55 protein-coding genes (2 of these 55 cut by a window edge) are annotated in these 55,790 nt (G+C 63.7%); 17 read left to right on the top strand and 38 right to left on the bottom strand.

What is annotated here, in order from left to right; all coding sequences use genetic code 11:
- The 4 genes from FDP28_RS06635 to FDP28_RS06620 all read right to left on the bottom strand — a co-directional run.
- On the bottom strand, positions 1 to 1,667 hold the 5' portion of the coding sequence (locus FDP28_RS06635) for an L-aspartate oxidase (RefSeq protein WP_144659917.1). It extends 127 nt beyond the left edge of the window; the window shows 1,667 of its 1,794 coding nt (coding positions 1-1,667); it begins with the start codon at positions 1,665 to 1,667; its stop codon lies off the left edge, out of view.
- A gap of 38 nt (positions 1,668 to 1,705) precedes the next feature.
- Positions 1,706 to 3,013, bottom strand: coding sequence for a quinolinate synthase NadA (nadA, locus tag FDP28_RS06630; protein WP_144659916.1), 1,308 nt, complete (start codon positions 3,011 to 3,013; stop codon positions 1,706 to 1,708).
- Positions 3,010 to 3,729, bottom strand: a complete 720-nt coding sequence (locus FDP28_RS06625) for an NUDIX hydrolase (RefSeq protein ID WP_144659915.1) — start codon at positions 3,727 to 3,729, stop codon at positions 3,010 to 3,012. The genes nadA and FDP28_RS06625 overlap by 4 nt, the downstream gene beginning before the upstream one ends.
- A gap of 112 nt (positions 3,730 to 3,841) precedes the next feature.
- Complete coding sequence (locus FDP28_RS06620; RefSeq protein WP_141282652.1) at positions 3,842 to 4,315, bottom strand: Lrp/AsnC family transcriptional regulator; 474 nt, start codon at positions 4,313 to 4,315, stop codon at positions 3,842 to 3,844.
- Between the two features lie 173 nt (positions 4,316 to 4,488).
- On the opposite strand from FDP28_RS06620, the gene FDP28_RS06615 reads away from it, so the two are divergent.
- The 5 genes from FDP28_RS06615 to FDP28_RS06595 all read left to right on the top strand — a co-directional run bounded on the left by FDP28_RS06615 (position 4,489) and on the right by FDP28_RS06595 (position 9,243).
- On the top strand, positions 4,489 to 5,874 hold the full coding sequence (locus FDP28_RS06615) for an amino acid permease (RefSeq protein WP_144659914.1): 1,386 nt from the start codon (positions 4,489 to 4,491) through the stop codon (positions 5,872 to 5,874).
- Between the two features lie 138 nt (positions 5,875 to 6,012).
- Complete coding sequence (locus tag FDP28_RS06610; protein WP_144659913.1) at positions 6,013 to 7,062, top strand: thiamine pyrophosphate-dependent enzyme; 1,050 nt, start codon at positions 6,013 to 6,015, stop codon at positions 7,060 to 7,062.
- Positions 7,055 to 8,089: an alpha-ketoacid dehydrogenase subunit beta gene (locus FDP28_RS06605; protein ID WP_144659912.1), complete on the top strand. Its 1,035-nt coding sequence runs from the start codon at positions 7,055 to 7,057 to the stop codon at positions 8,087 to 8,089. Before FDP28_RS06610 ends, FDP28_RS06605 begins: the two co-directional genes overlap by 8 nt.
- A complete protein-coding gene (locus FDP28_RS06600; protein WP_064721759.1) occupies positions 8,082 to 8,411 on the top strand; it encodes a biotin/lipoyl-containing protein in 330 nt (109 codons plus the stop codon). The genes FDP28_RS06605 and FDP28_RS06600 overlap by 8 nt, the downstream gene beginning before the upstream one ends.
- Before the next feature lies 1 nt (position 8,412).
- Entirely contained in the window at positions 8,413 to 9,243 is an 831-nt protein-coding gene (locus FDP28_RS06595) for an alpha/beta fold hydrolase (RefSeq protein WP_144659911.1), read from the top strand.
- A gap of 43 nt (positions 9,244 to 9,286) precedes the next feature.
- Here FDP28_RS06595 and FDP28_RS06590 read toward each other — a convergent pair whose 3' ends face one another.
- The gene (locus FDP28_RS06590) at positions 9,287 to 9,700 is read right to left on the bottom strand and encodes a MarR family transcriptional regulator (RefSeq protein ID WP_144659910.1); all 414 of its coding nucleotides are present in this window, start codon (positions 9,698 to 9,700) and stop codon (positions 9,287 to 9,289) included.
- An 86-nt stretch (positions 9,701 to 9,786) separates the two neighbouring features.
- Between FDP28_RS06590 and FDP28_RS06585 the strand changes: the two genes are divergently transcribed.
- Complete coding sequence (locus tag FDP28_RS06585; RefSeq protein ID WP_186313539.1) at positions 9,787 to 10,458, top strand: phosphoribosyltransferase; 672 nt, start codon at positions 9,787 to 9,789, stop codon at positions 10,456 to 10,458.
- A 58-nt stretch (positions 10,459 to 10,516) separates the two neighbouring features.
- Here FDP28_RS06585 and FDP28_RS06580 read toward each other — a convergent pair whose 3' ends face one another.
- Both FDP28_RS06580 and FDP28_RS06575 read right to left on the bottom strand, forming a co-directional pair.
- A complete protein-coding gene (locus FDP28_RS06580; RefSeq protein ID WP_144659908.1) occupies positions 10,517 to 10,747 on the bottom strand; it encodes a hypothetical protein in 231 nt (76 codons plus the stop codon).
- A 166-nt stretch (positions 10,748 to 10,913) separates the two neighbouring features.
- Positions 10,914 to 12,248: an MFS transporter gene (locus tag FDP28_RS06575; RefSeq protein ID WP_144659907.1), complete on the bottom strand. Its 1,335-nt coding sequence runs from the start codon at positions 12,246 to 12,248 to the stop codon at positions 10,914 to 10,916.
- Between the two features lie 123 nt (positions 12,249 to 12,371).
- On the opposite strand from FDP28_RS06575, the gene FDP28_RS06570 reads away from it, so the two are divergent.
- Positions 12,372 to 13,118, top strand: a complete 747-nt coding sequence (locus FDP28_RS06570; RefSeq protein ID WP_144659906.1) for an IclR family transcriptional regulator — start codon at positions 12,372 to 12,374, stop codon at positions 13,116 to 13,118.
- 125 nt (positions 13,119 to 13,243) lie between these two features.
- On the top strand, positions 13,244 to 14,038 hold the full coding sequence (locus tag FDP28_RS06565; protein WP_144659905.1) for a MoaF C-terminal domain-containing protein: 795 nt from the start codon (positions 13,244 to 13,246) through the stop codon (positions 14,036 to 14,038).
- A 63-nt stretch (positions 14,039 to 14,101) separates the two neighbouring features.
- Here the strand turns inward: FDP28_RS06565 and FDP28_RS06560 are convergent, their stop codons facing one another.
- The gene (locus tag FDP28_RS06560; protein ID WP_144659904.1) at positions 14,102 to 15,577 is read right to left on the bottom strand and encodes an APC family permease; all 1,476 of its coding nucleotides are present in this window, start codon (positions 15,575 to 15,577) and stop codon (positions 14,102 to 14,104) included.
- A 186-nt stretch (positions 15,578 to 15,763) separates the two neighbouring features.
- Here FDP28_RS06560 and FDP28_RS06555 point away from each other — a divergent pair, with 186 nt between their 5' ends.
- Positions 15,764 to 16,723: an AraC-like ligand-binding domain-containing protein gene (locus FDP28_RS06555; protein ID WP_144659903.1), complete on the top strand. Its 960-nt coding sequence runs from the start codon at positions 15,764 to 15,766 to the stop codon at positions 16,721 to 16,723.
- A 40-nt stretch (positions 16,724 to 16,763) separates the two neighbouring features.
- Here FDP28_RS06555 and FDP28_RS06550 read toward each other — a convergent pair whose 3' ends face one another.
- The 6 genes from FDP28_RS06550 to FDP28_RS06525 all read right to left on the bottom strand — a co-directional run bounded on the left by FDP28_RS06550 (position 16,764) and on the right by FDP28_RS06525 (position 24,304).
- A complete protein-coding gene (locus FDP28_RS06550) occupies positions 16,764 to 18,116 on the bottom strand; it encodes an MFS transporter (protein WP_144659902.1) in 1,353 nt (450 codons plus the stop codon).
- A gap of 86 nt (positions 18,117 to 18,202) precedes the next feature.
- A complete protein-coding gene (locus FDP28_RS06545) occupies positions 18,203 to 21,223 on the bottom strand; it encodes an AAA family ATPase (RefSeq protein ID WP_144659901.1) in 3,021 nt (1,006 codons plus the stop codon).
- Positions 21,220 to 22,395 carry an exonuclease SbcCD subunit D gene (locus tag FDP28_RS06540; RefSeq protein WP_144659900.1) on the bottom strand — a complete coding sequence of 392 codons (1,176 nt, stop codon included), beginning with the start codon at positions 22,393 to 22,395 and terminating at the stop codon, positions 21,220 to 21,222. Before FDP28_RS06540 ends, FDP28_RS06545 begins: the two co-directional genes overlap by 4 nt.
- A 71-nt stretch (positions 22,396 to 22,466) precedes the next feature.
- Positions 22,467 to 23,372: an MIP/aquaporin family protein gene (locus FDP28_RS06535; RefSeq protein WP_144659899.1), complete on the bottom strand. Its 906-nt coding sequence runs from the start codon at positions 23,370 to 23,372 to the stop codon at positions 22,467 to 22,469.
- A 182-nt stretch (positions 23,373 to 23,554) separates the two neighbouring features.
- Positions 23,555 to 23,917: a DUF202 domain-containing protein gene (locus tag FDP28_RS06530; protein ID WP_144659898.1), complete on the bottom strand. Its 363-nt coding sequence runs from the start codon at positions 23,915 to 23,917 to the stop codon at positions 23,555 to 23,557.
- A gap of 30 nt (positions 23,918 to 23,947) precedes the next feature.
- Positions 23,948 to 24,304, bottom strand: coding sequence for a YidH family protein (locus tag FDP28_RS06525; protein ID WP_186313527.1), 357 nt, complete (start codon positions 24,302 to 24,304; stop codon positions 23,948 to 23,950).
- 81 nt (positions 24,305 to 24,385) lie between these two features.
- Between FDP28_RS06525 and FDP28_RS06520 the strand changes: the two genes are divergently transcribed.
- On the top strand, positions 24,386 to 25,456 hold the full coding sequence (locus FDP28_RS06520) for an ADP-ribosylglycohydrolase family protein (protein ID WP_144659897.1): 1,071 nt from the start codon (positions 24,386 to 24,388) through the stop codon (positions 25,454 to 25,456).
- Positions 25,457 to 25,461: 5 nt separating this feature from the next.
- Here the strand turns inward: FDP28_RS06520 and FDP28_RS06515 are convergent, their stop codons facing one another.
- Positions 25,462 to 26,010 carry a DUF4395 domain-containing protein gene (locus FDP28_RS06515; protein WP_144659896.1) on the bottom strand — a complete coding sequence of 183 codons (549 nt, stop codon included), beginning with the start codon at positions 26,008 to 26,010 and terminating at the stop codon, positions 25,462 to 25,464.
- A 264-nt stretch (positions 26,011 to 26,274) separates the two neighbouring features.
- The gene (locus tag FDP28_RS06510) at positions 26,275 to 27,282 is read right to left on the bottom strand and encodes a 3'-5' exonuclease (protein ID WP_144659895.1); all 1,008 of its coding nucleotides are present in this window, start codon (positions 27,280 to 27,282) and stop codon (positions 26,275 to 26,277) included.
- A gap of 167 nt (positions 27,283 to 27,449) precedes the next feature.
- Here FDP28_RS06510 and FDP28_RS06505 point away from each other — a divergent pair, with 167 nt between their 5' ends.
- On the top strand, positions 27,450 to 28,211 hold the full coding sequence (locus tag FDP28_RS06505; RefSeq protein WP_186313538.1) for a DedA family protein: 762 nt from the start codon (positions 27,450 to 27,452) through the stop codon (positions 28,209 to 28,211).
- 68 nt (positions 28,212 to 28,279) lie between these two features.
- On the opposite strand, the gene rdgB is transcribed toward FDP28_RS06505, so the two are convergent.
- The 6 genes from rdgB to clpS form a co-directional block, all read right to left on the bottom strand.
- Complete coding sequence (rdgB, locus tag FDP28_RS06500) at positions 28,280 to 28,948, bottom strand: RdgB/HAM1 family non-canonical purine NTP pyrophosphatase (protein ID WP_144659894.1); 669 nt, start codon at positions 28,946 to 28,948, stop codon at positions 28,280 to 28,282.
- Positions 28,945 to 29,703 carry a ribonuclease PH gene (gene rph, locus FDP28_RS06495; protein ID WP_144659893.1) on the bottom strand — a complete coding sequence of 253 codons (759 nt, stop codon included), beginning with the start codon at positions 29,701 to 29,703 and terminating at the stop codon, positions 28,945 to 28,947. Before rph ends, rdgB begins: the two co-directional genes overlap by 4 nt.
- A gap of 46 nt (positions 29,704 to 29,749) precedes the next feature.
- Positions 29,750 to 30,547 carry an MBL fold metallo-hydrolase gene (locus FDP28_RS06490; RefSeq protein ID WP_144659892.1) on the bottom strand — a complete coding sequence of 266 codons (798 nt, stop codon included), beginning with the start codon at positions 30,545 to 30,547 and terminating at the stop codon, positions 29,750 to 29,752.
- Positions 30,544 to 31,554, bottom strand: a complete 1,011-nt coding sequence (gene murI, locus FDP28_RS06485) for a glutamate racemase (protein WP_397321005.1) — start codon at positions 31,552 to 31,554, stop codon at positions 30,544 to 30,546. Before murI ends, FDP28_RS06490 begins: the two co-directional genes overlap by 4 nt.
- Before the next feature lie 103 nt (positions 31,555 to 31,657).
- Complete coding sequence (locus tag FDP28_RS06480; RefSeq protein WP_144659890.1) at positions 31,658 to 32,224, bottom strand: DUF2017 domain-containing protein; 567 nt, start codon at positions 32,222 to 32,224, stop codon at positions 31,658 to 31,660.
- Entirely contained in the window at positions 32,217 to 32,579 is a 363-nt protein-coding gene (gene clpS, locus FDP28_RS06475; RefSeq protein WP_018776321.1) for an ATP-dependent Clp protease adapter ClpS, read from the bottom strand. The genes FDP28_RS06480 and clpS overlap by 8 nt, the downstream gene beginning before the upstream one ends.
- Positions 32,580 to 32,616: 37 nt before the next feature.
- Between clpS and FDP28_RS06470 the strand changes: the two genes are divergently transcribed.
- Positions 32,617 to 33,945 (top strand): nicotinate phosphoribosyltransferase, encoded by a 1,329-nt coding sequence (locus FDP28_RS06470; RefSeq protein WP_144659889.1) that lies wholly within the window; start codon positions 32,617 to 32,619, stop codon positions 33,943 to 33,945.
- Positions 33,945 to 34,571 carry an isochorismatase family protein gene (locus tag FDP28_RS06465; RefSeq protein ID WP_144659888.1) on the top strand — a complete coding sequence of 209 codons (627 nt, stop codon included), beginning with the start codon at positions 33,945 to 33,947 and terminating at the stop codon, positions 34,569 to 34,571. The genes FDP28_RS06470 and FDP28_RS06465 overlap by 1 nt, the downstream gene beginning before the upstream one ends.
- A gap of 74 nt (positions 34,572 to 34,645) precedes the next feature.
- Here FDP28_RS06465 and FDP28_RS06460 read toward each other — a convergent pair whose 3' ends face one another.
- The 8 genes from FDP28_RS06460 to FDP28_RS06425 form a co-directional block, all read right to left on the bottom strand.
- Complete coding sequence (locus FDP28_RS06460; protein WP_144659887.1) at positions 34,646 to 36,421, bottom strand: DEAD/DEAH box helicase; 1,776 nt, start codon at positions 36,419 to 36,421, stop codon at positions 34,646 to 34,648.
- A 112-nt stretch (positions 36,422 to 36,533) separates the two neighbouring features.
- Positions 36,534 to 36,872: a DUF3039 domain-containing protein gene (locus FDP28_RS06455; protein WP_144659886.1), complete on the bottom strand. Its 339-nt coding sequence runs from the start codon at positions 36,870 to 36,872 to the stop codon at positions 36,534 to 36,536.
- Between the two features lie 8 nt (positions 36,873 to 36,880).
- Entirely contained in the window at positions 36,881 to 37,663 is a 783-nt protein-coding gene (gene nagB / locus FDP28_RS06450; protein ID WP_144660017.1) for a glucosamine-6-phosphate deaminase, read from the bottom strand.
- Between the two features lie 93 nt (positions 37,664 to 37,756).
- Positions 37,757 to 39,328: a transporter gene (locus FDP28_RS06445; RefSeq protein WP_144659885.1), complete on the bottom strand. Its 1,572-nt coding sequence runs from the start codon at positions 39,326 to 39,328 to the stop codon at positions 37,757 to 37,759.
- Complete coding sequence (locus FDP28_RS06440; RefSeq protein WP_144659884.1) at positions 39,310 to 40,197, bottom strand: ABC transporter ATP-binding protein; 888 nt, start codon at positions 40,195 to 40,197, stop codon at positions 39,310 to 39,312. The genes FDP28_RS06445 and FDP28_RS06440 overlap by 19 nt, the downstream gene beginning before the upstream one ends.
- A 40-nt stretch (positions 40,198 to 40,237) precedes the next feature.
- A complete protein-coding gene (locus FDP28_RS06435; RefSeq protein WP_144659883.1) occupies positions 40,238 to 41,338 on the bottom strand; it encodes an NADH:flavin oxidoreductase/NADH oxidase in 1,101 nt (366 codons plus the stop codon).
- Positions 41,338 to 42,321: a tetratricopeptide repeat protein gene (locus tag FDP28_RS06430; RefSeq protein WP_144659882.1), complete on the bottom strand. Its 984-nt coding sequence runs from the start codon at positions 42,319 to 42,321 to the stop codon at positions 41,338 to 41,340. The genes FDP28_RS06435 and FDP28_RS06430 overlap by 1 nt, the downstream gene beginning before the upstream one ends.
- Before the next feature lie 29 nt (positions 42,322 to 42,350).
- Positions 42,351 to 44,105 carry a DUF8094 domain-containing protein gene (locus FDP28_RS06425; RefSeq protein ID WP_144659881.1) on the bottom strand — a complete coding sequence of 585 codons (1,755 nt, stop codon included), beginning with the start codon at positions 44,103 to 44,105 and terminating at the stop codon, positions 42,351 to 42,353.
- Positions 44,106 to 44,307: 202 nt separating this feature from the next.
- On the opposite strand from FDP28_RS06425, the gene FDP28_RS06420 reads away from it, so the two are divergent.
- Positions 44,308 to 45,612: an AI-2E family transporter gene (locus tag FDP28_RS06420; protein WP_144659880.1), complete on the top strand. Its 1,305-nt coding sequence runs from the start codon at positions 44,308 to 44,310 to the stop codon at positions 45,610 to 45,612.
- Between the two features lie 27 nt (positions 45,613 to 45,639).
- On the opposite strand, the gene FDP28_RS06415 is transcribed toward FDP28_RS06420, so the two are convergent.
- Both FDP28_RS06415 and FDP28_RS06410 read right to left on the bottom strand, forming a co-directional pair.
- The gene (locus FDP28_RS06415; RefSeq protein ID WP_144659879.1) at positions 45,640 to 46,434 is read right to left on the bottom strand and encodes an alpha/beta hydrolase; all 795 of its coding nucleotides are present in this window, start codon (positions 46,432 to 46,434) and stop codon (positions 45,640 to 45,642) included.
- Between the two features lie 19 nt (positions 46,435 to 46,453).
- A complete protein-coding gene (locus tag FDP28_RS06410; RefSeq protein WP_144659878.1) occupies positions 46,454 to 46,798 on the bottom strand; it encodes an ATP/GTP-binding protein in 345 nt (114 codons plus the stop codon).
- 49 nt (positions 46,799 to 46,847) lie between these two features.
- On the opposite strand from FDP28_RS06410, the gene nucS reads away from it, so the two are divergent.
- The 3 genes from nucS (at position 46,848) to FDP28_RS06395 (ending at position 49,312) form a co-directional block, all read left to right on the top strand.
- Positions 46,848 to 47,543 (top strand): endonuclease NucS, encoded by a 696-nt coding sequence (nucS, locus tag FDP28_RS06405; protein ID WP_144659877.1) that lies wholly within the window; start codon positions 46,848 to 46,850, stop codon positions 47,541 to 47,543.
- Positions 47,544 to 47,586: 43 nt separating this feature from the next.
- Positions 47,587 to 48,834 carry an N-acetylglucosamine-6-phosphate deacetylase gene (locus FDP28_RS06400; protein ID WP_144659876.1) on the top strand — a complete coding sequence of 416 codons (1,248 nt, stop codon included), beginning with the start codon at positions 47,587 to 47,589 and terminating at the stop codon, positions 48,832 to 48,834.
- Between the two features lie 274 nt (positions 48,835 to 49,108).
- Entirely contained in the window at positions 49,109 to 49,312 is a 204-nt protein-coding gene (locus tag FDP28_RS06395) for a cold-shock protein (protein WP_018776337.1), read from the top strand.
- A 151-nt stretch (positions 49,313 to 49,463) separates the two neighbouring features.
- On the opposite strand, the gene FDP28_RS06390 is transcribed toward FDP28_RS06395, so the two are convergent.
- The 6 genes from FDP28_RS06390 to FDP28_RS06365 all read right to left on the bottom strand — a co-directional run.
- On the bottom strand, positions 49,464 to 51,965 hold the full coding sequence (locus FDP28_RS06390; RefSeq protein WP_397320997.1) for a bifunctional lysylphosphatidylglycerol flippase/synthetase MprF: 2,502 nt from the start codon (positions 51,963 to 51,965) through the stop codon (positions 49,464 to 49,466).
- Positions 51,962 to 53,260 (bottom strand): alpha/beta hydrolase, encoded by a 1,299-nt coding sequence (locus FDP28_RS06385; RefSeq protein ID WP_144659874.1) that lies wholly within the window; start codon positions 53,258 to 53,260, stop codon positions 51,962 to 51,964. Before FDP28_RS06385 ends, FDP28_RS06390 begins: the two co-directional genes overlap by 4 nt.
- Positions 53,261 to 53,265: 5 nt before the next feature.
- The gene (locus tag FDP28_RS06380) at positions 53,266 to 53,697 is read right to left on the bottom strand and encodes a DUF2550 domain-containing protein (protein WP_144659873.1); all 432 of its coding nucleotides are present in this window, start codon (positions 53,695 to 53,697) and stop codon (positions 53,266 to 53,268) included.
- Positions 53,698 to 53,707: 10 nt separating this feature from the next.
- Positions 53,708 to 53,992: a F0F1 ATP synthase subunit epsilon gene (locus FDP28_RS06375; protein WP_144659872.1), complete on the bottom strand. Its 285-nt coding sequence runs from the start codon at positions 53,990 to 53,992 to the stop codon at positions 53,708 to 53,710.
- A gap of 1 nt (position 53,993) precedes the next feature.
- Positions 53,994 to 55,445 carry a F0F1 ATP synthase subunit beta gene (gene atpD / locus FDP28_RS06370; protein WP_144659871.1) on the bottom strand — a complete coding sequence of 484 codons (1,452 nt, stop codon included), beginning with the start codon at positions 55,443 to 55,445 and terminating at the stop codon, positions 53,994 to 53,996.
- A gap of 81 nt (positions 55,446 to 55,526) precedes the next feature.
- Positions 55,527 to 55,790: the final stretch of a F0F1 ATP synthase subunit gamma gene (locus tag FDP28_RS06365; RefSeq protein WP_144659870.1), read on the bottom strand. It continues 627 nt past the right edge of the window; 264 of the gene's 891 nt are visible here — the last part of the coding sequence; the start codon falls outside the window, past its right edge; the stop codon is at positions 55,527 to 55,529.

Below are 55,790 nucleotides of genomic sequence, written 5' to 3'. Positions count from 1 at the left end.
GCACGCACGAGCAATTGGGCCGCCAACAGCAGATTGGCATCCTCATGCACCCGCACCTCCAAGGAACCAGGAACATCCAAGGGCAACAGTTCCTCAGCCCACGCCTCAAGCGCAGCCTCAGCCTCGGCCAGCAACACCCCACTCCGAAGCACCCCGGCCTTGGCGGTCATCAGCCGCTGCAACGCGGCCCTGGAGAAGCCGCTCACAGGTGCTGCCGGGGCACCTACCGGCAGTTCCAGAGTCCCCGACAGCGCCGTTGTCGCGTGAGAGCCCGTGCCGGCCGCCGAGCGTGCGAGGCGTTCGCCGGCACGAGGATCGAGCGCAGGCGCCAAGGGGGCTGTGGAACTGCCGCCCGCGGCCGAGTTAGCACGCAGAGGGAGTCCGCTGGGCGGGACCTCGGACACACCCAGGAACGCTTCAACAGCCCGCCGCCCAAACACGAGACCTTCAAGCAACGAGTTACTCGCCAGCCGGTTTGCGCCCTGCACGCCGGTACAGGCGACCTCGCCGGCCGCGTACAGGCCCGGAACAGTGGTCCGGCCGTGAAGGTCGGTCACCACGCCGCCCATCCAGTAGTGCGCCGCCGGTGCGACGGGCACCAGTTCCTTGGTCCAGTCCAAGCCTGCCTGCCGGGTGTGGCGGCTCAACGTTGGGAAGCGCTTGTCCAGGAAACCCGCGCCGCGCAGTTCCTCAATGACGGTGGCATCGAGGTAGACCTGGCCGTTCGTCTCACCCAACGAGGCCAGGTGCAGGGCAATACTGCGGGAGACCACGTCCCGCGGTGCGAGCTCGACGTCGGGGTGGTACCCGGGCATGAAGCGATATCCATTGGCGTCAACAAGGAGTGCGCCTTCACCGCGGACGGCCTCGGAAATAAGCAGGGGGTGCGCATCGCCGCCGGCTGCCGCTGCTGGCCTGTGGGAGACCATGCAGGTGGGGTGGAATTGGAAGAATTCGAGGTCGGTCACGGCGGCTCCGGCGCGCCAGGCCAGTGCCAGGCCGTCCGCGGTTGCCACCGAGGGGTTGGTGGTTTGGGCGAACAGCTGACCGGCCCCACCGGTGGCAAGGAGCACGGCGTCGCCCCGGAGGCTTTGGGCTAGTCCTTCATGGAGGAATTCGACGCCAACCACGCGGCCGTCGTCGTGGGCCAGGGAAGTGACCTGGGCGTTCCCGAACACCGTGATCCTGCCCTGTGCCTGGAAGTCCAGCACGGACGCTATCAGCGCCGCTGCCACCCCCGCCCCGGTGGCGTCCCCTCCGGCGTGGAGGATGCGTGGAGCTGAATGCGCGGCTTCGAGCCCCAGCGCCGGGCCGCCGTCGTCGTCAAGGTCGAAACGGACGCCGAACCGCTCCAGCCCGGCGATGTCCCACCGTGCTTCGGTGCACAGTATCCGCACCGCCTCTTCGTTGCAGTGTCCGGCGCCTGCGCGCAGCGTGTCAGCGATGTGGGCGGCCACCGTGTCACCGGGAGCGGGTTCCTCCAGTACGGCGGAAATACCGCCCTGCGCGTAGTACGTGTTGCTGCCTGCGAGCGCACCTTTGGTCAGCAGCACCACCTCCGCGCCGGACTCCGCGGCGAGCAAGGCAGAATACAGGCCGGCGATGCCGCTTCCGACGACGATCAACCGTCCGGGCGCGGGCCTTGCGGCCGGGTTCTCTGTAGTCATGGGGGGCTCGATTCGAACTAGGTGGAGTGCCTGTTGTGCTAGGCCGGCTTGGCGGCCAGCATGCGCTCCAGGGCAATCTTGGCGTTGTCCTGGACGGTGTCGTCCACAGTGATGCGGTTGACGATGCGGCCCTCGACGAGCTCCTCAAGCACCCAGGCAAGGTAGCCAGGGTGGATGCGGTACATCGTGGAGCACGGGCAGATGACGGGATCCAGGCAGAAGATGGTGTGCTGCGGGTTTTCCGCGGCGAGCCTGTTCACCATGTTGATCTCGGTACCGATGGCGAAGGTGGTGGGCTCTGTGGCCGCGGCAATCGCCTTCTTGATGAAGTCGGTGGAGCCCGCCGAGTCCGCTGCGTCCACGACCTCCATGGGGCATTCCGGGTGCACGATCACGTTGACGCCGGGGAAGTCCTGGCGGGCCTTCTCGATCTGGGCTACGTTGAAGCGTTTGTGGACCGAGCAGAAGCCGTGCCAGAGGATGACCCGTGAGTCCAGCAGCGTCTGTTCGTCGTTTCCGCCCAGTTCCTTGCGCGGGTTCCACATGGGCATCTGTTCCAGGGGTACGCCGAGGGCCTTGGCTGTATTGCGGCCGAGGTGCTGGTCGGGGAAGAACAGGACGCGCTGGCCGCGTTCGAAGGCCCATTCGAGCACAACTTTGGCGTTGGACGAGGTGCAGACGATTCCGCCGTTGCGTCCGCAGAAGGCTTTCAGGGCGGCGGAAGAGTTCATGTAGGTCACGGGAATGACCGGAACCCGCCCGGTGGCATCGGGTTCGGTGCCGAAGATTTCCTCAAGCTGCTCCCAGCACTCTTCCACGGAGTCCTCATCGGCCATGTCTGCCATGGAGCATCCGGCGGCGAGGTTGGGCAGGATAACCGCCTGCTCCGGGGTGGAGAGGATGTCGGCGGTTTCGGCCATGAAGTGCACGCCGCAGAAGATGATCGCTTCGGCGTCCGGCTTGGTCAGCGCAGCGTTGGCCAGCTGGAACGAGTCACCCACGAAATCCGCATACTGGATGACCTCGTCACGCTGGTAGAAGTGGCCCAGGATGACGGCGCGGTCCCCGAGTGCCGCTTTGGCGGCCCGGATGCGGGCGTCAAGTTCGGCGTCGCTGGCTTTTTTGTACTCTTCCGGCAGTTGGCCTTGGCGCGGCGTTGCCGGCGGCGCGATGTCGTCGCTGGAAGCACCCGGACCGTAGGCGGGTGCACCGGAGAGGGCTTCGGCGAGATCGTATTCCCATGGGCCCCTGGCCAAGGCCGGGCTGCAGGTTGATCCTGCGCGGGAGAGGCCCTTCTCTGCTTCCTCGCGGGTGATCAGCTGGACGGCGGTGTTGACGCTGCTCATGGTGTACTCCTGTTGTCTGGCCCGAGGCCGGGTGTTCCGGTGAAGCGGTAGAGGCGTGGGGGACGGTGTTTGCCGCCCTGGAGATATTCACCGGTTTCTTCTATTTCCGGCGTGGCTTTGATGTGGCGGCGGAAGTTCGCGGGATCGAGCTGGCGGTCCAGGACCGCTTCATAGACTTCACGGACCTGCGCCAAGGTGAAGTACTCCCCCAGCAAGTGGTAGGCGATGGATCCGTAGGCCATCTTGTTGCGCAGGCGCCAGAGGGCGTAGTCCACGATTGCTTTGTGGTCGAACGCGAGGTCTCCGACCTTGTCCGCCCGGAACCACCGCACATTCTCGGACTCGTCGGCGAGCGCTGCCTCTGTCGGCTGCACCAGGGCCCAATAGACGATCGAGACAACGCGCTGGCTGGGCGAGCGATGCAGGCCGCCGAAGGCGTACAGCTGTTCCAGGTAGTGCGGCGTGAGGCCGGTGGTCTCGCGGAGGTTGCGGGAGGCGGCATCCTGCAGTGATTCATCGTGGGCCAGAGGACCTCCGGGGAGGGCCCACATGTCTTTATATGGTTCCCGGATCCGGCGGACCAACGGGAGCCAGAGGGTGGGCCTGCCGGATTTTTCGCTGGGTCGGAGGGCGAAAATCACCGTGGAAATAGCCAACGACGGCGGCGCGAGTCGCCTTTCGGCGACGTTGGCGGAGCTTGGATTCACGGCGTTCACCTCGCTTCATCGCCGCTTTGAGCAGTCCTTGCAGTCAGGACTGCGCTAGTTAAAGTCACATTGACTAGAACTAATGGTACGACTCCGCAGCCTTCCAGCAAAATGCTTTGCGTCACACTGACTTGGCGGCGGCTTCCATCAAAGGCAGCGTCCGGCCCTGGATATGGCTGTTCAGCACGATCACCGAGGAACACCGGACTACGGATTTGGTGGCGATCATGGCGTCCAGGACCCGCTGCATGTCCGGATTGGACCGAGCCGCGATGCGCACCATCAGGTCCGAATTGCCCGTCACGGTATGGACTTCGATGATCTCCGGGATGGCACTCAAGCTCTCAATGATGGCGTCATGGCCGATCTCCTGGGTAATGGTGACCGAGCAAAACGCCACTACCGGGAATCCGAAGTTGGCCGGATCCGGCTGCGGCACCCAAGAGCCGATGACGCCGTTTTCGATCATCCTGTCGATCCGGGACTGCACCGTGGCGCGCGCAACCCTGAGTACCCGTGAGGCTTCCAGCACGGAAGATCGCGGCGAATCAGTGAAAAAACGTACAATTTTTGCATCAAGCGCATCGACCAGCATCAAAGTTCCTGTCCCCGGGGATCCCTACCCATCACATCGCCTAAGCAAAAAGTGATGTATCTTACAAACTGCGAGAATTATTCCACGCTCTTGCTGCGTCGTCGACGCCCGCTTGCCCAGCCCACGAGGCGGGCACGCCAAACCCGTTTGCAATCCATAGAAGGTAGACACGTATGACAACGAAGTCCATCGCGGCTCCTGCCCCAACCTCCGGCCTCGGGCATTCGCTCAAACCGCGGCAACTGACCATGATGGGGCTTGGCAGCGCCATTGGCGCAGGACTGTTCCTTGGTTCCGGCGCGGGCGTGCAAGCCGCAGGGCCGGCAGTCCTTATCTCCTATCTCGTTGCCGGAACATTGATCATCCTGGTGATGTGGGCCCTGGGCGAAATGGCAGCAGCCAACCCCAACAGCGGCGCTTTCTCCGTCTACGCCGAGAAAGCGATGGGCAAAACCGCAGGCGGGACCATCGGCTGGCTGTGGTGGTTGCAATTGGTGGTGGTCATTGCCGCTGAGGCCCTGGGAGCCGCAGGACTGCTCTTCTCCGTGTGGCCGGTCATCCCCGTGTGGATCCTGGCACTGGTCTTCATGGTGGTCTTCACCGGAATCAACCTGGTAGGAGTGAGGAACTTCGGCGAATTCGAATTCTGGTTCGCCATCCTCAAGGTCGCAGCAATCGTCATCTTCCTGCTTATCGGAGCCGCACTGCTGTTCGGTTGGCTTCCGAACGTCCCCTCCCCCGGACTCTCGGCCTTCGGCGACTTCGCGCCCCACGGCATCGGCGGCATGGCCGCTGCACTCTTCGTTGTGATCTTCGCTTTCGGCGGCACGGAAATCGTCAGCGTGGCGGCAGCAGAAACCGAAAACCCGGCGCACAGTGTGGGCAAGGCGATCCGCACCGTGGTCTGGCGCATCCTGGTCTTCTACATCGGGTCCGTCTTTGTCATCGCGGCGATCCTCCCCGTGGGTTCGGATGGCCTGAAGTCGCCCTTTGCCGGAGTCCTCGACATCGCCGGCATTCCCGGTGCCGGAACCGCCATCACCTTGGTGGCCGTTGTAGCTCTGCTTTCGGCCTTGAATGCCAACCTCTATGGCGCATCCCGCATGATCTTCTCACTCTCCGAGCGCGGCGAAGCACCACGGATCCTGTCGAAGCTGAGCGGCGCCAAGGTTCCCGTAGCCGCCGTCGGAATCTCGGTGGCCTTTGGCTTCGTCGCCACGGTCCTCGAATTGCTCTTCCCGGAGAAGATCCTGCCCGCCCTGCTGAACCTCGTGGGGTCCACCTGCCTGGTGGTGTGGGGAACGGCACTGGTCTCACAGTTCATCCTGCGCCGCCGGGCAGACCGCGAAGGCGTTGAGCTGCCCTTGCGGATGAAGGGCTTCCCCTATCTCACCATCGTGGGACTGGTCCTGCTGGGCATCATTTTCGTGGTGGGCTTCGCCAACCCGGAGAGCGCCGGCCAGCTCATCGGTACGTTCCTCCTTATCCTGGTGATTGCGGCCGGATGCTTCCTCAACGCCAGGGCAAAAGCCGGCAAGGAAACGCACCACGGCGGATAGTCTTCTGTCAGCAACATCCTAGAAGCCCTGCACAGTTTGTACTGTGCGGGGCTTCTTTGCTTGTTCAACTTGTACAAAGTGTTTGCTGGATACTGAGCTTATTGCGAAGACGCATCGTCGGTGACTAGGGTCACAGCCATGACGACCAAACCCGCGCTGGCCGCCGTCGACGACGACGCCGCCCCGCTCACCCACCACCAACTCCGCGAGCTGTACACGCTGATGGCAGTGGTCCGGCACCTGGACACCTCAGCTGTGGCATGGCAACGCCAAGGCATCATCCCCGGCTACGCACCCGAACTCGGGCAGGAAGCAGCCCAGGTGGGCAGCGGATACGCCGTGGACAGGAGCCGGGACTTCGTGTTCCCCACCTACCGTGAGATGGGTGTGGCACGGGCCATGGAGCTGGACATGGTGGGCTACATGTCCACCCACAAAGCCACGTGGCACGGCGGGATGTACAACCCCATGGAGTCCAGGTTCGCGCCCATCCAGGCAGTTGTGGCCGGCTCCGTCCTGCACGCTGTCGGCTGGGCCCATGGCCAAACGCTGTCCCACCCTGACGGGGAGACCGGCGTAGCCATGACCTACTTCGGCGACGGCGCGTCCTCCCAAGGCGACGTCCACGAAGCCATGAACTTCGCAGCCGTCATGAAGGCGCCCGTGGTGTTCTTCATCCAGAACAACGGCTGGGCCATCTCCGTCCCCACCGAACGCCAAGTGGCAGGAGGATCCGTGGCAGCCCGGGCTGCCGGATACGGCATTCCCGCACTGCAGGTAGACGGCAACGATGTCGTTGCCGTCTACGAGGCCACCCGGTCCGCCTTCGCCCACTGCCGGAACGGCAACGGTCCAGTGGTGATCGAGGCCATGACGTACCGGCGCGGACCGCACTCCACCGCCGATGACCCCGGCCGCTACCGGACCCTGGAGGAGGAACGACTGGACGCCGGCGAGGACCCGCTGACGCGGTTCAAGCAGCGGCTGCTCAGCGACGGCGTTGCAGACGAGGACTTCTTCGCCGAGGCGCAACGCCGGGCAGAGGAAGAAGTGGAAACCATCCGCACGGGAATCCAGGATCTCGGCCCCCGACCCGGAGCCGAAATGTTCGGCCTGGTTTTCCAGGAACCAACTCCCTCCCTTCAGTCCCAGGCCACCGCGTGGCGCGAGGAGTCAGAACATGTCTGAGACCATCACAGCATTGCCCTCCGCGAACACCGGAGCCCCCGGCATCCAGCAACTGTCCATGCAGCAGGCGCTGAACCTGGCGCTCGATGAGGTGCTGGCAGAAAACCCCAAGTCCCTCATCTTCGGAGAGGACTGCGGCCGCCTCGGCGGCGTCTTCCGCATCACCGACGGCCTCCAGGCCAAGCATGGCGAGGACCGCGTCTTCGACACCCCACTTGCTGAATCGGGCATCCTGGGCATGTCCGTGGGACTGGCCATGGCGGGTTTCCACCCCATTCCCGAAGTCCAGTTCGACGGCTTCGCCTATCCGGCCATCAACCAGATCATCTGCCAGATCGCCCGGATGAACTACCGAAGCCGCGGCACCATGCCCATGCCCATCACCCTGCGCGTGCCCAGCTTCGGCGGCATCCGCGCTCCCGAGCACCACGGCGAGAGCCTGGAAGCCCTCTTTGCCCACGTACCTGGCCTCAAGGTGGTCTCGCCGTCGAACCCGCACGATGCCTACCATCTGCTCAAGTACGCGGCCACGCGGCCGGATCCAGTGATCTTCATGGAACCGAAATCCCGCTACTGGCAGAAGGGAGCGGTGGATACGACGTCCGACGACGACCGGCCCACCGGAGCCCGCGTGGCGCGGGAAGGCCGGCACCTGACACTCGTCGCCTGGGGCGCCATGGTGTCCCGCTGCCTCCAAGTCGCTGAGCTCGCCGCAGAGGACGGGATCAACGTCGAAGTCCTCGACCTGCGCTGGCTGAAGCCGATCGATGCCGAGGCCTTGGCAAGGTCCGTGGGAAAGACGCGGCGCGCCGTCGTCGTGCATGAAGCGCCCCTGACCTCAGGCCTTGGCGCCGAAGTCGCCCAGCTCATCACCCAACAGTGCTTCGACACGTTGAAGGCGCCGGTGGAACGCGTCACCGGCTTTGACGTGCCCTACCCTTCCGGTGACCTGGAGGACGAATACATTCCCAACATCGACCGCATCCTCTTTGGGATCCAACGTGTACTGGAGTACCGCCGTGGCTGAAATTTCCTTCCCTCTTCCCGATTTGGGCGAAGGCCTCATCGAGGCCACCGTGCTGGACTGGCTGGTGGAACCAGGACAGCAGGTTGAACGCAACCAGCCCATCGTTGAGCTGGAAACAAGCAAGTCCGCGCTCGAATTGCCGAGCCCCCAGGCGGGTAAAGTTGTCCGTATTCACGGAGCGCCGGGAGAGATCATCAATGTCGGCGCCCCGCTGATCGTGTTCGAAGTTCCGGACGATACCGCCGGAATCGTGGGCACTGTTCCGAAGGACGAAGCACCCAAGCGCCGGGTCCGCCTGAGCGCCGTACTCGATGAGGACTGACATGATGACCGGCAGGCACACCGTGGAACAGCACAGGCACACAGTCGAAGGAACGGACCCCGGACTGTTCGTGGAAGTTCACGAGCCGGCCTCCGACGCCGGACTCCGCCCGGTCCTGCTGATTCATGGCTTCTCCTCCTCCAGCAAACTGAACTGGGCAGACAGCGGCTGGATCACCACCCTCCAGGAAGCCGGACGCCGGGTGATCACCGTGGACCTTCCGGGACACGGCCGGAGCCACTCCCCCGAGGACCTGGATTCCTACACGCCGAGCCGGATCCGCGCCGACCTTTTGCAGATAGTGACCGACGCCGGAGCCCGGCCCCTGCGCGACGGCGACCCCTCCACCGGACTGGATGTCATCGGCTACTCGCTGGGTTCGCGTCTGGCCTGGGAATTCGGGGCCACGCAGCCGGACCTCGTCCACAGGATCGTCCTGGGCGGGCCAAGCTCAGCTGACCCCTTGGCCGCCTTCGACCTCGCTGCTGCCCAACGGCACCTGGCCGACGGCACTCCCATCGAGGACGAATCCACCAACGGGCTCTTGAAAATGGCCCAGCTGCTTCCCAGCAACAACCTGTTTGCCATGTTGTCCCTGATCGAGGCCATCAAGGGCGAGCCGTTCGATCCCGCGGAGGCCGCCCCGCACGTGCCCCTGCTGCTGGTCGCCGGGGAAAAGGACGAACGGGCGGCAACCATGCCGGAGCTGGCCGCCATGGCAGCAAAACGCGGTGGGCTGGTCGAAACCCTGGTTATCCCCGGGCGCACGCATACCAACGTAATCACCAGCAGGGCCTTCAAGGAGGCCGCCATCGAGTTCCTCGGAGTCTAGCCCCCAGCTGAGAAGGCGACTGCTCCCCTCAACGGCTGGCCCTCTAACGGGCCAGCCGTTCTGCGTTAAGGCTCATGCGTTCCAGGACGCTCAGCGCCATCGCGTACTCGTCGATGCCGATCCCCATCGAGAGGTCCTGCCGTGCATCTTCCACCAGCAGCTGGGCCTGGTGATATCTTTCCCGCCCGCGCTCGCTCAGAGCCAGACGGTCATCGATCATGGTGATCATTCCGTGCCCCACCAAAGCAGCGAGTTCACGCTCGCGCAAGCGGCCATCACCACCCCACAGCGGCTTCAGCACGTCTTCAAGCTGGTCCGGAAGCATGGCACCATCGGCCAACGTAGCCAGAGTCTGCCATTGACGGCGGGTCAGCTTGATCCGGGCCAAGGTGCGATCCAACTGGACCTCCAGCGCGGCGTCCAGCCTCTTGATCCAATATCCGATGGGCTTGTTCACAAGGCCATGCTTTCAGTGGAGGCGGCGGCGGGCAAGGTCCGGAAGGTAGGCTTGGGAAAGCAATAAATAACGTGGAAGTGGAGCGAATGGGCATGCGTTTCAAGGACCGGTCGGAAGCCGGTCGGCGCCTGGCTGAAGCACTCCCGCAACTGAGGGAGCGTCCCGATACCATCGTCCTGGGGCTCGCCCGGGGCGGTGTGCCGGTGGCCGCCGCAGCCGCCTCGGAACTGTATTTGCCCTTCGGCGCCGTACTGGTGCGCAAACTCGGTATCCCGGGCAGGGATGAAACTGCTTTCGGCGCATTGGCGTGGTCAGGTGGCGATGTGCTCCGGATCATCAACAGGCCGCTCCGGGAACTCATTCTCGCCCGCGGTATCCCGCAGTCGGCCTTGGACACTGTGGAAGCCCACGAACGCCCGGAACTGTTGCGCCGGGCCAAGGAGTATCCCGGGACCAGCCACGATCTCCGCGGGAAGACCGTCGTCCTGGCAGACGACGGCCTTGCAACCGGGGCCACCATGCGCGCCGCTGTGGAAGCCGTCAGGGCAGGCGGAGCGAAGACCGTGATTGCCGCTGTTCCAGTGGCGTCTTTGGAGGCCTCATCATCACTGGCGCGGGTTTGCGATGTCGTCATGGCCCTCCACACTCCGGGCAAGTTTCATGCAGTGGGCGCTTTCTACCAGCACTTCGAGCAATTGACGGACGAGGATGTCATGGACTTGTTGAAGGGTGCTGCGGCCAAAGGGCAGCGTCAGTAGCTTCGTCCGCCCGTAGCGCCAACGTCGGGCGGCGGTAGTTGAAGGAACCGCGTCGAGTTCATGTGTCCAGACGTTCGTTGTAAACCCTGAGGGCTCTCCACATCAAAAGTGCCAAAGCTGCTACGAGGATGCCAACACCGGCTTTCATCACCAAGGGCCCAAGGCTGCCCAGCAAGGCATACATGTCGAGTATCCAACCGACCAGGATCATCAACAGCCCGATACTCAGGCCGGCATAGCTTATTTTCTTCATTAAGTCCCCCAAAGATTTGATGAGTTCATTCCTCACAGCACCATCTTGGAGTGCCTGCCTACATGCAAAAATGACGCCGCTCGACTGAGATCTTTCGAATATTGCCTGATCGACTCTGCCGTTGCACCATGGAGCTTCCGCTTCCAGCGCGAAACAAGAGGGGCGCAGCCGTCACGGCTGCGCCCCTCATTTGCCTTGGCTGCTAGTGGTGCACGCTGTAACCAAGCGGGCGGCCACGGGTTTCCTTGGCGAGGATCACGCCGAGTGCCGAGATGATGCACAGCCCCATGATGTAGAGGCCCACAGACCCGGACCACTTGGTGGAGTCCAGCAAGGCCTGGGCAATCAAGGGCGCAAATGCACCACCCAGAATGGCACCGAGTGCGTAACCGATCGAGATGCCCGAGTAGCGCACCTGGGCCGGGAACATCTCTGCGTACATGGCGGACATCGGACCATAGGAAAGGCCGAGGCCGATGGTCAGGATGAACAGGGCCATGCCATAGAGCAGGATGTCCTTGGTGTCGATCAGGACGAACATCGGGATCATCCAGGCAAACACCAAACCGTAACCAATCAGGAAGGTCTTCACGCGGCCGATCTTGTCAGAGAGCCAGCCACCGACCATGGTGAAGATCAGCCAACCGAAGGATGCGATGGTAGTGGCCAGCAAAACCTGTGGCGCCGGCATCTTCAGCGCCTTGGTGGCGTAGGAGATGAAGAAGGCGATGAGAAGGTAGCCCGCGGCGTTGTTGGCGATGAAGATCAAGGCAGCGAGAACAACTTCCTTCTTGTTCCGACGGAAGAGCTCACCCAGAGGTGCCTTGCTCTCAGCCTTGCGCTGGGCGAGTTCCTTGAAGACCGGGCTCTCACCGACGGCCCGGCGGATTGCGTACCCCACAACGATCAAGACGACAGAGAGCAGGAACGGTACCCGCCAGCCCCAGGCTGTGAAGGCCTCCTTCGACATGCCGGACTGCAGGAAGAACAACAGTCCAGTGGCCAGGATCATGCCGATGGGCACACCAATCTGGGGGTAGGCGCCAAAGAGCCCGCGCTTCTTGATGGGGGCGTGCTCCACTGCCATGAGGGCTGCTCCACCCCATTCGCCGCCCGCTGAGAATCCTTGGACCACGCGGAGGAAAATCAGCAATACCGGCGCCCAGAGACCGATCGTCTCGTAGGTGGGGAGCACACCGATCAGCGCTGTAGCCGCTCCCATCATGACCAGCGTCATGACCAGTACGGCCTTGCGTCCCATCTTGTCGCCAAGGTGGCCTGCCACAAACGCACCGAGGGGACGGAACAGGAAACTGATGCCGATCGTAGCAAAGGAAAGGAGTTGGGCGACTCCCGGGTTGGACTTTTCCAGGGGAGAAAGGAACAACGGTGCCAACAGGGTGGCGGTGAGCTGGGCAAAGATGAAGAAGTCGTACCACTCGATGGTGGTGCCCACCAGGGTTCCCGCCAGAACCCGGCGCTCTTCGCGCTTGCTGCTTGGGCCCGACGGCGAGTCGACAGTGGAAGTTGCGGTCATTGGAACTCCATTGGGGTGAAAGTGCGATGCGAGACGTGCATAACCGACAGAACGGTCAGTTAGGAAACCATACTACAAGCTGTGACTCAAAGCACAGCCTTGTCAACACGCCGCCAACATAGGATGGTTCGCATGAATCCACGCAGCGGCGTCAACGGCCAACAGCAAGCGGGGACCCAAGTCCCGCCGTCGCAAACACTCTCCCGCGGAATCCGCGCGCTGGAGATCCTCGCCGCAGCCGATCGTCCCCTCAGCATCGGGGAACTTACCGAAGCCCTGGGCGTGCACCGCTCCGTCGCCTACCGGATACTCAGGACGCTGGAAGACCACTCCCTGGTAGTCCGCGACGATTCCGGGCAGGTCCAACCGGGTCCCGGTCTTTCCGTTCTGGCCAGCGGGGTTTCCAGGAACCTGCAAACCGCCGCCCTGCCGGAGCTGACTCAACTGGCCAACACCCTGCACATGACAGCATTCATCGCCGTGTGGGACCACCAGGAATGCGTCACACTGGTCACGGTTGAACCACGCCACACCGGCGCGGCCCTCGCCCAACATCCAGGGAGCCGGCACCCCGTCAACACCGGCGCTCCCGGCATTGCCATTCAATCAAGCATGACCGAAGAACGGTGGCAGCAGGTGGGTGCGGGCAACCCGTACCGGCCTGAAGCCCATGAGGCCCGCCGACTCGGCTACGCCACCAGCCATGATGAAGTAGTGGCCGGCTTGTCCTCCATCGCCGCCCCCATCAAGGTTCCGGGCGGACGGCCGGCCGCGATCGCCGTCGTCTATATCCGGCTTGACCAGGACGCCGACGAGGTGGGCCAGGCCTTGGCGGCCAGTGCGGCACGTATCGAAAGCCAACTGGCCTGAGGTCATTCGTTCCACGCCAAGGAGTGTGCCCCGGCACACAAGACTGAGGGCCGGCGGATCTCGAATACTCGACGAAGGACAGGACCGCCTTGGCCTGGCCTTGTTCGAGTTTCGGAAGGAACCCCATGAGCCTGAATCTTCTTGACACCTCCAACTGGCTGCCCCTGGACGGCCTGGCGCCCGGCTTCGATGCCAACAAGGCGCCCACCGTCCAGGATTTGGCGGGCAAGGAACTGACGGTGGTCGGCGACGGCGGCCCCATGACTTTCAGCTTCGACGACGAAGAAGTCACGTGGACAGCCGCAGGCTACACGGGCACCTCGACCTACGAGGTCTTCAAGGTTGCCGAGGACCTTTACTATGCGCAGTGGCACAGCAGTGTTGATGCTGGACTCGCGGTCTCGCTCATTGCGGACCTGGCCAACGGCCGCGGCCTGTACATCGGGGCGCAGCTGGGCCGGGCAACCCCGGGGTCCACGGCCGTGCAGCATGATTTCCGGGTCGGCACGCTGGAGGGCCTCACAGCCAGAGGTGACGCCATCGGCGAAAGCACAGCCTTGATCGGCCGCCGCGTCGAATGGATTTACAGCCCGGTCCACGCCTACGAGCACGTCTACCTCAGCCCCACCTGGTACACGTGGCAATGCCTGGCCGGTCCGGAGCGTGGCTTGGCGGACACCGATTCCAACACCGTTTTCCAGGTCAGGCCGGGCATTTTCGTGTTCACGTGGCGCGAGAAGGTGATTCCGTGCGGATCGGTGACCGTTGCCGATCACCGCGACGTCAACGCCATCCGTTCCCACGGCAGCCTGTTCGGTTGGGACGAAGCCGGCGTCAATCCCGTCCACTTCACGTTCGGAGCGCATGGCCGCTTGATCAGCGTCAGCCACCACAGCCCCGAATTGAACCCCGCAATCTAAGCACCCACAACGCGGAAGCGTCCCCGGCAGAACCTGCCGGGGACGCCTTCGTTGCGGAACGGTTCAGTCTTCCGCGCCGTGGCCAATCCGTGCATACAACGCCGGCTGCGAGCGCCGCAGACGCAAGCCCCAGATGATGCCCGCCACGCCCGGCAGCAGGACCAACAGGGGCAGGACAAAGCTGGCGGCCGTGGACTCCGACTGGCCCAGCAACACGTTGAAGTTGGACACAATCAGCACCAGGACGAGGGCCAGCAGGGCGAAGCCCAAGCCCGGCGCCACCACCCGTACCCACAGGCTTGCGCCGTGCCCGTTCTTTCGGAAGAAGCCGATCACGGCCACGGACACAACAGTCATCAGCAACACCAGCCCGAGAGCGCCGCTGTTGGTCAGCCACGTGAACATGGTCAGGACGGGGTACAGTTCGCCGAGTTCGGAACCGGATCCCGCAACGGCAAAACCGATGGTCACGACGACGGCGATCACCGTCTGCGCCAGCGAACCGGCGAACGGCGCGCCGCTGCCGGCACGAACCTTGGCAAGTGCCGCCGGGAGGACGCGTTCGCGGCCAAGGGAGAAGAAGTAGCGGGCCACGGCGTTATGGAAGCTCACCAGGGCTGCGAAAAGACTGGTGACAAAAAGGAGCTGCGCTATGTCGCTGAGGAGCACACCCCCGTGTTCGCCGAGGAAGGCGAAAATCATGTCCGGGCCACTGGTGGCAGCGGTCTCGACCACCGCGGAGGGGCCCGTTCCCACAGTCATGGCCCAGGCTGAAACAGCATAGAAAACAGCGATGATGCCCACCGCGGCAAAGGTAGCCCGGGCAACGGTGCGTTGCGGATCCTTGGACTCTTCGCCGTAAATGGCGGCGGATTCAAAACCCATGAAGGCGGCGATACCGAAGGACAGGACCGCGCCCACGCCTGGGACGAACAGGCTCTCCGGGCTGAAGCCCGCTGCGCTGACACCTTCGGGAGCCACTGCCAGGGATATGACGTCGTAGACAATGACCACCAGGAACTCCAGGGCCACCAGGACCCCAAGTACCTTGGCCGACAGATCCACCCTGTTCACCCCAAGCCATCCCACGATCGCGATGCACAACAACACCGGGATCCACCACGGCACGCTGATGCCAAGCCGCGCCGACAGAAGGGACGAGACGGTGAAGCCAAACAAGCCGTAGATGCCTACCTGCATGAGGTTGTACGCCATCAGGGCTATCAAGGAAGCCCCGACACCAGCAGGCCGGGAAATGCCCTGCGCGATGTAGGCGTAGAAGGCGCCCGCGTTGGTGACGTACCGGCTCATTGCCGCATAACCGACGGCGAACAGCGCCAGGATGGCACCCAACACCAGGAAGGACAACGGCACGCCGGTCACTCCGGTTACGCCGAACGTTGTAGTGACTCCCCCAGCCAGAACGGTCAGCGGCGCAGAGGCCGCGATAATCATGAAGGTCACAGCCGGTACGCCCAGCCGGCGTTTGGTGCCGACGGTCCCTGCGGTCCTGCCTTTGACGGGGTTGTCCACGCTCATAGTGTGCTCCTGCTCCTGCCTCGGTGCCGCGGGAGATGGGCGCGGCACGTAGTGTTTCCGCAATCTTCCACCGCCGGAACACTGCGTGACTTGTCTCACACGGCAGGGTAGTTGTCGGAACACGCACGCCACTTCCGGCCGAGGTTACCGGTGTAGAATCGTGGGCAAGCTCACGAAGGGAGTCCGATGACCGTCACAGCTCACACGGACCCCGCAACCGTTCAAACCATCGTCGCGGAGTCGTTCCAGGAGTGGAGCCGGGCCATCTCCGCGTCCTTTGTGCCCTTGGCGGCAACGGGCCCCAGGGACGGGTCTTTCCGCGGGATCATGCGGGCGCGCGTGCTGGGCCAGATCTCCGTCGTGGAAGTGACGGCCGGACCCCATACGGTCCTGCGCACTCCGGAGTTGATTGCCGGATCCACGGGCCGCTTCTTCAAGCTCAGCATCCAGTTGGCGGGATCGGGCCGACTGGTCCAGGACGAACGGGAGGCCCTGCTTCGTCCCGGCGATCTGTCCATCTACGACACCTCCCGTCCCTACCGGCTAACCTTCGACGACGACTTCCGCACCTTGGTGCTGATGTTCCCGCACGTGCTGCTCGACTTGCCGGCAGAGGCCATGGGGCACGTGACTGCGCTTCGGATACCGGGCGACCAGGGGCTGGGGGAACTCATCAGTCCGTTCCTGGTGAAGCTCGCCGACAACCTTGAGGCGCTCTCTGGCGCCAATGGCCTGCGGCTGGTCCATAACGCACTGGACCTGGTCACGACGCTGTTCAACGGAGAGCTCGACCAACTCATCGAAACCGGCCGGGACCCGCACCTGCTGCTCCTGGGCCGTATCCACGACTACATCGAAGCCAACCTTGGCGATCCCGAACTCTCCCCCGGGAGCATCGCCGCCGCGCACTACATCTCCACGCGGCACCTGCACGACCTCTTCCAGGAAATCGGCACGACTGTGGCATCGTCCATCCGGCAGCGGCGCCTGGAACGGTGCCGGCGCGATTTGAGGGACCCGGTGCTGGCGGACCGCCCTGTCACCGCCATCGCCGCACGCTGGGGCTTTACCGATGCCGCCCATTTCAGCAGAATCTTCCGCGCGGCATTCGGCAATTCCCCCACCGGCTACCGCAACAGCGCTTAGCAACAGTGCGGTTGTCTTCGGGGTGCCGGCTGGAGGACGCCTAGGACTGTGGCCGCCGCTTCATGACCAGCCAGGTGATGGCGCCCAGCAGCAGAAGACCACCGGCTGCGCCCATGGATACCGAGAAGGCCGCTCCTGCCCCCTGGGTCTGGGCGAGTTGGCCCGCCAAATAGGACCCGAGCGCGGTGCCCGCCACGATCCCGCTGGCCAGGGCCGTCATGACCGTCGCCATTCGACGGGCAGGTGCCACGACACCACCGATGCTGAAGACCGTGACCATCACCGGCCCCACAGGGATACCAAGGAGCAGCAGGACGAAGACCATCGGCCAGATGCCGGACGGAAGGAACAGCAGCACCGACAGGCCCGTCATGGCCAGCGCGGCAGCAACCCATCGCGACGCCAGGCCGAAGCGTTGCGGCCAGAAGGCCACGGAGAGGGCCGCGACAGCTGAGCTGAGTCCCATCACTGCATAGAGGAGTCCAGCGATCTCAGCCGTCGCGTACTGGGCGGAATAGGCGCTGAGGGCATTTTGGGTTGCACCAAAAAAGGTGCCCATGCACACCATCGCCACCACGGGGACCGCTACCACCGCCGCGGACCAGCGGTTGCGGCGCGGCGAGGTGGTTGCCTGTTCTCCGGAATGTACGACGCCGGCACCTGGCACCCGCGGTGCCGGCACCACGGCCAGCTGGCTGGGGTGCACCGCAAAGGCCGGAACCAGCGTAATGGTCATGACGGCCGCCAAGGCGAGCGGCAACCACGGCGCCACGAGGCTTGCGAGCAAACCCACCAAAGCCGGACCCAGGACAAAGGTGATTTCATCGGCGGTGCCCTCATAGGACAGTGCTGTGTCCAGATCGGCCCTGTTGGAGGCCACGCTCTTGCTGCCGCTCGTGGCATGCGACAGGTTTCTGGTAGTCAATGCCATCCACCGGACACGGGCCATGGGGCCTACCTGCGGGCAGCTTGCGCCGGCCAGGAAGGCAGCGATGAGTACTCCCACGGCATCAGAGGCCGAGCCGTAGGCCGGGGTGAGATAGGCGGTGGTCAAGAGAGCGGCGACGGCGAGGGTGTTGACCACTGCTGCGACAAGAAGCACAATCCGCTGCCCTGCGCGGTCAGCCAGGGAACCAAGGACCGGCGCTCCAAGTGCCGATCCGATGCCGACAGCACCGGCGGCCATGCCACCGATGGCATAGGAGTGACTGACTGCCGTGACGAGGGTCAGGGTGCCCACGGTCAGCATGGCAAGTGGCAGGCGGGCAAACAGCCCCAACGGCAGGAATCCAGGTCCGGCCAGTTCGGGGAGGCGGGCAAAACGGCCTGGCAAGCGGGAGGGACGGGGCGCCACGTGTGAATCGGGCTGGGTGGCCACTGTAGATTTTTCCATTAATCCGGGTTCGCTAAAGTGTGCGCATCGTCCCTCCTCCCGATGCGCGAGACCCGGTGTAACGGAACAAGTCTATCGGAAGAGGCTCAGACCGGAACAGCTTCCGCGAACCGTATGCTGGAGCCGTTGCGCCCCTTGACCACCTGAAGCTGGCTCGTGATGCGTTGCTTCATCTCCGCAACGTGGCTGACCAGGCCAACTACCCTGCCGCCGTCGCGCAGTCCCTCCAAGGCGTCCATCACCTGTTCCAGCGCCTGCTCGTCGAGGCTACCGAAACCTTCGTCCACGAACAGGGTCTCGATGTCCACGCCACCGGCCTCCTGCTGCACCACGTCCGCCAATCCCAGCGCCAACGCCAACGAGGCCATGAAGGACTCCCCTCCGGAGAGGGTTGACGTGTCACGACGCTGACCGGTCCATTCATCCACGACTTCCAGCCCCAGGCCTGACTTAGCACCCCGGGCAGCCTTGGCATCTGTGTGCTGCAGCGTGTAGCGGCCATCGCTCATGGATACCAGACGTTCGGAGGCCGCGAGGGCGACTTGCTCGAGTCGTGCAGCCAGGACGTAGGTGTTCAAGCTCATCCGGTAACCGTTATCTCCCGAGCCCCGGGCAGTGTCGGCGAGGCCGGCCAACATCAACGCGCGCTTGCGGGGTTCGTTCCCGGCTTCGGCGAGCGCCTCAAAGGTGGTACGCAATCGGCGGATAGTTTCGGCCGACTTGGCAGCAAGGCCGGCTGCCAGCGCCGCAGCCTGGGCATCCCCGGCCGCGACTGAGGCCCTACGTTGCGCCTCGGCGAGTTCAGGTTCGGGCAGGGGAAGCTCGCCGATACTCATTTCTTTGGCTGCCAGGACGATGTCCTCGTTGGCAAACAGCTCGTCCAGCCGGGCCGTTTCGGCGTCGAAATCTGAAATGTCCTTCTCGAGGCCCACCACGTCGGCGGCTGGGAGGATGTCGTGACGGGCTTCGTTGGCAGAAGAGAATCCCGCTGCCAAGAGCGCTTTCTTCAACGACTCCAGTGCGTCGAGCCGGGCTTCTGAGGCACGGCTTAGTTCGGATCCGGCATCCGTGGCTTCCTGAAGCAGCGCGCAATCCGCCGCCACAGCGTCCAAGCGAGCGCGCAAGGTGGGGTAACCGGACCGCAGCGTCGAAAGCCCAGCCTCAAGGACTTCATGTTGTTCCTGAAGCAGCAGGACGGTCGATGATGCCTGACCTTCGGCCTGCAGGCACTCTGCTTGTTCCTGTTGCGCAGTGAGAAGCCGCTCGGTGATGTGATCTTGGCGGGCCTTCAGTTCTTCCAGCAGAGTGGCGGCCCGCTGCGCGGCAGTGGCAGCCGCCTCAGCCTTGGACAGACGATCGTCCGCTTCGGCCGGCTCCGTTGCTCCGCCTTGTGCTTGAAGCCCGGCAACCATTTGGGCAGCCGCAGAGAGCTTTTCTCCGAGCTTCCCCAACGTTTCCTCGCTGGCTTCAAACAGGGCCTTTGCTTCTTCCTCTTCCTGGGCAAGGGAAAGAGCAGTGCGGACAGCTGACGCGAGATTCGGGTGCTCCGTGCTTCCGCAGACGGCGCACGGTTCCCCGCTTTCCAACGCTGCGGCCAGTTCGCCGGCCGCATTGGCAAGCCGCTGTTCCCGCACGTCAAGCCACTGCTCTTTGAAATCCTGGGCGGCGGCCCGGGCCTGGAGGTGCCTTTCAGTGAGGGCCTCCAGCTCAGCCGCGGCCACTGTGTGGCGGGAGACGACGCCCACCAGTTCGGCCGCTGCCGTCGCCTCGCGTTCCGCCGCAGCTACGTCGGCGGCAACCGACACCAAGGGTTCCATGCGGTTTTCAAGCTGTGCGGCTTCCTCGCGCAGTTGCGTCAGGGCAGCAGCGACGGACCCGGCCGCAGCCCGCTGGCGGGCGACTTCCTTGCGCTCTGCGTCGAGCCGCAGGGCAACTTCCTCGAGGCGTTGCTCGTCAGGAAGCCTCGCCTCGATGACGGCCATGGAGGCCTTGACACTCTCCAGTGCGGCAGCAGGGTTCTCCGAATCCAGGCCCGATGCTGACAACTTCTCCCGGAGCTGTTGCATCCGGGTCTCCGCAGACGTGAATTTGCGTTCGGCAGCATCGACGGCGTCCAGTTGTCCGTTCAGGACAGCAGCGCGGCGGTGCTTTCCGAGTAGTTCCTTGTTCTCCAGGGCACGTGGGGCGGCCAGTTCAAGGAGAACTTTTCTTTGGGTCGCTGAGCGCAGCCGTTCGTGCCGCTGCGTTTTCTCCTGCTCCTCGCGGAGTTCGCCACTCAAACGGGTCCACAGGGATTCAGCCACTGCGGCTTCGTCCTGCCGCCGTTTCACTTCGTCGTCCACCTGCGCCTGGACCTCAGCGAGCCACAGGCCGGGATCGGGAGCGGCACTCGCGGGAGTGTCTTCGCCGTCAACCCCGGCTTGCTCCAACCCAAGCTGATCGCGCTCGGAAGCTGCCTTGTCCAGGAGCATTTTGAGCTCAGAGGCATTCTCCTCCACGGCCTTGGCAGCGTCTGCGGCCTGACGGGCGAGTTCCTGTTCGATCGCCTCGAAGCGCTGGGTGCCGAAGAGTTTCTGAAGGAGGTCCAAGCGGTCACCCGCCTTGGATCTGAGGAAAGCGGCGAAATCGCCCTGCGGCAGCATGACTACCCGGGTGAATTGGTCCCTGTCCATGCCAAGAACGTCGGAAAGCTCAGCGCCGACTTCGTCGTTCCTGGACGACTTTTCTTCCCAATGCCCAGCCACTTTCTCCCGCAAGAGCGTCTTGGCTTGCTGCGTGGTGAAGCCCTTGCGGCCACGTGCGCTGGGGCGATCCCATGCCGGGGACCGAGTCACCTCAAAACGCCTGCCGCGCGCGGAAAATTCGCAGACCACGCGAGGTTCGGCACCAGGAAGGGCATGATCGCTGCGCAGCCGCTTGCCGTCCTGCCTGGCCCCGGGCACCGAGCCATACAGGGCGAAGCAGATGGCGTCCAGGATGCTCGTTTTGCCTGCACCGGTCGCGCCATTGAGAAGGAACAGCCCCTGGGCACTCAACAGGTCAAAATCGATGTGTTGTGGGGTGGCAAAGGGCCCGAACGCTTCAATGTCCAGCCGATGGATCCTCATAGTTCCGCGTCCTCCAGACGGACAGCCTCCAGGGCTTCGCGAAGGGCAACTACCTCGGACTCAGTGGCGCCCCGGCCACGGACGTGTTCGAGGAAACCGCAACAAACATCAAGATCGTTTTCGGCCTCTGCGAGCCGGTTGCTGTAACTTGTCTGCGGCTTGGATTCGGAGCCTTCCGGGTCAAAGGCAAGAACCAGTGTTTCGGGAAAGCGCGTACGCAGCTTCTCCATGGCCTGTGGCGGACGTTCCGCATCCGTCAGGGTGACCTGGACGTAGGCGCTCTCTGCCCAGGCGTACTCCTGAGAGGCCAGCAAATCATCCAGCTTGCCCCGCAGGACTGCGAGCGCTATGGGAGGCTCCCAGTGGACTTCCTGAACACTGGCTGCCCCGTCGGTTCCAATGTCCAGCAACCATGCGCCCTTGTGGTGCTTGGCCTCGGAGAAGGAGTAGGCCAACGGAGAACCTGAGTATCGGACGTTGGGTGCCAGCTCCTGGCGCCCATGAAGGTGGCCCAGTGCCGTATACGTGAAGCCTTCAAACAGGTCCAGCGGAACTGCCCCCAGTCCGCCAATGCTGATATCCCGCTCGCTTTCGGAGGTGATGCCTCCGCTGGCGAACGTATGCGCCAGGACAACCGGGTGGACGGGGCCGGATTCGCGGCGGCGCTCAACGTCGCGCCGGATCCGGTCCGTCGCCTCCTTTGTGACATCGAAGTGGTTGGCGTTATCGACGCCCAGGCGTTCGGCCACCAGTCGGGGCTCAAGGTAGGGAATTCCGTATATGGCGACCTCTGCGGATGTATCCCCTCCCGGGTCCAGCGGCATCAGGACCGGGAGGTCCAATTCCTCCACGCGTGTCCGGACATGGACTCCGCCGCGTTCCAGGAGCCGGGACGCAAAGCCCAACCTGATGGCGGAATCGTGATTGCCGCTGGTCACCACAACGGCCGCGCCAGCCTGGGTCAGACGGACCAAGGCGTCATCGAGCAGCTTCACCACATCCAGGCCGGGCAGTGCGCGGTCGTAGACGTCTCCGGCAATCAACACCACGTCCACTGATTGGGCCTGGACAAAAGCCACGAGCTGGTCCACGAAGCCGCGCTGGGCTTCCAGCATGCCTACGCCGTGGAATGACCGGCCCAAATGCCAATCCGATGTATGGAGTAACCGCATATTTCCAAGCTAACCGCGGGCACAGACAAAAAAGCGCAGACAAGCCGTCCGCCGTCGTCCCTTACGGTTCGCTAGCCTTTCTTGCCGTCGAAAAAGTCCCGGGCGTCATCGTGTGCCGGCTTGCCCGGAAGCGGCTGCGGAGCGGCGTCCGTTTCGGAGTCCGAAGCCTCCTCAGCGGTGCCGGCGTCGAAGTCGTCATTGATGGCGTCGGAACCGGACTGGGGTTCGGCAGCTGCGTCAGGGCCAGCGGACAAGCCCTGGAATCCACGGAAAGCCAGCCCCGCCAAAGCCGCGCCCATGAGAGGAGCCACCCAGAACAGCCACAGTCCGTCCAGGGCCCACGAGGGGCTGAAGAATGCCTGGGCGGTTGCGCGTGCCGGGTTGAACGGAAGGTTGCCAAGAACCTGGCCAAGCTGCAGAAGAACGGCCACGGATAGTCCTACGGCGAACGGGGCCAAGCTCGGCAGAGCCCGGCGCCCGGCCGTGGCACCGAGGAACACGGCCACAAGAAGCGCAGAACCAACAACTTCCACCAGCAACACGCCGGCCAACTGGGTTTGTGCTGCTGCGTGCTCACCGTAGCCGGCGGCGGTGGATCCGAAGGCGGCCCGCGCATCCGTGAGTACGGGCACCATGGTGACCACGATGTAGGCCAGGGCGGCGCCAATGACGCTGCCAATGATCTGTGCTGCGATGTACGCTACTGCGGCCACAGCCCGGATGCGACCGGCAATGAGGTTGCCCAAAGTGATCACCGGGTTGAAGTGGCCACCGGAGATGTAGCCAAAGGCCACCATGGACGCGGTAACTGCCAGACCGGTCGCCAAAGCTGCAGGCAGCGGCGCACCGGAAGGGTTCGAGAAAATCGAAACGCCCACCGCCACAAGCACAACGAACAGCGATCCCAGGGCTTCGGCCGACAACCTGGCCAGCAGTCCTGGCTGGGGATCGGTTGCGGCCTGAACAGAAGAGGTCATGGGGAACGGGTCCTTACGATCGGGGTGGTAGGTGTACAGGTGCCCAAGCACATGGGGATGGCCCGGGGCGCTCTCGCAGGCGTCAGGGATCCTTGAGCATTTTGCCAGCCGAATCTGGACAGTTGCTGGGATAAGGCTGAAGGTGCTGGGGCAGGGCTGAGGACGCGAACCTACCCTCGAGCTTATCCGCCCAACGCAATGGCCGCGATCGCTGCGGCACCCAGTCCCAGGACGGCCAGTGTGCTTGCCAGAATCAGCCCCGCCGAGGACGCTGCGATCCCGGCCTGCAGCTGCCTCGACCGGACCCAGACAACGGAAGCGAGAACAACCGTGGCTGCTGCAGCCGCCAGGGCGCAGATTCCTTGATAGTCCAGCCCGGGCAGGCCGTTGATGATACTGATCGACGACGGCTCGGATGTCAGCCAGCTGCGCCAAATGAACAGATCCACCACCACCAGTGAGATCAAGGTCCTGCGCCACGCCAGAGTGGTTCGTTCCGGCTGCAGCCCGGGATCCCGGGTGGCTTCCGGAATGGCGCCCCTCACCGCCCCGCTCCGCTCACTGCTGCGAGCCGCTCAACGGGCCACCAGGATCAACACCGCGAACGCGAAAGCCGCCACAGCCACGACGATGGTCATAAACAACATCACGCGGGAGAACGGCAGGGCCTCGTCGTTGCGCATGGCTGCTTCCATCCGGCCCCATCTGCGGTAGGACAGGGCAGCAAGGCCGGCCCCCACGAGGGCGAGCAACACGCACAAAACCAAGCGGACCGGCGTCGGAGCGATGTTAGGCGCCAGCTGATCGACGGCGACTGCGCCGGCCAGCAATGCAAGCGAGGTGCGGATCCAGGCCAGGAAGGTGCGTTCGTTGGCCAGCGAAAACCGGTAGTCGGGAGTCTTGCCCGTTTGTCGCCAAGCAGGTTCACGCACGATGTCTCTCCAGGTTTCTCAGCGGCGGACAGCTTCCCCACCATATCAGCGGGGGCGTCCTTGGCACGGTAAGTTACTGGCATGAGTGCTGAAGCTACCTCCCCTGCCGCGCCTTCCTTCACCTCCCGCGTCTACGGCTCCCTCCTGGGTGGGGCCCTGGGCGATTCCCTGGGTTATGCAGTGGAGTTCGACTCCATTGCCGCAATCCGCGCGCACTACGGACCAGACGGCCTGACCTCCTTTGGACAGCTCGACGGCGACAGCCACTTTTCGGACGATACCCAGATGACGCTCTATACGGTGGATGGCCTGGTAGAGGCACTTGAGTGGGCAAACGACGGAGTCGCCGCCGATGAAACCGCCTGCCTCTGGCTCGCCTATCTGCGGTGGCTTGCTACGCAGGACGTGGAAGTTTCCTCCTCTGCGCCCGTCCCGCAGCCCCGGTGGATCGACGCCCAGGACGTGCTCCGGCACCGGCGGGCGCCGGGCAATGCCTGCTTGAGCGGGCTCGCTTCGGGCGAGATGGGAACAGTGGCGCGTCCCGTCAACCCCGACTCCAAAGGCTGCGGCACGGTCATGCGCTCAGCGCCGTTCGGACTGATCCCCCACATTTCGCCGGAGGCGGTCTACAAGCTCAGCTCGGATGCCGCTTCACTGACGCACGGTCATCCCTCGGCGCGGCTGAGCGCCGCGGCGTTCAGCCTGCTGATCCACAACATCGTCGCGGGAAGGAGCATCCGCGAGGCAGCGCAGGAGGCGCTGGGCTACATCGAAGGTGCCTCCACGCAGGCGCCCGAACTTCGTGAGCGGTTGCAGGCAGCTTTGCAGTTGTCACTTCAGCCCGCCCGGCTGGACCCCGGGGAACTCATCACGACGCTGGGTGAAGGGTGGGTAGCCGAGGAGGCCCTCGCCGTCGCCCTTTATGCGGTCCTGTCCACCACGGACGGTGACCCTGCAGAGCATTTCCGCAAGGCGATTGCAGTGGCCATCAACCACAGCGGCGACAGCGACTCGACAGGTTCCATCGCCGGAAACATCCTGGGAGCCTACTACGGCGAGGAGTGCCTTCCCACGGACTGGCTCGCCGCGCTGGAAGCACCCGAAGTGATCCGCGGCATGGCGGACCGGCTGATTGCCGCCACTACCGGCTGAGGTCCCTACGAGCTGCGCAGCGTGATGTTGTTGCAGGCTTCGCAGATATCGTCGGGAATGAGTCCGCGTCGTTGCAGCAGGCCAAAGATCGCGCAGCCAAGGCAGTAGCCAACGAACGATTCCAGCGACGCGGCGACGATCAGCAAGCCGAGGGCGACCCAGGCAGCCGGCTGGAAGCCGGTGAAATACAGCACGACGGCGGCGCTCGTCATGGCGGCCCCCATCCCTTGGGCGAAACGCTTGGGAGGACCGGCAACGAGCTTGGCGTGTCCAATGCGGGGCGCCAGGACCTTGACCGACAGCACGGCAAACGGAGAAATGCGCGGACCAAACAGCACGCGGAGCCAGAATCCAACTGCCAGGACCACCAGGCCCCAGCCCCACGCCGTCAAAAGGGTCACGACAGCCAGCAGCACCACCAATCCAGCGGTGATTCTGGCGGCGTACTCGTTGACGGGATTGGGGAACGCGAAGACAGCCCGCCAATCAACCCCACGGTTCACGCGGGCCCCGGTCTGGCGCACTGGCGTTACAGGAAGGGTTGGCTTTGTCATGACCCTAGGCTAGGAGCGCCGGCCCGGCTGCAGAAAGCATTGTTGCGGACTATGACCCCAACCCTCAATCACATCCCACCACCATTCCCCCAACCCTCAATCACATCCCACCCACTTGATCCAAGCCCTCGCTCAGACCACCGGTGGCAGATCTGCCCGCACTCCGATCCCCTAGCGCGCTGCCTCCTGACGGCCCGGCGAAACCCGTGGGATGTGAGAGAGCGTCCACAGGAAACCCGTGGGATGTGAGAGAGCGTGTCGGCCCTACGCGCCGCCCACCATTTGGAGGAACTCGCCCTCGGAGACCACTTCGATCTGCTGGCCCTTGGCGTGCAGCTCCAGAACACGTTTTGCCTTGCCTGTGAGCCGTCCGGCGCGAAGGTCGCCTGCCACGAACCCGTCACCAACAATCAAAACCGTGGTCCGCGCGGTAACGCGGCTCTCGGGCCGGGCTCCCACGTCAGCGGCCCGCGACTTCGCTTCGGGCCGGGTGATGGCGAGATCGCCCGTGAATACCACCGTCTGTCCAAAGAGCGGATGTCCGGGCTCGGCTGCAGGGTTCGGCAAGGGATTCGGGCCCTCTTCGGGCCAGGCCGACCAAGCGGGAGCTGCCGCCGTCCGTGCCGGGGCCCCTGGCAGGGTGGCGCCAGTCCGGGCAGCGAGGGCGGACATGGTGGCCTTCGACAACCCGTGGGCGGGATCAAATGCCGGCTGTTGAGGCAGGTTCAGGCCCAGGGAAAGGTAGAGTTCGGCGATGCTGTTGGCGTTGTTGCGCCGGGCAATATCGACCAGGATTCCGGCGCAGGCACGGGCGTCCTCCGCGGCGTCGTGATGGTTCACCAGCGGTACACCGGCTTCCTCGGCCGCATAGGGCAGCGAGTTGGACACCAGTGAGTAGCAACGCCGGGAAAGCATCACGGTACAGACGTAGTCGTAGGCGGGACCGGGAAGCCCTGAAACTTCCAGGCCGGATCTGATCACGCCGAGGTCGAAGGCGGCGTTGTGTGCTGCGAGAATGTCACCGCCAATGAAGGCGCCGATTTCCGGGAAAAGCTCCCCGAACCTGGGCTGTCCTGCGACGTCCTCAGCCCGGATCCCGTGAATGCGGGTGTTGTGGAACTCGAAGTGATCGTGGTTCTCCGGCGGGCGCATGAGCCACGAGGCTTCCTCCACCACGACGCCCCCACGGACCTTGCTCAGTCCCACCGAACACGGGGACCCCCTGAAACCGTTGGCTGTTTCGAAGTCGATCGCCGTAAAGTCCAATGCCACTGGACAAGATTACAGGCGTACGGTGCCCCTCTTGGCCGATTTCGACGGCGGGGCGGCCCGTCCGGCCCCTATTGTGGGCAACGCTACACGCGCGTTGGCTTCGGCCCGGCCGCAGATAATTAACGACGGCGGCGGTCCAGTAGGCTTGTTGGGTGATCTTTTCTGCGATGAGCGACCTTGCCGTATCCACTTTCGGGGGCGCAGGCCCCGTGCACCCGGCAATGGCGTCGTTCCTGCCGGACTGGCTGAACCCCGATGTCTTCCTCCGCGACTCACCGCTGGGACCGTGGGTGGTTCTCCTGGTGTGCGCCATCGTCTTCGCAGAGACCGGGTTGCTGGTGGGCTTCTTCCTGCCTGGCGACTCGATGCTCTTCACGGCCGGGCTGCTGGTCTCCACGGGGGCCATTGAGTTCAACTTGTGGGCCATGTGCGGCCTGATCATCGTCTCGGCCATCCTGGGTAACCAGACCGGCTATCTCATCGGTTCCAAGGCCGGGCCGGCGATCTTCAACAAGCCCGACTCCCGCCTCTTCAAGCGGGAGAACGTTGAAAGCGCCCACGCGTTCTTTGAGAAGCACGGCGGCAAGGCACTGATCCTTGCACGGTTTGTTCCCATCATCCGCACGTTCGTACCGGTGATTGTCGGCGTTGCACAGATGGACAAGCGCAAGTTCTTCCTCTACAACGTCATCGGCGCTGTCCTGTGGGGCGGCGGCGTCACGCTCCTTGGCGCGTGGCTTGGCCAGTTCGAGTGGGTGGGCAAGAACATCGACATCATCTTCATCGTGATCGTCCTGATCTCCGTCATTCCGATCCTGGTCGAGGTCGGCCGTGGTTTTGTGGCCAAACGGAAGGCTGCGGCCGAAGGCACCGACCCTGTGGAGGAATTCATCGACGAACACGAAACAGGAAAGCACGGAGAACGCTAGGAATTACCGAAGCCAAAAGGCACCCCCGCTGTGCGGGGGTGCCTTTTCCTTTGTCGTTGCCTGCCGGACTAGGACCGCTCTGAACCGTTACCGGAGAGCGCAGAGACTATGGCTGGAAGCAATGCACGGAACGCCTGCCCGCGGTGGCTGATGGCGTTCTTCTCCTCGGAACTCAACTCCGCACAGCTGCGGTCCATCCCGGCCGGCTGCAGCACGGGGTCGTAACCGAAGCCGCCCTCGCCCCGGGGCTGACGCAGAAGCGTTCCTTCAAGTTGGCCGTACTCCACGGTCTCGTGGGCAACGCCATCAGGCCCTGGCACAGCCAAGGCCGCGGCACACACGAAGGCTGCTCCGCGGTATTCATCCGGTACATCGGAGAGCTGGGCCAACAGCAGGTTCAGGTTTGCTTCGTCGTCACCATGCCGGCCCGACCAGCGGGCTGAGAAGATTCCGGGCGCACCGCCCAGAACATCCACCGCCAGCCCGGAATCATCGGCGATGGCCACCAAGCCGGTCGCCTCTGCTACTGCGCGGGCTTTGAGGAGTGAGTTCTCGGCAAACGTGACCCCGGTTTCCGCCACGTCCGGGGCACCCGCCGCAGCGGCGTCAACCACCTGGGTATCGACGTCGAGGCCTGGCACCTGCCCCCGCAGCAGTTCGCGGAGTTCCTTCAATTTGCCCTTGTTGTGGGTAGCGAGAACCAGCAGTGGCGCGCCAGCTACGGTTTCGGCGCTCACGGGGCTTCCGCCAGCGTTTCGCGCTGGATGGCAGCGAGCTGGGTGGTGCCCAGGAGGGCCAGGTCCAGCAGGGCGTTCAGTTCATCACGGTCGAAGGGTGCGCCTTCAGCTGTGCCCTGCACCTCCACGAACTTGCCCGAGCCCGTCACCACCACGTTCATGTCCGTCTCCGCCCGAACGTCCTCGACGTAGGGCAGGTCAAGCATGGGAACGCCGTCGATGATGCCCACGGAGACCGCCGCAATGGTATCCACCAGCGGCTCGGCGTTGCGGGCAATGAGCTTGTTCTCGCGGGCAAAGCGAATGGCCTCGGCCAGGGCCACGTAGGCGCCGGTAATGGCAGCGGTGCGCGTGCCGCCGTCGGCCTGGAGGACGTCACAGTCCAGGACGATGGTGTTCTCGCCGAGCGCCTTGGTGTCGATGATCGAACGCAGGGAACGGCCGATCAGGCGCGAAATCTCGTGGGTGCGTCCGCCGATCTTGCCCTTCACGGACTCGCGGTCCGAGCGGGTATTCGTCGCGCGGGGAAGCATGGCGTACTCGGCAGTTACCCAGCCGCGGCCCTCGCCCTTGAGCCAGCGGGGCACACCCTCGGTCAGGGAAGCGGTGCACAGAACCCGGGTGTTTCCGAACTCGATCAAAGCCGAGCCCTCTGCCTGCTTGGACCAGCCACGGGTGATGCTGATGGGTCGCAGTTGCTCGGGGGTCCGGCCGTCGGCGCGGATGACGGGTGTTGCTGTAGCTTCAGAAGTCATGCTCCAAGCTTAGCGACGATGGCCACCAAGCCCGCGCCGGAGTCCGTTAGATGGTGTAGTGGACCCCGGCTACGGCAACAGCTACGTCCCCGGCGAAAACGGGTTTTGCCTCGGACATCACTTTCGTCTGGGAAGTCCAGACGGGGATGTGGGTCAGCAGCAGCCGCTTGGCGCCGGCGTTCACTGCTGCCTCCGCGGCGCGCTTGCCGGTGAGGTGGACGTCCTTGATGGCGTCATCGCGGCCTTCCTCGAAGGCCGCTTCGCAGAGGAAAAGGTCTGCGCCCTCTGCAGCATCTTCCAGGCCCTGGCAGGAGTCGGTGTCCCCGGAGTATGTCAGGACCCGGGTCACCGGCGTGCCGTCCTTGCCCGGCTCTGTTGCGGTGACGCGCAAGGCGTAGCACTCCTCCACCGGATGGTTGACGCCGTAGGGGGTCACGGTGAACGGTCCCACTGTCACGGGCTTCTGTTCCGCCCAGTTGGTGAAGTCGAACTCCTCATGCATCCCTGGGTCCAGATCCAGCCCGTAGGCGGTGGCCATGCGGTCCGCAGTAGCTGCCGGACCCCACACCGGAATGCGGTCGCGTCCCCAGCCGCCGGGCTTCCACCGCACAGCTACATGGAGGCCGCAGAGATCCATGCAGTGGTCCGGATGCAGGTGGGTGAGGAAAATCGCATCGATGTCCTCAAGATCCGTATACCGCTGGATAGCGCCCAGGGCACCGCTTCCGAGGTCCATGACGATCTTCCACTCGCGTTCGCCGTCATGTGCCGTGACCAGATAGCACGACGCCGGCGAACCCGGCCCCGGGAATGAACCCGTACACCCCACGATGGTCAGCTTCACAAGCCACGCCCCAAGGCGGCGTCGGCGGGGTTGACGAAGTAGGAGCGGCGCGCCAGGCCTGCCCCTGATTTTGCTGCTTCGAGCATTTCGGGCGTGATCCGTGCGAGGCTTCCGGTCGGATACTGCGCTGCCACATGGTCCACGTGCTTCACGGACAGCACTTCAGGTCCCAGGAACCGGCGCGCGAGCGTTTCGAACTGGGCGGCGTCACCTGTGGCGATGAACTCGTGACTGGGAGCAGCTGAGCCGGTCCGCTGGATGCCGTGGGTGGCCAGCGCCCGGTAGACGTCCTTGGCTGTTTCTTCGGCGCTGGAGACCAGGGTGACATCTTCACCCATGACGAAGGAGATGACGCCGGTCAGTAGTGGATAGTGCGTGCATCCGAGGACCACGGTGTCCACACCGGCCTCTTTCAGCGGGGCCAAGTACTCGTTGGCGGCTGCCAAAAGTTCAGGGCCGGTGGTAACGCCTGCTTCGACGAAACTGACGAACGCAGGGCAGGCCACGGACGTGATGGTGAGGTCCGGGGCGGCGGCAAAGGTGTCTTCGTAGGCCCGTGAACCCACCGTGGCAGAGGTTCCAATGACCCCGATCCTGCCTGTCCGGGTCGCGGAAACGGCACGGCGGACTGCCGGTTGAATGACCTCGATCACCGGTATCCCGTACCGGGCTGTGTACCTTTCCCGGGCGTCCCGGAGCACAGCGGCCGACGCCGAGTTGCAGGCTATGGTCAGGAGCTTGACTCCGGAGTCCACCAGTTCGTCCATGACGCCGAGGGCATTGGCACGCACCTCGGCGATGGGAAGTGGGCCGTAGGGTCCGTTGGCGGTGTCGCCTACATAGAGGATTGACTCGTTGGGCAATTGGTCGATGATGGCCCGCGCCACTGTCAGTCCGCCCACGCCGGAGTCGAATATACCGATCGGACGCGTTCCCACGATCTCCCCCGTGCTGATGGGGGCGCCACTGCCCGGAGCGCCGCTTGGTGAACCCGATGCTGATGTCATGATTATTCGAGAATAAGGCTTCCCGTGGGGTGCGGCCATCAGGTGTGTCCTCCGCCTCGTGTCTTATGTGTCACACGGGCGGGGCGGCACAGGGCCCCCACGATCAGGATTTCACCTGCCGGGCGGAGATCATTGCCTGAACCAGTGACTCCTGGAGCCAGGTGGTGAAGTTGTAGACCAACGCCAGGTAGCTCTCCACGTCTTCGGCCTGGCTCCAGTCCTGCATGCTGTGGATGTGCTCGGCATCCGCTTCATCCCGGATGTCCAGGCGTTCGGCGAGAACCAATCTGACGTCATTGAGCGCCATGGACCAGCGGGCTGCCTCTTCGGGCGTCAGGACCAGGTCCTGCCGGTCCAAGCCCAATGCAGTGGCCCGCAGCGCCCCGATCTTGTTCTCCCGGACAGAGCGTTCGGTGAGCTGCCGGAACTCCAGCGAGCCGCCGTCGTCGTCCTTTAGGACGTTCGGCAACAACCGCAGCAGGGCGCGGTCGCTTGGCTGCTTGACGTCCATATCCAAACCGATCAGGGCCGCCAGGGGATCTTCGTTTTCCCGGACTTCGGGGTCCAGCATCGAGATGACGTCGTCCAGCAACCCGCGCAGGAGGTCGCGCTCGGCCGGCTCAAGGTATCCCGTAATGCCTTTAAGTCCGTATTTGAATGCCTTAGCCACGCTGGCGGCCGCCCTTTCCGGGTGTTTCGTTGCCGCTTGCGGCCTTCTCCACAGTGGCCCACAGGCCGAAACCGTGCATGGCGACAGCGTGCTGCTCCACCTGTTCCTTGCTTCCGAACGCCACGATGGAACGGCCCTTCTTGTGGACCTCCATCATCAACTTGTGCGCCTTGGACTCCGAGTAGCCGAAATAGCTCTGGAAAACGTAGCTCACATAGCTCATCAAGTTGACGGGATCGTTCCAGATCACCAGGTTCCAAGGGACATCGGGGGCTGTCAGGACATCGGTGGACGTTTGCTCTGCAGCTTCGGTCCGCTCGTCGATGTCCGTGCCAAACGCAACGCTAGGGCTCATCTGTCCATTCTATGGCGGCTCGCACTAGAGTGAATTCGTGAGTAGAGCCGCGTCGTGGGACCATCCCGCAACTTCCTTGTACACAGACCACTACGAGCTGACCATGCTGCAGGCCGCCCTGCACTCGGGTGCCGCGCACCGGCGTTCAGTGTTTGAGGCCTTCGCCCGCAGGCTTCCGGACGGCCGCCGGTACGGAGTGGTGGGCGGGACGGGACGCCTGCTCGAAGGCATCGCGGACTTCAGGTTCGGCGATGCCGAACTCGCCTTCCTGGAACAGAACAAGGTGGTCAACAGGGAAACCCTGGACTACCTGGCCGATTACAAGTTCAGCGGCGACATCTGGGGCTACGCCGAAGGCGATGCCTACTTCCCAAACTCCCCCATCCTGATTGTTGAGTCGACGTTCGCTGAGGCCTGCATCCTTGAGACATTCATCCTCTCGGTCCTCAACCACGACAGCGCCATAGCTTCGGCCGCGTCCCGCATGACCTCGGCGGCCGGAAGCCGTCCTTGCATCGAGATGGGCTCCCGGCGCACCCAGGAGGAATCGGCAACGGCGGCAGCCCGCGCCGCTGTCATCGCCGGCTTCGCCAGCACCTCCAACCTCGAGGCCGGCAGGCGCTACGGGATCAAGACCGTCGGCACGGCGGCACACTCTTTCACCCTTCTGCATGACACCGAACGTGAAGCCTTCGAAGCCCAGATTGCGGCCTTTGGCCCCGGGACTTCCCTGTTGGTGGACACTTACGACGTCGAAACGGCGGTGCGGACCGCCGTCGAACTCGCCGGGGACAAACTCGGCGCCGTGCGCCTGGACTCCGGCGACCTCGTGGCTCAGGCCCAATGGGTCCGCCAGCTGCTCGATGACCTGGGCAACGTCAACACCCGCATCGTGGTGACCTCCGACCTTGACGAGTTCGCCATCGCAGCCCTGCAGTCCGCCCCCGTGGACTCCTACGGCGTGGGGACCTCGCTGGTCACAGGCTCCGGCGCTCCGACGGCGAGCATGGTCTACAAACTGGTTAGCCGCACCAACGACGCCGGCGAATTCATTTCCGTCGCCAAGGCGGCCAAGAACAAGGCAAGCGTTGGCGGACGCAAATACGCCCTGCGCAAGCTCAATGAGCGCGGCCGGGCCACCCACGAAGTCGTCGGCATCGGACACCGCCCCGAAGACGACGGCAACGACCGTCCCTTGCTCCACCAGTTCGTCAAGAATGGCGAGGTCCTGCCGGGGTGGACTGGCCCTGAAGGTGTTGTCCGGGCGAAAGAGCGCCACGCGGCAACCATGGCCGAGCTGCCCCCTGTTGTGAACCGCCTGCAACGCGGCGAGGCCGCCATCCCCACCGTCTACGAGGAGAACTGATGTCCAGGGCCTTGATCATCGTTGATGTCCAGAACGATTTCTGCGAGGGCGGCACCTTGGCGGTCCAGGGAGGTGCCGATGTTGCCGGCGCCATCACCGAATACGTTGATGCCAACCAACAGCACTTCGATCACATCGTGGCAACACAGGATTGGCACATTGAGCCTGGCGACCATTTCTCCGACAACCCGGACATGGTGGATTCATGGCCACCGCACTGCCGGGCCCGCACCAAAGGTGCCGAGCTGCATGAGGACCTGGACCCCGAGTACATCCAGGCCTACTTCCGCAAGGGACAGTACACGGCAGCCTACTCGGGTTTCGAAGGCGTCCTCGCACCGGAAGACGATGTCCCTTCAGGAGACCTGAAGGCCGGCGCAACGGTAGCCGAAGTGATCGATGAGGACGCTATTGGGCTCGACGACTGGCTTCAGAGCCATGACGTCGAAGATGTGGTGATCGTAGGCATCGCCACCGACTACTGCGTCAAGGCCACCGCATTGGATGCCGTCCAGGCCGGCTACAACACCACCGTGATTGCCGATCTCACGGCCGGAATCTCCGAGGACCTCAGCGACGTCTTCGACGACCTGGAAGCGGCCGGCGTCGAGGTCGACCACGGCTGAGCCACAAGGCACACAACGCCACAGGGCGCCGCATCTGCGGCGCCCTGTGGCGTATGAGCTGACATCCGGGCCGGCTACTTCCGGCCGATGAACCAATCCTGGAGCTTCCGGAGGCGTGCCTGCAGTTGCTCCTCATTGGCCTGGGCCACGGCTGGACCGCCGCAGACCTCGCGCAGCTTGGTGTGGACCACCCCGTGCGGAGTTCCTGTACGGGCCGCCCACGCGGCAACGTTCTTGGCGAGCTCGTTGCGCAGGTCCATGAGCATGCGGTGGTCCGGAACCGCAGGGGACGCCGCGGCGGCCAAGGGCGATTGGCGCTTCTTGCGTGACTGCTGCTCGTGTTGCCGCTGCCGCAGCAGTGTGCCCACCTGCTCGGCATCCAGAAGTCCCGGAATGCCGAGGAAGTCCAGTTCCTCGTCAGAGCCGATGTCCGCCCCGGTACCGAACTCACCGCCGTCGAACAGGACACGGTCGAAGGAAGCTTGGGAGTCCAGTGCCTCGAACTTGCCCTTGGTGAGTTCCTCTGATGCCTTGTCTTCCCGGTTGGCCTCGGCCATCAGGTTTTCCTCCGGACTGAACAGCCCGTCGTCGTCCTTTTCCGGGCGGTCCAGCGCGTGGTCGCGCTCGGCTTCCATGGTGTTGGCGAGGATCATCAACGGCGGGACCGACGGCAGGAAGACCGACGCCGTTTCTCCCCTTTTGCGCGCACGCACAAAACGGCCAACGGCCTGCGCGAAGAACAGGGGCGTCGAGGTGGACGTGGCATAGACACCCACCGACAAGCGGGGCACGTCGACACCTTCGGACACCATGCGCACGGCCACCATCCAGCGCTTGTCCCCTGCGGAGAACTCCTCGATTTTGCTGGAGGCCTTTGAGTCGTCGGAGAGAATCACCGTGGGCGACTGGCCCGTGATTTTCTTCAACTGGCCGGCATAGGCACGGGCGTCCTCGTGGTCCGTGGCGATCACCAGGCCACCGGCATCCGGAACCGTCCGACGCACCTCGCTGAGGCGCTTGTCCGCAGCTGCCAGAACCGCCGGGATCCACTCGCCGGTGGGATTGAGCGCCGTCCGCCATGCCTGGGACGTGATGTCCTTGGTCACGGCGGCCTCGCCCAGGGAAGCTGCCATCTCATCCCCTGCACTGGTGCGCCACCGCATCTGGCCGGAGTACGCCATGAACAGCACAGGCCGGACTACGTGGTCCCGCAGCGCGTTGCCGTAGCCGTAGGTGTAGTCGGCTTTGGACCTGCGGATCCCGTCCCGGTCCTCAGCGTATTCAACAAACGGGATAGGCGAAGTGTCCGAGCGGAACGGCGTTCCCGTCAGGGAAAGGCGGCGCGCAGCAGGATCAAAAGCCTCGCGAAGCCCATCACCCCAGGACAGCGCTTCACCGCCGTGGTGGATCTCGTCAAGGATCACCAGGGTCCGGGCCGCTTCGGTCTTGGCCCGGTGCAGCATCGGCTTGCTGGCCACCTGGGCGTAGGTGACAGCGACGCCGACGAAGCCCCTGCCGTGCTGGCCGTCGGAGTTCTTGAAGTTCGGATCGATGGCGATGCCTACCCTGGCCGCGGCGTCAGCCCACTGCCTTTTGAGGTGGTCCGTTGGTGCCACGATCGTGACGCGGTTGACCACCCCGCTGTCCAGCAGCGTGGTGGCAATACGCAGGGCGAAGGTGGTCTTACCGGCGCCGGGCGTTGCCACAGCGAGGAAGTCCTTCGGGTTGCGGGTCATGTAGAGGTCAAGTGCCTCCTGCTGCCAGGCACGCAGCTTGGGGGCCGTACCCCAGGCAGCGCGTTCCGGGTATGCGGGAGGCAGGGAGGGACCACCGAAAAGTGTTTCTGTCATGCTGACTCCCCCGGCCTGATGGCAGTTGCAGTTACGGCACTTTCTGCGGGCACGCCGAAGCGGACCGCACAGCGGTGTCGTTCAGAAGGGGCCTGTGTTCTCTTCCCACCCACTACTTGGAGTTGCCCGGACCGTCGCCGTTTCCACCGTCATTGCCTGGGCGGAGACCCTCATAGATCTCCTTGCACTCCGGGCAAACCGGGAACTTCTGGGGATCCCGGCCCGGGGTCCAGACTTTTCCACACAAAGCAATGACGGGCTCGCCTGTCATTGCCGATTCCATGATCTTTTCCTTGCGGACGTAGTGCGCAAACCGCTCACGGTCGCCGGGTTCCACTTCCTGGCGTGTTTCTTCACGCTCGATGGTGGAGGTGGACGTTCCGGCTCCGGAAAGTTCGCGCATGGGGTCGTTTTCGAATGGATCCGGAGGAAGCGTAGTCATGCCAAACATCTTACCGTCTACAGGCCCTGCCACTTCGGCTTGTTGTCGTAGGTGTGCCGGTAGTAGTCGGCCAGCTTCAGTGATGATGCGGCAGCTTCGTCCACCAGGATGGTGGCGTGGGGGTGCATCTGGAGGATGGATGCGGCACAGATGGCAGCCACTGGCCCTTCCACGAAATCCCGGACCGCCTGGGCCTTCTGCGCGCCCGTGGCCACAAGCACCACATGCTTTGCATCCATGATGGTGCCCAGCCCCTGGGTCACTACATGGTGCGGAACGTCGTCGATGCTGTCAAAGAAGCGGGCGTTATCCTTGCGAGTCTGCTCAATCAGGGTCTTGATCCGGGTCCGGGAAGCCAGGGAGGAGCCCGGCTCGTTGAAGCCGATGTGCCCATCCGTTCCCACGCCCAGGATCTGGAGGTCCACGCCGCCCACGGCCTTGATGGCGTCCTCGTAGGCCTGGCACGCTGCTTCGAGGTCGTCGGCAGCGCCATCGGGACCATGGACATTTTCGGGCTTGATGTTGACCCGGTTGGTGAATTCCCGTCGGATGACTTCGCGGTAGGACTCAGGGTGCCCGGCCTCCAAGCCAACGTACTCATCCAGGGCGAAACCGTGGGCCTGGCTAAAGTCCAGGCCCCCGGCTTCGTAACGGCTCGCCAATTCATCGTAGATGGGCAGGGGTGAAGAGCCCGTGGCGAGGCCCAGCACAGCATTCGGCTTGCGCCGCACCAATGCCTCGATGGCATCGGCAGCCAGCGCACCAATCTGCTTGGTGCCAGGGAGAATGACAACTTCCATCGTCACGGCCTTTCTTTCTGAGGATCATCTACTGTCACTGAGGTTATCCCATGTCCCACCTATGGGGCCACGGTAATCACGCTTGTTACGGAGTCAGCGGTTGACACTGAGCTGGGCGAACATCTCGGGGCCACGCGCGTCCAGCCACTTACCGCCGAGTCGAACGCCGACGATAAAGAGGATCCCGCCCAGGACCGGGCCAACAACCAGGTTGATCCATCCTGCTTCCGGACCGCCGCTGACGGCCTGGACAACCATCAAAGCAAGTTCCGGAACCAACAGCAGAGCCAGCACCACCATTCCGATTCCCTGCACGGCGAGCGTTTGGGCTACGTTTCCCGGTGGCTTCTTGAACGGGCTGTCGCCGGGCAGCGGTACGGCAATGTTATACCGGGCCGAGATCACCGAGGACAGGCCCAGTCCGGTGAAGAGAGTTCCCAGAGACAAGCCCAAAAGATTGGGAAGCCACTGCCATTCCCCGGTGAGGAACAACGGAGCAACAGTGAAGACCAGGACCACGGGAAGCGATATCGCCAGGCAGGCCAAGGCGCGCCCCAAGCGGTCATCCACACCGCGGACACCGGCGGCCAGGTGGAGCGCAAAGGCTGTGTTGTCGTAGGAAACATCGGCACAGATGGACCACGCCATAACGAATGCGGTGAGCGGCCCCAGGATCATGAAGAGCCCGTAGCTGCCACTTTGTGAACTGCCGAAGAAGAAGAGCACGGGGAACAGCGGGACGATGACCAAGGACGCCGCATAGCGCGGATCCTTCATCCAGTAGACCAGCGCCCGAGCCATGATGGCTCCGGCCGGCGTCCCGGGAAGGCGGCCAAAAAGGCCAAGCTTTCCGCCCTTCCTCGCCGAGGCACCGGAATACGTGGGCGTCACCAAGGCGCGCCGCAGGAGCAGGTGCCAGCACAACAGCAGCGCGCCAATCGTAGCTGCGGCAATCAGGAACTTCAGACCGGCGGCGGCTGCCTGGCCTGATTCGAGGTCCCCACCCAGCGACCACGCCGCTCCGAGGGGCGTCCAGGACAAAGTACGTGCCAACCCGGGAAGGTAGTCGGCGCTGTTGCGGACGCCCTCCACAATGCCCATCATGATGGGCCCCAGCAGGACCAGCGGGATGAACACAACGATGCTGCTGATGTCCTTGAACCGCCGCGACGCGGCGAGTCCGGCAGTCGCCGTCGTGACAACCTTGGACAACACGACGCAGGTCAGCGTCCCCAGGACGGCACCGAGCAATGCGCCAAGGGCCGAGGGAACGCTCCGCCACCAAGTGCCTACGGTTCCCAAGGCCGCAATCAGCGTCGCAAGGCCGGGAATTCCGATCAGCCCGGCAAGCGCCAGACCCGCGAGGAGTTGCTTCGGCGGGATCGCGAACGTGGTGAAACGCGCAGGATCCAGCGTCATGTCCGCCGCCGACGCTACCAAGGGGATGACCGCCCACCCCAGAACAGTGGCCACTCCACCCAATACCACCACGGTGTGGGCGATCCCGGGATCAGCCCACCGCAGTGCTATGAGGCCTCCAACAAGGAGGACCAGCATTCCCAGGGCGTAGAGCAATCCCAACGCCATGCCAACCAATTGCCACGGACTGCGCTTGAAGCCGTTAAGAAGCAGCTGCCACTTCAGGCCTAGAAGGTGCGCAACCATTCCAGCCCCTCCGTCCGGTGTCCGCCGCCCACCAACTGCACGAAGCGCTCTTCGAGGGTGGAACCGTTGCGTACCTCGTCCACAGAGCCCGCTGCCAGGACCCGGCCGCCGGCAACGACAGCTACGTGGCTGCACATGCGCTGTACGAGGTCCATGACGTGGCTGGAAACAATAACCGTTCCTCCGGATGCTACATAGCTCTCCAGGATGCCCCGGATATTTGCTGCCGATACCGGGTCCACCGACTCAAAAGGCTCATCCAGGACAAGGAGCCTGGGCGCATGGATCAGGGCAGATGCCAAGGCTATTTTCTTGGTCATGCCGGCCGAATAGTCGACCACCAGGGATCCGGCATCACCTTCGAGGTCAAGGGCAGCCAGCAGCTCCGACACCCGCGTACCTACAACGTCCCTGTCCATGCCGCGCAGCAGGCCGGAGTAGGTGACCAGCTGCTCGCCCGTCAGCCGATCGAACAGGCGGACGCCGTCGGGCAGCACGCCCATGAGCTTCTTGGCCGCCAGCGGCTGTGCCCAGACGTCGACTCCATGGACCACAGCGGTTCCGAAGTCAGGACGCAGCAGGCCCGTCGCCATGGACAGCGTTGTAGTCTTGCCGGCACCATTGGGTCCCACCATCCCGTAAAAGGAGCCGGCGGGTACTTCCAGGTTGATTCCGTCGACCGCGATCTTGTCGCCAAAACGCTTGGCCAGGCCCCGGATGGACAGCGCAGACACGGGGGCTTCTGCCGGGGGCGCCGGCTGCGGTGCCTCTTGCGGTGTTTGGCTGGCACCCGTAGCGGTCGACGGCGGGGACTCGGACGCCGGGGCGGGGGTGGATAAGGGCATGGATTCATGGCGTGGTTCCGTCATGGGACCAGCCTAGCCTCGCGGGCGCGCAGTGGCTGGAGTTCTAGAAACCGTGGCGGGGCACGGCCCGCTGGTACTGCGGAACCCACGGCATATCGTGTCCAAGCTCGTAGGCCGCGCGCAACCACCAATGCGGATCGCGCAGGGCAGCCCGCGCCATGAACACGGCGTCAGCACGGCCGTTGGCTACGATGTCCTCGACCTGGGCGGGACTGGTCAGCAGTCCCACAGCGGCGGTGGGGATGCCGGCGTCGCGCTTTACCTGCTCGGCGAAGCCGGCCTGGTAACCGGGCACCGCGTTGATCTTCTGATGGGCCACAGCACCGCCGCTGGAGACATCCACCAGATCGACGCCGAGGTCGGCCGCCGCGCGCGCCAACCTGGCGGAGGCGTCCACGTCCACGCCTCCTTCTGCCCAGTCGGAGGCCGAGATCCGAAGCAGCAGCGGCATGGAGTCGGGGATGACCGCCCTGACGGCTTCCACCACAGTGAGCATCAGGCGGTTCCGGCCTTCCTCGCTCCCGCCCCAGCCGTCCGTGCGCGTATTGATCAGCGGACTCTGGAACTGGTGCAGGAGGTACCCGTGCGCACCGTGGATCTCCACAGTGTCAAAGCCGATATCCACGGCCCGGGAAGCAGCGGCGGCGAAATCTGCCACCACGGCCTGGATGTCCTCTTCGCTCATGGCAGAGGGCGCCGCGTAGCCGTCGAAGGGCTCCTGCGTCGGGCCGACGGTGGGCCAACCGCCGTCGGACTCCGGGACCGAACCCGAGTGGCCGGCGAAAGGCCAGTAGGTGGAGGCTTTCCGCCCCGCATGCGCCAGTTGGGCACCGATCCTGCAATCGACGGCACCGTGCCGGTGCACGAAGTGCACTATGCGTTCCCAACCGGCAGCCTGTTCATCGGTGTAGAGCCCTGCGTCCCGCGGGCTGATCCGGCCCACCGGGTTCACCGCCGCAGCCTCTGTCATGATCAGCGCGGCACCTCCCGCGGCGAAGGAGCCCAAGTGCATCAGGTGCCAGTCGTTCGGGACGCCCTCCCCCGTTTCCGGATCGCAACTGTACTGGCACATCGGCGAGACCCAGCCCCGGTGCCCGATGGTGAGCGAACGAAGCTTGAGCGGGGAAAAAAGCGCCGACGTCACTAGAAGAGAACCCTCGCCAGACCCTGACGGGCCTTGGCCACGCGCTCGTCCTTGACCCCGACAACTTCAAAGAGATCCAGGAGCCGCACACGGGCGGTTTCCCGCTCGGGGCCAAAGTTCCTGCCGATGAAGCCGATGATCCGGTTGAAGGCGTCTTCAATGTGTCCGCCCGAGACATCGAGGTCGGCGACGCCCAGTTGGGCCTGGAGATCATCGGGCTCCCTGGCAGCGAGGTCGCGGAGAGCCTCGGCCTCTGGGGCGGTGAGCTTCTCCAGCCTGGCCATCAATTCAACCTGGGCGAGGCCTGCCTTTGCTTCAGCATCCGCGGGCTGCTCAAGAAGGGCCTGCTTGTAAGCGGCCACCGCGGCGTCGTAGTCGCCGGCCTCGATCGCATCCACGGCGGCTTGGTGCAGCGGCGGCAATGGTGCGGGCTCGGCGTCGTCGGCTTGTCCGGCGTCGCCAATGCTTCCGGTGACGCCGTTGGCGGCGGCTACCTTCAGGAGTTCCTCAATGAGGCTGCGGATCTGCGCGTCGTCGGCCGGTCCTTGGAACAGCGGCACGGGCTGGCCCTTGATCACGGCTACGGCGGTGGGGACGGCCTCTACCTGGAAGGCCTGGGCCAACTGCGGGAAGGCATCCACGTCGGCAGCGGCCAGCACGAGGCGGCCACCATAGCTTTCAACAACGCGCTGAGCGGTATCAAGGACACCGGGCGATTCGGCCGCGTACCGCGACCAAAGGAGGAACAGCACAGGAATTTGGGCGGACAACTGCACCAGATCCTGGAAGTTCGTTTCCGTGGCATCCACGCGAAGGGGGGCCTTGCCGGCGCCACCGCCTTGGGATGCCTCTCCGTCCGCGGACACGGGAGCTGGTGGCCCCTGCGGCGGAGTGGGGCGGCGCAACGACGAGAGGTCGACGGCGCCGCGCAGGTTGAGCTGGCTGGCAGCGGCTGGAGTGGGTCGGTATCCGGGCGAACTCATACCGTCCACTCTAGCCGCTGCCTGCCTGGCTACTTGAAGCTGGCGCCAACCAGGCCGCGGGTGGCAGCTACCAGCTTCATGGGATCGGATGATCCTGCGGGCGGGATGTACACGGCCACGGATTCAGCGAAGTTCAACACCATGCCCGTGGTTGTCTCCTTGCCGCCGGCAAAGACAGCGGAGTCGTCCTCCAGGATCAGCTTGTCACCTGCTGCCTTTGGAGTTCCCTCAAAGGAGAAGTCCAGGCGTCCCACTACCAACGCTCCGCCGTCGGCTGTCTTCAACACAACGGTCTGGTTGGTCACGGGCGTGTGGGTGAACTTGAAGTTGGCGCTGGTTCCGTTCTTCACGGTATCGGCCTGGTAAGCGAGTGCGCCTGCGATGTACGGGGACGATTGACCGTCGGCGAGCTTGCTCCGGTTGGGCGAATCCGGGTTGGTGAGCATTTCACTCAGGATCTCCAACGCCTGGTTGCCGCTGTAGGCCAAGCCGTCCTTGTCGCTGGCAGGCACAGGTGTGGTGCCCTTGCGCGGGACCGGGAACGACGGGAAGTTGGTGCCGGGCTGCAGAGGCGCTGTGCCCCACAGCTTGTAGTTTTCCCGCGGCGACAGCTGCACAAGTGTCAGGACCTGCGGGACAACATTTCCCTCACCCTGCGTCAGGGCGTACACCGTCCTCGGCCAGTCCTTCTTGGTGCTGATGACGCTGCTCTGGAGCTTGGTGGCCCGGACCGGCATGCGTGCCTCGTAAGCCGAGACAGTGGACCGGATCTTGTAGTTCTGCGTCCGGATTTGAAGTTCCATCTTGTCCACGCGCGGGGCAAGCTTGGCCGCATCCTTTGCGGCATCGGCCGCGTCAACGGTGCTGGCGACCTGCTCCAGGATGCGCTGAAGCTGGGATTCGAGCATTACCGGGGTTCCGCCGTCGCCATCGGCAGCCTGGGTCGACGCCGAGGTGGTGGCATCCGGAGAGGACGTTGCCTGGGCAGCTACTGCCGTCCCGCCAACCATGACGGCCGCAAGGGCGGCAGCTACGGCAGTGACGCGCAGCGCGGGGCCTTCGGCACCTCCGGTACGACGGCGGCCCTCATCACCTGCGGGCGACTGGACGGGCAGCGTTGTGGTTGCCTCGCCGTCGTGCGGGCCATCGCCCTCGCCGTTGTTGCGGCGGCTGCTCAATGCTTTGGCGATGAACGGCAGGGCCGCTCCCACCAGGATGATAATGATGCCCAGAACGATCAGCGGCACAGCCCACGGCGTGGTTGCCTTGTTCGGGAAAGTCATGGAGATCGCTGTCGGTGCGGGCTTGGTACCGTCGGCTGCCACGAGCAGTGACCATTCGCCGTCAGCGGGAGGGTTCCAGGTGTATTCGAAGTCGCCGCTCGCGTCCTCCGTGCTTACCCAGAGATCGGATCCGGCCGGGGACGGCGCTGTTGCTTCACCGTCCGCGGAGGTCACTTCGAGGGACTTCTGGTCTGCGGAGACACCGGTCAGCGTGGTGTGGGCTGTCTTGCCCACCCAGGCGTCGACGTCGTCCGGGCGGCCGGTGGCAATGGTGTAGTTGCCCTCGCCCTGGATCTTGATCTTCACCGGGCCGTCATGGAGGTCGATCAGCTTTTGATCGATCACGGTCAGTGGGGAAGCTTTGGTATCGCCGGGAACCGAAGCCGTCACGGTTTCAGCGGGGGCCCAAAAAGTCAGCTGGCCAATGCCGGCCAGCATCGTCAGCAGGCCCAGCAGCACCAGCAAGGCTGCAGTCTTCAAACGCACAGGATCACCTATCATCAGCGGTCGTTGAACTTCAAGGGTAACCGTTTTGTTATCAAGGAGTCAGATCGGCGTGACGCCGGCGACACCCCGAAAACCCTGCCGTGGCGCCGCCGCAGCCCGATTCCATGCTCCTGATAGTGTGGCGATGATCATGATATCCGGGCAGTAACTAGCCTGAATTGACCCTGCACCACCAATGAAAAGGCTGTACAACCCCGTGAAAGACCACATGGAGTCCCGTCCCGTCGATGAGCCAGGGTCAGCTGCCGGTTCGGACGCGGTGGATGCCTCGTCCGAAGGGTCTGCCGCCGCTGTACCAGTCCGGACCGGACGTCTTGCCGCCATCAGCCGCCGCCTCAGGCAACCCATTCCAGGGGCCCGCAACCGCGTCCGCTTTGAGATGCCGCCGGAGGACGACAGCGACGGCGGTCGGGATGGCTCCAGTCCCGAGGACGATCACGGCTTTGGGGCTCCCGGTCCCCGGATGTCATCGCAGCACCCCCTTTATGTCGGCTTCATGGGAACGGCCGGCGTGGGAATGGCCCTGGCCGTGTTCTACATTGCCAGCAACACCACCCAGCTGATCCTGTGGATCGTGGCGGCCCTTTTCATTGCCCTTGGACTTGATCCTGTGGTCCGCTGGCTTGAGGCCCACAGGGTCCCGCGGCCGGCAGGCATCTTGATTTCCGTTTCCGCTCTGGTGCTGGCGGTGGCTGGCTTCTTCGCAACCCTCATTCCCACCATCGTTGAACAGGTCTCGGAGATCGTTCGGCAAGCTCCGGACTGGATCCGCAACTTCCTCGACTCGGACTTCTTCCGCACCGTGGACAGCCAATTCGGCGTCCGGGACCGGATCACCACGGAACTGGATAAGTTCGTCAAGGATCCCGAAACCATGGGCGGCATCTTTGGCGGAGTTGTCGGATTCGGCTCCACCGTTGCCAACGGGCTGTTCGGATCCCTGATCGTCCTTGTCCTGAGTCTCTACTTCCTGGCAGCGCTGCCTTCGATGAAGAAGTGGGCGTACCGTCTCGCTCCCCGATCACGCCGCCCCAGGGTTGAAGCCCTGTCCGAGGCCATCACCGACTCCGTGGGCAACTACGTGATCGGCCAGGCGTGCGTGGCCCTGCTGAACGCGGTCTTCGCCTTCATCGTCATGACCATCCTCGGCATACCGTTCAGCGTCCTGCTGGCCTTCGTGGTGGCCCTGCTCGCGTTCATTCCCCTGGTAGGCGGGATGATCGCGGCAGTGGTGGTCATCCTGGTGGCCCTCACAGCAGGCTGGCAGACCGCCGTCATCTACGCGATCGCGTACTTCGCCTACCTCCAATTCGAGGCCTACTTCATCTCGCCGCGCATCATGCAACGTGCCGTGGCTGTACCCGGCGCGGTTGCGGTCATCTCCGTCATTGCCGGCGGCAGCCTCCTGGGCGTGCTGGGGGCGCTCATTGCCATTCCGACCGCCGCAGCCATCATGTTGCTGATCAAGGAAGTCTTCATCGTCCGGCAAGACAGGCACTGACCGGCCCTCCCCCTCCCTAGGGGCGGGTCAGGCACCCGCTACCGGCCCCGCCCACTGGCGCGGCAGGCCGTCGACGCCGGCACCCGCGGAAGTTACGTCGTCGACGATTTCGTCCAGGACCCGCGCAGCGTACTTCTCCCCCACCCACAGGTGCTTCGCGCCGTCGACGCCGACGAGCCGGGCCTGCGGGACCAGGCTGAACCGCTGGGCCGCTTCCTCCGGCTGCAGGTAATCGTCGTGTTCGGGCACCAAAACCGTCAGCGGCTTGCCGGAGGCGGCCCATTCCTTGAGATGGACATCCGTGGCCCGGTGCAGCGGCGGAGACAGGAGAATTGCTCCTTCAATCTGGCTGGCCACAGGCTCCACGGCGCCATACATCAACGCAAGTTCCGTTCCGAAAGACCATCCCACCAGCCAGCGGTTGGGCAGGCCCCGATCAACAGCGAACCGAACGGCCGCCTCGACGTCGTAGCGCTCACCGATGCCCTCTTCGAAGTGCCCATCGCTGGTCCCCCGAGGAGACGACGTGCCCCTGGTATTAAAGCGAAGGACGGCGACGCCGGAGAGTGCGGGGAGTCTGTAGGACGCCTTCCGGTACACGTGGGAGTCCATGAATCCGCCATGGGTCGGCAGGGGATGAAGGGTGATCAGGGTTGCCGTGACCTCACCCGACTCGGGAAGCGCAAGCTCGCCCACCAGGACTTTGCCGTCCTCCGTGGTGATCTCCACATTCTCGCGTTTGGCCGGGAGCACCGTTGAGGCACGGATCTCCGAGGGCGCGTCCTGTGGGATGAAAACGAACGAGGCGGGGTCGAAAGTCATGCTTCCTAGCCTAAGCGCTTCAGCGGTACCGGTACGTCCGCGATGTCCAGCAGTTGGTGTGCCAATGGCGACGCTCGGCCAAGCCGGCAGCCGGCCCAAACAGGTGGTTGTCGGACCACACCACCAGATGCGCGATACCGGGCAGGATGGCCGTCGAACAACCCGGGCAAATGTATTGTTTCTCGGCCTTCTTGGCCGTCATGGTCCGGACCATCCAGTCGCCGTCCGGAGCGCTCTCCCGGCGGGCAATTCCTGCGCGGGCCCGCTCCAGGTCGAGCTCGGGCACCGGTTCGCTCCACTTGCCTCCAGCGTTGCCAGAGCGTGCGCCGGATGCATTGCGGCGAGGTCGGTTGGAGCGGGGCATACCTCCATTCTGCCCCAAACCACCGGCCCCAGAAGGTAATGTGGGGCGGGTGCGACTCGTGATAGCCCGTTGTTCTGTTGATTATGTTGGCCGCCTCAAGGCCCACCTCCCCCTCGCCACCAGGCTGCTGCTGGTCAAAGCGGACGGCTCGGTGCTGGTGCACTCCGACGGCGGCTCCTACAAGCCGTTGAACTGGATGAGCCCGCCCGCGACCTTGCGGGTGACCACCCCGGAGGAGACCGAGGTCGAAGAGGGCGTGGTGGAACAGTGGACAGTGCAGTCGGCCAAAACCGATGACCGCCTCATCATCAACATCTACGAACAACTCCACGACACCTCCCATGATCTCGGCGTCGACCCCGGACTGATCAAGGATGGAGTGGAAGCGGACCTTCAGCGCCTCCTGGCCGAGCAAATCGAGACCCTGGGAGCGGGCTACTCCCTGATCCGCCGCGAGTACTTCACGGCCATCGGCCCCGTGGACATCCTGGCCCGCGACGCCAACGGTGCCACCGTCGCCGTCGAACTCAAGCGCCGTGGTGACATCGACGGCGTTGAACAATTGACCCGCTACCTGGAGTTGCTCAACCGCGACCCCCTGCTTGCGCCCGTCCGGGGCATTTTCGCGGCGCAGCAGATCAAGCCCCAGGCCAAAGTCCTGGCAAATGACCGCGGAATCGATTGCGTCACCCTGGATTATGACGCCATGCGTGGAGTGGATGACAGCGAGTCCCGCCTCTTCTGAGGCCACCGGCGGCCAGTGTGCCGCAGGCCACTAGAATCAAAACATGACTGCCCCAACCCGTTTCGCTTCCTCGTCCGCGCCGAGCCATCAGATCATCAAAGGAACGCTTGTCAGCGACGGCGAGGTGGTGGAGGATGGCCTGCTGGCCATCGACGGCGACCGGATTGCCTACGCGGGTCCGGCCGACGACTTCGACCCCGAAGCTTTCGACGGCTTCGAGGGGGCGATCCGTCTTGGCGTGCCGAGCGGGAGCTACTTGATCCCGGGGCTGGTCGACGTGCACTGCCACGGCGGCAATGGAGGCGATTTCCCGGGCGGTGAAGAGACATCCGCGCGCAAGGCGGTCGAGTTCCTGCACCGCTCCGGAACCACCACCTTCCTCGCCAGCATGGTCACCGCTCCCCGGGAAGACCTCCTCCGGGGCATAGAGCTTTACGTGAAGCTGGCGGAGGAGGGACTCGTAGCCGGAATCCATCTTGAGGGACCTTTCCTCTCCCATGCCCGCTGCGGGGCCCAGAATCCGGAGTACCTGCTTGAGCCGGACCTGGACCTCATGACCGAATTGGTCGGCGCCGCCGGGGGCAAACTGGCCACCATGACGTACGCGCCCGAACTCCCGGGCGCCGCTGCCCTGGTGGACCTCATGACCTCCCACGGCGTGACGCCCTCGTTGGGCCACACCGATTGCGACGACGCCACGGCAGCCGCGTCGCTGGCTGCCGCTCGCGAAGGACTTGAGTCAGCAGGGTTCGACGGCGTGAGCTCGCTTCCGACGGTCACGCACCTTTTCAATGGGATGCCTCCGATGCACCACCGCGCGCCCGGGCCGGTCGCCGCCTGCTTGCGCATGGCGCAAGAAGGCAAAGCGGTAGTGGAACTCATCGCGGATGGGACCCATCTGGCACCCAGCACGGTCGCCACCGTCTTCCAGTTGGTTGGAGCGGGCAACATCGTCCTGGTGACCGATTCCATGGCCGCGGCGGGCTTGTCTGACGGCAACTACATGCTCGGTCCTTCTCCCGTGACCGTCAGCAATGGCGTAGCCACGCTGGATGCCACGGGATCGATCGCAGGCGGTACCGACACCCTCCTGGACGTTGTCCGCAAAACGGTAGCTGCCGGCGTCGCGCTTCCTGACGTCGTTTGTTCGGCAACCGCGGTTCCCGCCGCCGTTCTTGGCCTTTCCGATGAAATAGGCGGGTTGCGACGCGGACTGCGCGCCGACGTCGTCCTAACCAATGAAGACCTCGAGCTCACCGGCGTGATGCGCAATGGGCAATGGCTCTCCTAGGCATGCACTTGCGCAATTGGGGCAGCGCCGCGTTACCTTCTTTTTACCTAAATTTTTCTCGAATTGCCCAAAACACCGTTGACCTCCGGCAGAGCACATGAAAGTGTTGTAGCAGTCTTTGTGTAGGTGGTTTTCATGCTCGCAAGACGAGTTGCGAGCGTGAAGCTCCTGCGAATCCAGCCAGGTCTCCTGGAAGGAAATTCAGGTCTTCTCGCGGAGTAACAAGGCCGGTACGAAGTGTATCGGACTGAAGTTCCATAATGAGGAGATATACATGGCACTGGGAACCGTAAAGTGGTTCAACGCTGAAAAGGGCTTCGGCTTCATTACCCCGGACGACTCGGATGGGGACGTCTTCGTTCACTACTCCGAGATCCAGACCGGTGGCTTCAAGACCCTCGATGAGAACCAGCGCGTTCAGTTCGAGATCGGCCAGGGCGCCAAGGGCCCCCAGGCCACCGGCGTTACCGTCGTCTAGTCTTACCCGTTAAACAGCTTGGCCCCGGCTTCCGAGCCGGGGCCAAGCTGTTTAAGGCAGACAAGATCGTTTATGCCGGCTGTTCTGTCATATTCAGATTGTGACTGTTACTAAACGTGAAGAAATGCATGCTCGTAAAAGCATTGACAATTCAACCAACCAAAGTCCGAAGCAGCCTGGCGGAATGACGAACTGACAACCCGGGGAGGTAAGCGCGGCTGAGAGCGCGGCCCATAGCCGGAAGATGCAGGGGGTCCTGGTAATACATGTACAGCGTCCGGTACTCGGGTTGGAATCGGGACTTAAAGGACGCCAAGGACCTAAAACCATAAACAGGTTCCAACGCCTGGCCTACGACATCGAGCAGACCCGCCAAGCCTTTGGCTTGTTGTTCGATCTCGCCCTTCTCCTGGGCCAGCGGCGAACCCGACAACGAGATTACCTCCACGGATTCCCGCAGATGAAGAACAGCCGAGGCGATCAGGAACTCCATCACCCCAGGGAACGCATCCCCGCGCCGCCGCATGAAGTCCAGGGTCCAGCTGACCACGTTGCCGTCTTCGAAGACCGGGAGCCAGCTGGTCACGCCATGGACAAAGCCGGCATCATCCACTGCTACACAGCACAACACTTCATCGTCTTCGAGTTCGTCCAGGCCCCCCAGAGTAAAGCCCATCTCGGGAATCTCCTTCTGCGCAGCCCATTCCTCCGAGACCTCACTGATCTGGGCACGGATCCCGTGGGGCAATCCGGAGAACGTACCCCACCTGGCCGTCACCCCCAACTTGGCCGCACGGTTGAGGGACGTTCTGACGTTTTGCCATTCCTTGCCCCTGAACTCCAGGCCGCGGATGCGTAGGCGCGTCTCCTGGGCAACAGCCACGCGGCGGAAGCCCCGCCCCTGCAGCATTGGCCACAGCTCATCCGTGCAGGAGTACAGACACGGAATCAGCGCATGCTCGGAGCAGTACCCAAGGAAACCGGCTGCTGTGGCCACGTGATTGTCCGCCGGCCCAAAAGGACCCGCCATTGTCAATGCCACGTGCCCGTGCTGCTGGTAGGCCACTCCCCCGGCATGGTCCGGGGCGAACCAGTATTTATTCGGCTCCCACAGCGCCATCCAGGACAAAGAGTCGCCCCCGGCCTTCACCAGGCTGCGGGCACGATCGCGCGCCTGGTGATCCCTGCCACCGGTATGGTGCCCGCGGATGAAAAGTATCCATACGCCAACCAACGCCACCAGCCAGAACACCGTTCCGGAGTAGGAGAAAAGAAAGCCTTCAAGGACGTCGCGTTCGGCAAAAACCTTCCGGTAGGAGCCCGGAAGAGGAACAGGGAGGTACTGCCGTGCAAGTTCCGCAGCGAGGCCGAGCAGTCCGCCGTCCCTCGACATTCCCCCCGAGGAGAACCAGACAATGCAGTAGGCGACGCCAAGGCCTATGCCCGTCAGGCCGACCAGCCAGAACACCCTGCGCCGAAGCCGGTCCGAAGAGACGACCCGGAAATGTCCCCGATAGACAAAGAGCAGTACTGCCAGGACCAAAGGAACCAGCACCAGCGGAATGAGGTGTACCACGGCCGAGTTCATCATCCCCACGTGGGAACGACCCTGCGGCCGCGGGATATTGGCAAAGAGGCCAAGGTAAATGGCCGAGAGAGCCACCACCACCAACTGCACGCCAATGGCGATCCCCAGGGCAAGGCGACGACCCCTCCGCATTCCGTCGGCACAGATCAAGAGCAGCACGACCGGCACCACGGCAAGGGCCAGACCGAACGGGCCCGTGTAGCCCTGTCGTCCGACTTCAAGGCATGAGACATCGATACTGCCGCCGCAGTTGCTCTCCAGCTGGCCCAACGTTGGGATGGGATTCAAGATGACGTCCCGCAGCAAAGCGAGCGGACCGGACGGGCTCTTGGCAGCGGCCGTAACGATGGGACCAACCGCGAAGATGGCCATCGTTAAGGACAACAGGTTCCGCACTTCCCTGCCAGTGGACCTGTGCAGCCGGAGATGACCCTGGCTGCTTTGCATCCACCAACCGGCCGCCAAGCCGATCAATGCCCCAAGAAAGCCCACCACTGTCTCCGCGTGGCCCACGTACAGCAGCAAGAGCAGGGAGACCGACAACGCCACTGTGCGCAGTCGTCGTTGCCACAGCGTAGGCAGGAGCGCACTGGCCGCCAGGCACGTCGAGAGGATGGCGGCGTACGGCCCAATCAGGCGGGTATCGCCCATGCGGGCCAGCCAGCCGTCGTCGGACGTCTGCGCTACCTGGGTGACCAACAGGAATGCCGAGACTGCGGCGAACTGGCTTCCAAAGAAGACGGCGGCCGTCCTCAGGGAGCCGAAGCGCCGTTCGGCCAGGCCCAGAAGAAACAGGATCATCAGCACGGCGGTGACATAGGCCAAAGGGTTGGTGGTAAAGAACAGCGATGTCCAAATGGACCACCAGTCGCCGGACTTCAGACCGGACAGGCTCACCCCAGCCACCCGCAGCCATCCATCTGGCGGCCCGGTGACAAAACTGCCGGAGATGATGGACAGGGCAACGAACAACACAAGAATGCCGGCCGTGAAGGGGGTGGACCGCACATGCTGTCCGGTTTGCCTCAAGGCGGGCAGGACAACACCCTTTACGGCAAGGCTCATTTCGGAAGCCCCCATCGACCGGCAAGGAAATCGAGGCCTTCCGGCATTCCCTTCACCACGGCATCCCAGGAATGCCCGGCCTTCCGGATCGTGTGCTCTTCGATCTGGAAGCCGGCTTTCTTCGCCGCTTCGCCGAGCTCATGCATGTAGTTAATGAATTCGTTGTCCGTCTCGCCGGCTGCGAAGTAGACGCCACTGCCGGCGAAATCGCGGTCCCGCATCAACACCAATGGCGTCCTTGATTCGAAAGCTGCGACGTCGCCGTCGAATGAGTCCCCAATGGTTTTGTTCCTGTCCTTGGCCAGGGCCGGTTCGCGCTCTGCGGAGAAGGCCAGCACCGAGGGAAAAATGTCGGGGTGCGCGGTTCCCATCTGCAGCGCACACGTACCACCAAAGGAGAATCCGCCCACAGCCCATTGCTTGTGATCGGTGGAGACGTCCAAGGTGTCCGTGATCCACGCGGGCACATCTTGGGAAAGAAAGGTGTCGGCCGGGGCGATCCGGCTGTCCATGCACAAGGTATTGGCGTTGCCGGAACCGTTCGGATCCACCACCACGGTGACCGGCGCAATACCGCCATGGGCCTCTGCGAAACGGTCCAGTTGGGCGCGGAGTCTTCCTCCTGTCAACCAGTCAGCTGGTGCTCCGGGTTGCCCTGCGAAAAGCACCAGCACCGGCAAGCTGGGCCGGAGGTCGGTCTGATAAGCCGGCGGTAAGTAGATAAACGCATCCCGGGAAGTGAAACCTGAGACGGTTCCTGGGATCGTGGCTTTTCGCAGAATGCCATGTTGCGGCATGGAGTCGGGCGCTTTCCACGCCGACGGCAGAGGAGCCGGCGTGGCCTTTGCAGAGCGCTTGAGGCTCTGTTCAAGCGGCTGGATTCGTGCCACCGCGGTGCCTAGAAGGTCAGCGACCGTGTTGTTCAATCCGAAGTACAGGTTCACTTGGACCATGCAGAGCAAGATCACTCCCAGCATGGCCGTTACACTCAGCACGCGCCCTTTGGCGGAATTGCGGGGAATACGTGCAGCGCTGAGCACAATGGCGGCTACTGCCGGCACGGTCCAAGCCACAGTCTCGAACGGCAGGTTCTCCGAGAAGACAGCCATGAGATCCACCAGGATCCAGTGCACCAAGGCGACAACGGCGATGGCTGTCAGTAAAGACCCCACAACCACCAATAACCAGGACGGTCGTCGTCGCCAGAGCAGGTACGCTCCCCCAACGATCCCGCAGGCAATGCTGAACCAGAGGAACGGTCCAGACACAAGACTGACGTCCGAAAGGAAGTCCATAACGCCTAACGCCAGGTACCGACGCCGATAACCGGGCCGGCCTCCAGCCAAGAGGAAAGCCCCGCATAGGCATCGAAGTTCATGGCCAGCATGAACTTCCTGCCTTCGTATTGCAGTTCAACCACCACGACGCCGGGCTGCACCCGGACCAGCTCTTCCTCTGTCGGTTGGCGGCGGCCCAGCAATTCCAGTGAGCTGCGTTTGAACTTGTGCTTGGGAACAACGCTCAGCGACATCAAGCGGAACCACTCAAGATCATTGTCCTGATAACGACAAACCCCCATCTGCCAGCTGTTTCCAGCCGTGCAAATGGAGGCGTCGATCGTGCCAAGGGCGCGCCGCAGATTGAAGCGGCGCACCCCCAGAAGGCACAGTGAAATGATCAGCAACGTGAACGCTGTTGCCAAGGCGATGAACGGAATAAGGGAATCGTCCATCAAGGTCGTGCTATCGGATCCCCGCTGTAGCCGCTTCGCCCAATTTGGCGTTGTCAGCAACAATGACCACGCGATCGTTGTCCACGGAGAAGAACCCACCGTCGACAACTACTGCAATCCGGTCACCGGAAACCGGCTGGATTGCCAGCTCGCCCCCGGCCATGATGGCCAGGAGGGGCGAGTGGCCCGGCAGGATTCCGATTTCACCATCGCTGGTGCGGGCCTTCACCATCTTGGCCGCTCCGGACCACACGAAGTGGTCCGCCGCGACAATCTCAACCTCGAGCTCAGCCATACTACTTGGTCTGTTCCTGGATCTTGGCCCAGTTGCGCTCGACGTCATCCAGACCGCCGACGTTGAAGAACGCCTGCTCTGCGATGTGGTCCAGCTCGCCGTCGCAGATAGCGGTGAAGCCTTCGACGGTGTCCTTGATGGACACGGTGGAGCCTTCGACGCCGGTGAACTGCTTTGCGGTGTAGGTGTTCTGGGAGAGGAACTGCTGGATACGACGTGCACGCGACACGACGATCTTGTCTTCTTCAGAGAGTTCATCGACACCGAGAATGGCGATGATGTCCTGGAGTTCCTTGTTCTTCTGCAGGATCTGCTTAACACGAACAGCCGTGTTGTAGTGGTCCTTGCCGATGTACTGGGGGTCCAGGATACGGGAAGTCGACGTCAGCGGGTCAACGGCCGGGTACAGACCACGGGAGGCGATTTCACGGGAAAGTTCCGTGGTCGCGTCGAGGTGTGCGAAGGTCGTGGCCGGAGCCGGGTCGGTGTAGTCATCAGCAGGCACGTAGATGGCCTGCATCGACGTGATCGAGTGACCCTTGGTGGAGGTGATGCGCTCCTGGAGCAGACCCATCTCGTCAGCAAGGTTGGGCTGGTAGCCCACGGCGGACGGCATGCGGCCGAGCAGCGTGGAAACTTCCGAACCTGCCTGCGTAAAGCGGAAGATGTTGTCGATGAAGAGCAGCACGTCCTGGTTCTGGACATCGCGGAAGTACTCCGCCATGGTCAGAGCCGACAGGGCCACGCGCAGACGCGTTCCCGGCGGCTCGTCCATCTGGCCGAAGACAAGGGCGGTGTCCTTCAGAACGCCGGCCTCTTCCATTTCAACCCAGAGGTCGTTACCTTCACGGGTACGCTCGCCCACGCCGGCGAATACCGAAGTACCACCGAAGTTACGGGCAACACGGGTGATCATTTCCTGGATCAGAACGGTCTTGCCAACGCCGGCGCCGCCGAACAGGCCGATCTTTCCACCCTTGATGTAGGGGGTGAGAAGGTCGATGACCTTGATGCCGGTCTCGAGCATCTCCGTGGAGCCCTCGAGGGAAGCAAAGTTCGGAGCCTTGCGGTGGATCGGCCAGTAGGCGTCAGCCTTGATCTCGGACTCTTCGACGTCGAGCGGCTTGCCGAGGACGTTGAAGATGTGGCCCTTGACGCCGTCGCCGACGGGCACGGAGATCGGAGCACCGGTGTCCTGCACGGTGGTACCACGGACAAGTCCGTCGGTTGCCTGCAGGGAGATGGCGCGGACGAGGTTGTCACCCAGGTGCTGGGAGGTCTCGAACGTGATGGTCTTGGTCTGGCCGTTGAGGGTGATCTCGGTGGTCAGGGCGTTGTAAATCGAGGGGATTGCGTCAGCCGGGAATTCGACGTCGACAACCGGACCAATAACACGGGCAATGCGGCCGGTGGCACCGGCCGTTGCTACGTGTTCGGTAGCAGTGGCAGTCATCTCTCTCACTTCACTCAGTAGATGGCGTGGGGTTAAGTTTATCTGTTGTTCAGGTGCGGCTTTGAACCGAATCGGTGCAGGCTAGGACGCGAGTGCGTCGGCGCCGGCCACGATTTCGGAAAGCTCCTGCGTAATCTCGGCCTGGCGGGCCGTGTTGCGAAGGCGCGTGTACTTCTTGATCAGTTCCGTAGCGTTGTCACCGGCCGACTTCATGGCACGCTGGCGGGCTGCGAGCTCGGAAGCAGCAGCCTGCAGCATCGCCGCGAAGATGCGGGATTCGATGTAACGCGGAAGCAGGGCGTCGAGAACCTGCTCCGTTTCCGGTTCGAATTCGTACAACGGCAG

The organism is Paenarthrobacter nicotinovorans (genome assembly GCF_007670255.1).
In the GTDB taxonomy this organism is placed as follows: domain Bacteria; phylum Actinomycetota; class Actinomycetes; order Actinomycetales; family Micrococcaceae; genus Arthrobacter; species Arthrobacter nicotinovorans_B.
The sequence above is the reverse complement of the archived record's forward strand: the minus strand, read 5'-3'. Positions and strand labels throughout refer to the sequence as shown.

Excerpts from the sequence above, each read along its gene's own strand:
- nadA (WP_144659916.1), bottom strand. The coding sequence starts at position 3,013 with ATGAGCAGCGTCAACACCGCCGTCCAGCTGATCACCCGCGAGGAAGCA.
- FDP28_RS06620 (WP_141282652.1), bottom strand. The coding sequence starts at position 4,315 with ATGCTGGTCGATGCGCTTGATGCAAAAATTGTACGTTTTTTCACTGAT.
- FDP28_RS06615 (WP_144659914.1), top strand. The coding sequence starts at position 4,489 with ATGACAACGAAGTCCATCGCGGCTCCTGCCCCAACCTCCGGCCTCGGG.
- FDP28_RS06610 (WP_144659913.1), top strand. The coding sequence starts at position 6,013 with ATGACGACCAAACCCGCGCTGGCCGCCGTCGACGACGACGCCGCCCCG.
- FDP28_RS06605 (WP_144659912.1), top strand. The coding sequence starts at position 7,055 with ATGTCTGAGACCATCACAGCATTGCCCTCCGCGAACACCGGAGCCCCC.
- FDP28_RS06595 (WP_144659911.1), top strand. The coding sequence starts at position 8,413 with ATGATGACCGGCAGGCACACCGTGGAACAGCACAGGCACACAGTCGAA.
- FDP28_RS06585 (WP_186313539.1), top strand. The coding sequence starts at position 9,787 with ATGGGCATGCGTTTCAAGGACCGGTCGGAAGCCGGTCGGCGCCTGGCT.
- FDP28_RS06575 (WP_144659907.1), bottom strand. The coding sequence starts at position 12,248 with ATGACCGCAACTTCCACTGTCGACTCGCCGTCGGGCCCAAGCAGCAAG.
- FDP28_RS06570 (WP_144659906.1), top strand. The coding sequence starts at position 12,372 with ATGGTTCGCATGAATCCACGCAGCGGCGTCAACGGCCAACAGCAAGCG.
- FDP28_RS06565 (WP_144659905.1), top strand. The coding sequence starts at position 13,244 with ATGAGCCTGAATCTTCTTGACACCTCCAACTGGCTGCCCCTGGACGGC.
- FDP28_RS06560 (WP_144659904.1), bottom strand. The coding sequence starts at position 15,577 with ATGAGCGTGGACAACCCCGTCAAAGGCAGGACCGCAGGGACCGTCGGC.
- FDP28_RS06555 (WP_144659903.1), top strand. The coding sequence starts at position 15,764 with ATGACCGTCACAGCTCACACGGACCCCGCAACCGTTCAAACCATCGTC.
- FDP28_RS06550 (WP_144659902.1), bottom strand. The coding sequence starts at position 18,116 with ATGGAAAAATCTACAGTGGCCACCCAGCCCGATTCACACGTGGCGCCC.
- FDP28_RS06545 (WP_144659901.1), bottom strand. The coding sequence starts at position 21,223 with ATGAGGATCCATCGGCTGGACATTGAAGCGTTCGGGCCCTTTGCCACC.
- FDP28_RS06540 (WP_144659900.1), bottom strand. The coding sequence starts at position 22,395 with ATGCGGTTACTCCATACATCGGATTGGCATTTGGGCCGGTCATTCCAC.
- FDP28_RS06535 (WP_144659899.1), bottom strand. The coding sequence starts at position 23,372 with ATGACCTCTTCTGTTCAGGCCGCAACCGATCCCCAGCCAGGACTGCTG.
- FDP28_RS06520 (WP_144659897.1), top strand. The coding sequence starts at position 24,386 with ATGAGTGCTGAAGCTACCTCCCCTGCCGCGCCTTCCTTCACCTCCCGC.
- FDP28_RS06515 (WP_144659896.1), bottom strand. The coding sequence starts at position 26,010 with ATGACAAAGCCAACCCTTCCTGTAACGCCAGTGCGCCAGACCGGGGCC.
- FDP28_RS06505 (WP_186313538.1), top strand. The coding sequence starts at position 27,450 with ATGAGCGACCTTGCCGTATCCACTTTCGGGGGCGCAGGCCCCGTGCAC.
- rph (WP_144659893.1), bottom strand. The coding sequence starts at position 29,703 with ATGACTTCTGAAGCTACAGCAACACCCGTCATCCGCGCCGACGGCCGG.
- murI (WP_397321005.1), bottom strand. The coding sequence starts at position 31,554 with ATGACATCAGCATCGGGTTCACCAAGCGGCGCTCCGGGCAGTGGCGCC.
- clpS (WP_018776321.1), bottom strand. The coding sequence starts at position 32,579 with ATGAGCCCTAGCGTTGCGTTTGGCACGGACATCGACGAGCGGACCGAA.
- FDP28_RS06465 (WP_144659888.1), top strand. The coding sequence starts at position 33,945 with ATGTCCAGGGCCTTGATCATCGTTGATGTCCAGAACGATTTCTGCGAG.
- FDP28_RS06460 (WP_144659887.1), bottom strand. The coding sequence starts at position 36,421 with ATGACAGAAACACTTTTCGGTGGTCCCTCCCTGCCTCCCGCATACCCG.
- FDP28_RS06455 (WP_144659886.1), bottom strand. The coding sequence starts at position 36,872 with ATGTTTGGCATGACTACGCTTCCTCCGGATCCATTCGAAAACGACCCC.
- nagB (WP_144660017.1), bottom strand. The coding sequence starts at position 37,663 with ATGGAAGTTGTCATTCTCCCTGGCACCAAGCAGATTGGTGCGCTGGCT.
- FDP28_RS06445 (WP_144659885.1), bottom strand. The coding sequence starts at position 39,328 with ATGGTTGCGCACCTTCTAGGCCTGAAGTGGCAGCTGCTTCTTAACGGC.
- FDP28_RS06440 (WP_144659884.1), bottom strand. The coding sequence starts at position 40,197 with ATGACGGAACCACGCCATGAATCCATGCCCTTATCCACCCCCGCCCCG.
- FDP28_RS06430 (WP_144659882.1), bottom strand. The coding sequence starts at position 42,321 with ATGAGTTCGCCCGGATACCGACCCACTCCAGCCGCTGCCAGCCAGCTC.
- FDP28_RS06425 (WP_144659881.1), bottom strand. The coding sequence starts at position 44,105 with ATGATAGGTGATCCTGTGCGTTTGAAGACTGCAGCCTTGCTGGTGCTG.
- FDP28_RS06415 (WP_144659879.1), bottom strand. The coding sequence starts at position 46,434 with ATGACTTTCGACCCCGCCTCGTTCGTTTTCATCCCACAGGACGCGCCC.
- FDP28_RS06410 (WP_144659878.1), bottom strand. The coding sequence starts at position 46,798 with ATGCCCCGCTCCAACCGACCTCGCCGCAATGCATCCGGCGCACGCTCT.
- FDP28_RS06400 (WP_144659876.1), top strand. The coding sequence starts at position 47,587 with ATGACTGCCCCAACCCGTTTCGCTTCCTCGTCCGCGCCGAGCCATCAG.
- FDP28_RS06395 (WP_018776337.1), top strand. The coding sequence starts at position 49,109 with ATGGCACTGGGAACCGTAAAGTGGTTCAACGCTGAAAAGGGCTTCGGC.
- FDP28_RS06390 (WP_397320997.1), bottom strand. The coding sequence starts at position 51,965 with ATGAGCCTTGCCGTAAAGGGTGTTGTCCTGCCCGCCTTGAGGCAAACC.
- FDP28_RS06385 (WP_144659874.1), bottom strand. The coding sequence starts at position 53,260 with ATGGACTTCCTTTCGGACGTCAGTCTTGTGTCTGGACCGTTCCTCTGG.
- FDP28_RS06380 (WP_144659873.1), bottom strand. The coding sequence starts at position 53,697 with ATGGACGATTCCCTTATTCCGTTCATCGCCTTGGCAACAGCGTTCACG.
- FDP28_RS06375 (WP_144659872.1), bottom strand. The coding sequence starts at position 53,992 with ATGGCTGAGCTCGAGGTTGAGATTGTCGCGGCGGACCACTTCGTGTGG.
- atpD (WP_144659871.1), bottom strand. The coding sequence starts at position 55,445 with ATGACTGCCACTGCTACCGAACACGTAGCAACGGCCGGTGCCACCGGC.